The sequence below is a fragment of the Lacihabitans sp. LS3-19 genome, assembly GCF_024343575.1.
Taxonomy (GTDB): Bacteria; Bacteroidota; Bacteroidia; order Cytophagales; family Spirosomataceae; genus Leadbetterella.
This window is the reverse complement of sequence record NZ_RJUA01000011.1, coordinates 1-57,671: the sequence shown is the minus strand read 5'-3', so window position 1 is coordinate 57,671 and position 57,671 is coordinate 1. Positions and strand designations below refer to the sequence as shown.

The following is a 57,671-nucleotide window of genomic DNA, read 5'->3' as shown; positions in this document are numbered from 1 at the left end:
AATTTAGGAGTTTTAAAAGATAAAAGCCATCTTGTCTTTATTTTTTAAATATTTTGAGATTAATAATGAACAAATCTTTCCCTGAGACTTTAAATTACAGTTTTTTATTTCTGTTAATATTTTCGTTCAAACTACAAGCCCAAACTGTAAACAAAGCCTACATAGATAGCCTAATCATCACCACACAATATTTGGGAGCCGATGAATCAAAAGCCGATTCTTTGATTCTTATGGGTGATTTGATAGAAAAAAAAGGCAAAGAAATAGGCTATAAAAAAGGATTTATTTATGGATATAGATTTAAAGGTTGGGCTTATGATTACAAAGGCCAATACGATAAAGCTATTGCTCAATTTCTGATGTTTTTGAAAGTGGCAAAAATGGAAGGTTTTGTAGATGAAGAAATAATGGCCTATGGCGATCTCGGTGGATTATATTCTTTTATGGGTAGGCATGAAGATGCCAAAAAGACATTTCAGTTGGCCACAAACAATGCTAAATTCCGAAAAGAACAACCCAGACGGCTTTCTACTTTTTACAATAATCTCGGTTTGACATATCGAAAACTGGGACTAAAAGACAGTGCCTTGCTGATGTATCAGCAGTCTATGAAACTAAAAGAGGAAGTAAAAGACACTGTAGGTTTACTCAATCTAAAAACCAACTTATCTGTATTTCTGATGGAAGAAAACAAATTGGCTGAAGCTGAAAAAATGATTGTGGAAAATATAGTTTTGTGTAAGAAATTAGATAAAAAGGGAGATTTGTGGCACAATTACCTCAACTATGCATCGCTGAAAAGTAAGCAAGGGAAAACTAAAGAAGCTGAGGAATACTACAATCGAGCGAATCAATTAGCTAATGAACTCGACAATGACCCTTTTAGAAATGAAATCTATGAGGCTCAAGCGGCTTTTTATGAAAAAACCGGAAACTTTAAAAAAGCACTGGAAATGCAACAAGCCGCTAAGGAAGTTGCCGAAAAAATATTGAACCAACAGACCAACGAAAAAATAAGCGAACTCCGGGAGACCTTTAATGCCGAAGAAAAGGAGAGAATCAATAAATTGCTTAACGCCGAATTGACCACAAAAAAAACGCAACAGGGCTTTTTGATTGTTGGAATTTCAATGTTGTTACTGTTAGCTGGTATTATTGCTTTTGCATTACAAAAAAACAGAAAAAAAAATCAGCAACTGGCACATCAGAATGATTTGATTACGCTGCAAAAAGATAAACTCACAGAGCTAAACGAAGAAAAGAACTCGTTGATAAGTATCGTTTCCCATGATTTGCGAAGCCCTTTTAATACCATTTTGATGTGGGCCGAAACCTTGGAGGCAAATCTGGAAAAATCCAAAGAAAAAGCAAAGGAATCTTTGGCAATGATTAGGAAGTCTGCATTGATGGGGGAAGAAATGGTGGGCAATATTTTGGATGTTGAAAAAATGGAAATCAATACCCATCAGCTGGATTTAAAAGAAATAAACCTTGTCGAACTTTCGCAAGAATTGATAGCTGATTTTGCTCCTGCAGCGTCAGGTAAAAATATTGAAATAAAGTTTGATTCTACTCAGAAAGAAATTTCTCATTTGACAGACCAAAGTCTTTTAAGAAGGGCTTTGGAAAACCTGCTTTCTAATGCTTTGAAATTTTCACATCCAGATTCTGAAGTAGATTTCAGTATTTCCAAAAAAGAAAAACAGATTCTATTTCAAATCAAGGATTATGGAGTCGGAATTCCAAAAGAAGAACAGCATAAAATATTTTCCAAATACGGCCGAACCAGTGCTTCACCTACTTCTGATGAAAGCTCAACAGGTCTTGGCTTGAGCATCGTAAAGCGTATTTCTGAGGAATTAGGCGGGGAGGTTTGGTTTACTTCCGAAATTAATAAAGGCTCTGAATTTGTATTTTCATTGTCAATTTAACAGGTTGGATTTAATATAAAACAACCTAATATTCGTTTCTGATTTCAGAAATACTTCCATTGGCGGAGTCAAATACCGCTCCAGTTTCTACCGTAATTTTGTTTATCACCACATGGTGTTTATCATCTATTTTTACTCGTTTTCCTGATGGTATGGTAACATTGGAACAATAATCTGGCAATTGCCCATCTGACCAATTAGCTGGCAAAAACCATTCTTCATTAGAACCTGTAAATACTGAATTTCGAATTTGAAAACAGTCGAAACTTTGGTTTAGTAAAGGTATTTTACTGTAAAAACTGCAGCCTGCTGGTGTTTCTATACTGAGGTATGTCATATACGTATTTCCAAGTAAACCAATATTGCTAGTTATTGATCTTTCTGCGTAAGAATAGGTGCCGATGGAGATATATGTATTGATTGATTTTCTGTAAATGGGTGAACCAACATTATATGGATTGCTACCTATCAACACACCAGCATTGTAAGTACGACTACTTTGTAACTCATGAGAAAGTGGATAGGTAAGAATACCCTCTAAAGGAGAGAAATAACCTAATAAATGGTGATCCTGACCACTTATGACTCCTTTTGAAAAAAATATTCCAGAATTATTTAAAACAGAAAAATTGTAAAGATTCAGACCGCCATAGTTTTTTAAACTTCCAAATGAATCAATAAAAATATCTCCCCAAATATCCAGGCTCGCACAGGTGTCATTTATAACTTCGCTGGTTGTATATAAGCCGTGTTCCTGAACTTCACAATTACTGACACTTATGTTACCTTTATTATGTAAAAGGCTCACATTTGGGCTGGTGGCAGAAAGGTTTTGAATGAGGTTTTTAAAGTGGCAGTTTGAGAAAATCATTTCGCCTTTATTTATAAATACAGCATAATTTCGGAATGCTGGATGGGGGTTGTCTATAGGCCCGTCTAGATTGTTGGTATTCAAAACTCGAATAGTACCATTGGTCTCATTTACTAAAGTACCCTTTTCGAGATTAAAAGGTCTCACGGTTTTTATGCCGATATCATTCGATACTTCCAGTTTTCCGGTATTCAGAACATATGCATTGGAGACGGTACTGAAACCCATATCTGCATAGTACCATAGCTCAATATCGCCATCGTTTATTAAGGTGTCTTTCACAATAAAAGCACCTTTGCCAGGTGATCCTATTGAGGTTTCTACAAACACGCTGTCTATAAATATGTTTCCGGTACTTGTATTATGGGTTTTATAAAAAAGCTCAATGGCTGTTTCATAAACATTTTGCACAGAAATCTCTCCTGAGTTCTGCATTAAATCCCCTGAAAAGCTTATGCCTTTAATAAGATTTTTCATGTGTAAATCTAAATGCCCATGATTGTCAAAATCACCAAAAAAGTCCAAGAAGAAAGGTATTGAAGCTGGTGGTTCATAATATACTTTATCGCTTAATAAATAAGCCGAAGTATCATTTAGGAAATAGCCATGTGACCTTATAGCTGCATAGGTATTGTTTATAGAAACCGTTAATGAATCATAGTTGTAAAAATTACCATAGGTCTCTAATGAAGGCTCGCCAAAAGCAGAGAGTTGCATATTGCCATAGTTTGAAACGTCACCATAAGATAGCATGGCAGACTTTACTATCCAAATACCTGTTGTGTCGTTAATCATCGAACCAATACTTAGATTTTCGATTTCCTTGATTCCTTGTTCTGTTGTATTGTAAATATTTAATAGTCCTTTATTCAGAATATAACCGTTGTCATTTTCAATACCATATCCCGGCGATATATTATAAATTTCTAAAGTCCCGGTATTTAATATTTGACCACCGTATCTATTAATAATGCCATAGTTAGCATCATGCACTGACCATATACCACGGTTTATAATATTCCCAGAATTTGATAAACAATCAATGTTGCCGTCTACCATATCTATAACTCCCCCTGAAAGATTCTTAAAAATACCCGCATTAGAGATATAAGAATTTCCGCTAGAGGTTATTATACCCGTCTGATTGTTTTGTGCCTCATAACCAGCTGAAACAGTAATAGTTGAAGTTACAAGTATTATATTTCCATTGTTTCTTAATCCTATATTCGGACCATTGTTTGTAGGCCCAAATATTTTCATTGAGCCGTTAGTGATTTTTAATGAGCCATTTGATGTTATTACTAATACTGCTGATTTTGGAGCAGTTGGGCTATTGTTGTAAATAAAAACAACTTTAGCAGAAGCTACAATATTTAGTCTTACGCTATCGCTTATTATTCTAACCGTGTCAAGTTCTCCAGGTACACCATAAGGATTCCAATTGCTTGGATCGCTCCAATTTATACCATCTCCTCATTGCATAAATGTAAACTCCGTAGCTAATACATGGATAGGAAGTATCAAAATAATTAGTAAGGCAATTTTTTTCATAAGATTTAAAAATAAGGTAAGGCATTTATTTCCATAACTGCACCGTTTTGAATTTCAAAGAATCGCCCTGCACCTGACTGTGGAGTAAATTCAATAAAATTTACTTTTGCTTTGTAGCCACTCTTAATAATCACTGCTTCATTCCCGCTCAAAATCACTTTTTGACAATAATCAGGAGCCCTATTTCCACGCCAGGTCGTATGTTTATTCCAGTCGTATTCTAAATTTGGCCTAGGGTTTTTTATAATAATTGGGTTTGGACAGGACCCAGGGCTAAGGTGAGGAATACCTAGAACTACAGGATTACTTCCTGTCAAATTCACTTCCAAAAACAAACTATCAGCAGCATTTGCTGCGGCGTTTGGTGTGAAATGGTGATCCGTTTGATTCCAAGTTCCGGCAACAATAGTTTTTGCACGGTCAGTATACCAGCTCGAAGAAAGAGGTAGTGTACCTGTTTCAGTAAAATTAAGATTTACCGTCTCTTTGATACCGTCAGAAAGGGTGCTATAAAAAGGACTTATAAACAAGCCTTTGTTCCAAATCGGATATCCAAGAGCACCGCCATCATTAAATTTTATGTTTCGGAAGGCATCAGTATGGTCTATTATTACCCCATTATTGGTCATGAGATTAGTGCCATTAATGGCAATTAAATCATCACCTGTAAATTCTAGAATGCCTTCATTATTATTCACCACAGAATTACTGCCAGAAAGTATATGACCTTTAGGTTTGTTGGTTCCTGAAAGCATATAAATGGCAGTTTCAGTACAGCCTTTTAAATCTAAGTGACCGTAATTTTCAGCCGTTCCACCCCAGGAAACGCAGTATTTGGAGTTTTCACTTGTCATGTTTCCATTGTAGATAATGGGCGAGGTAGAAGAATAAAAAAGCCCCGAAGTATTTCTGGTATTATTTTTAAAAAATATAGAAGAGCCTATTGAATTTGTAAAAATTCCAGAAATCACCACCCCATTATTAAATACATCTTCTATAACTATCTGATCCTCATTGTGTAGCGTACTTCCAGTTTTTACATTAAATAATCGTAGGTTTTCTGAATTAGCACCGTTAACGTGTAGATATGCACCCGCCCAGTTATTAAAAAAGCTTTGATCTAGGTTGACCAAATCAAACGCATGACCAGTTTTTAATATCATGGTATCGCTATTATTGATAGTTCCCTGAATATTAGTAATCAACTCATCTTCTACTCTACTGATACTTACAAAACCTTCATTGGTAAATATACTTCCCGGACTTAGGCTTAGACCCTTATTGTAGGTTATTCCTAAATTTTTGACACTATCAATCAATACTCTGCCACCTATTTTATTTTCAAATAGACTACCAGAAGAAGCAATTGAAATACCAGTACCTGAAATGTTATACATATCTATCAGACCTTGATTCTCAAAACTCGCTGTAGAGCCATCTATTACTATACCCGTATTTTTAATTTTTGAAAGAGCAATTTTACCTTTATTGACAATGGTTTTGGTATTATTGATGCAATATGAACCACCGTTTCCTACTACACTATCAGCCAGTATGTAAGCATTTATCTCATTGGTAAATGTTCCTTCATTTTTGATGATAGCACTTCTGATATCATTGAATATCAAGCTATCATGATTGGTAAAGTTCCCAGTATTCCATATGCCTTCATACTTGTAATTCGCAGTGAAAACCATATGGGACTTATTAGAAAAAGTCCCCACGTTTTTAATTACTTCTAATTCCCTATTGTATCCATTTGTATTGAAATAATTCATCTCAGACTGACCATTGAGCTCAGCAGTTCCATTATTTACTATTACATGATACAGCTGATTAAAACCAAAATCATTCATTAAATACGTATCCGGACCTGTAACAAAATGACCATTATTTATCAAACTCTCTTTGGCACAATTAAAAAATATCAGGCTATCATTGGCATAAAAATATCCGTCATTTTTGATGTTATAGTCTGTGGAATTCTCCCTGAATGAAAGTTTGCCTGGCGACTTAAAACTCCCATTGTTTCCATTAAAAATGCCTGGGCTGTCATTTTGCACTATCATTTCGCCATTGTTATAAAAATAGCTACTGTCTATTTCATTACTGAAATTATACAAGCTGGCCATCATTCCTCCACTAATAATCAGTGTACCATTGTTGTAAAAACCTTCCGAGTTTCCTTCATTTTGGATGGTATAGGTATTGGCATTAGAAACTTCCATAAAGCCATCGTTGTAAAACTCCGAATTGGTGAGGATATTTACTGCCGCACCTGTAGATTTTAAAGTGGCAGAGTTATTATTAACAAAATAACCAATATTTCTTAAGTTTATGTCACTGTAAGAGCTAATAAATAAGTACTTAGAGTTTGAAAAGTAGCTATTGTTTAACAAGCCTGTTTTAGTGTAAAGGCTGGTATTTAAAATTAAAGAATCGGAATTCAGGAATCTGCTATCATTGATTACTGCTGTCTCTGAAGTTATCGTTATTTTATGCTGATTGCTAAATTTTCCTTTGGTATAATTCCATATCCCAACACCAGAAATCGACGAAATATTAATAAATCCCGTATTAATAAAAACGCTACTGTCGAGCCCTGAGCTCACATTGAAAATAATAGCAGAGTCGGCAGATGTAAGTTGTAATTCGCCAATATTCAGAAAACCTATTTTATTGTTATGATTTTTAATAGCATGAAAATTGGAACCATTTAGCGTTATTTTTCCTCTGTTCACTACTGTGCTATCGGTATATATTCCATAGTTGCTGTAATTGATCCCCAACAGAAATTTATTGTTAATTAGTATTCCACTTAGCTTGTTTTCAAAAAAGCCAGTATTTAGAAAGCCATAATTGCTGTGGGTTTGAATTTCTATCAGGCCATAGTTTATAAATTGCCCTTCAGAGTGTATGCCAATAGTGGAAGTGCTCAGGCTTCCGTTAACGTATAGTGTATCTCGATTGTCAAAATATCCTAGGTTCTTTATTCCAATCAAGTCATCTGTCAGAGTAGTCTTTCCCTGAAGCAAAACCGAATCTTCATTGCAAATAGCAAATTCACCAGCGTCTATAGTAACCATTGCATTGTTTTGGGTAAAAAACTTAGAATTATTGAATATTCGCAAGCCTTCATGAGCCGAAATTATCAGCAAATCTGCTGTCGAATTTATTCGTAAGATGCTGTTGTTAAGGAGCAAAGCTAAAGTGTCTTCATTGGTTTCAATTTTTATACTTCCTTTCGAAATGAAGGTGCTATTTACTAGTTCAAGACCGATATTTGGCCCTGGGCTAGATGCAGTTAACATTTTTATATTTAACAAATGACCTGGCTCCTGCGTGAGTTTGCTATTTATTAGTTTAATAAACTGGCATACTACGGGCGAATTAACAACTAAATTCGGGGCGTTTTCGACATATATTTGCTCATAAACATAGCCTTGTGGCACAATATCCAAATCCCAATTGTCAGGGTCTTCCCATGTTGTTCCATTTCCATCACCATTCCAATGATATACCTGAGCGTAGGCACTGGAGAAAAGAAAGAATAGTAATATTGTTGCTGATTGTTTCATTGGCTTTTATTTAAGAATCGAAGTACGTCAATAATTTAAACTATCTCAATCGTGTAAATAGGGATATTTTTACCGTAAAATAGAAATCATTCAATATATGTTATATAAACTTTTGCGGGGTCATTTCCAATATTTCCTGAAAGTGAGATATCCTGCCCCAAAGTAGTAATGTAAATGTCAAGGCCTGTAAAATAAAAGCTAAATCTTGCTCCAGCATAAAATGCTGCCGAATTATAAAATCGTGAAGGGCTTACGTCGTCATCTTCAACTATTATTTCTATTCTTATTATTTTGGATGCATCTACTGGAAGAATGGAATAAACCGATGTCGCAGATGCAGCAGAGGGCATTATGATATTCAAAAGCTCGGTTTTGATTTTTGGAGAATTTTCTCCCAGATTTGTAAATCCATGAACGTCAAGCGTTGAGTTTGGATTAAAACTAGAATTGCCTCCAATTGCGACTTTGTTATCCTTCATTTTCAATCCAAATTTATCTTTATTTGTCCATATTGAAAGTGCGTCACTATCCATGTCATAACTTATTTCGCCATAGCCTGTTGTCTGGCCACTTTCGCCTAATTCTATCGAAGAGGTGCTAGTTCCTCTTACAATTAAAGTGCTTATTGGGGATATTTCATTTTGGATCAAAGCATCACCATTTACATGCAAAGTACTTTCTGGTACCTGTTTATTTATACCAACAGAAGCTGTACCAGCTAAACTTAAAACAGGTACATCTAAACCCGAGTTAACAAAAAGCATTTCATCTCCCCAGGGTGGAATTGGACTAGTAGAGTTTGCAAATCCTCTGATATCCCAATATCTAGCTCCCGGCACTAATGAATTTTTCCCTAATTCATTAGTTTCTATAGTTGATTGCCGAAATCTAATCACGGCTACTCGGTCTGCTGTGGCTTCGTCCAAAAGTAAATGTGGTCCTTTTTGATTGGTGACATTGCTGCCAGTTCCTCCTATATGACGTATGTGAAGCTTAGCGTGTTCTTCAAATAAATATGGACTTGAATTGGTGTTTTCTTCTTTAAACCCTACACCGATTCCTACTTTATTGTATTGGCTAGAATCAAAATGTATCACTGGAGTTTTGCCAGTACCTATCCAAAAAGGCTAATTTGGAGAAGTATTAATATGGGCTTGCTTTATAGTATTGCTTAAGGCGGCTGGAAGCTCAGTGATAATTTGAATCTGAGCTATAACACTTATATTGCTTAGAAATAATAGACTTACTAAACCAAATTTTTTATTCATGACTTTTTTTACAAATATATTTGCGGTAAATATTCTTGGCTATCGTGTAAATAGGGATTTTTTTGCCGTAGAATGAGGAACCCGGAAAGAGACATTTTTTTCTGTTTAATTCAATCATTGACAGCCGCCACTTTCAGCCTTAAAAACCACACCCTTTTTGGCCTCAAAACCTGGACTCAGCAGTATAGCCGGAGCGTAGTAATTGGCTTCCGCATCATTACTGATTTTGTTGCTGGCCTCAATCGTACCATTGGTTTCTTTGGCTGCAATTACAAATTTGCCTGTATTGATGTCTTGAGCTGTACTGGCTGTGGTAATCGATTGATTACAAGGTCCAAACTTTAGTATTTGTATTTTTTCATTGATGTGTGGGAATGTCAATTCGCCTAATTTTAAATCATTTCTGACTTCTATACCGCAAGCCATAAAAAGATAATCATCAAGGAGCGTAATATTCTCAAAGTAATCGTTTAAAGTACTTCCTACTTCGTCAAACCAATTTAGGTCTCCATTTTGATTAAATGAACCCAGGAAAATTTGTACCTGACTTTCATCACGAAGAATTTCATTCGAGCCAGCGGCAAAGGGCGTATTGAAATTAATATTTTTTGAAAATCCGCCACCGATAATTAGTTCAGAATCTCTTTGAATAAGTTTAGCATTTACAACATAAGATGTTGCGTCACCTCCAATTCTTCTAGACCAGAGGTAGTTTCCGGTTAAATCAAATTTTGACAAAATAAAGGCTTGACTTGGCCCTACTTCCAATTCATTTTGACCTGAAACATAAGGATTGGAAAAATTAACGATACCTTGAAACGTGAGGGTAAGTCCAAAAATTCCGTTGGCATTCACCAATAAATCAAGGGGTTGATGATAAGTATCGTAATTGATACCCATAATACGAGACCACTGGAAATTGCCAAATGTGTCAAAACATGCCAAAAAAGGACTAGATTGAGGAATAGGGGTTTTAAGCTTATTGGTAGTCCAACTGCTCGGCGTATTAAAATTTAAACTATCTGAATAGGATCCAGTTATGTAAATTTTATTGTTGTAGAATTGGCAAGTGAGGTAATCTTCATATCCCTTTCCTCCCATGCGTTTATACCACTCTACATTACCAGCTGTGTTGTATTTTACCAAAAAAGCGTCAGTCTCGCCTTCAGACACTACAAAATTGGAAGCATTGCTAAAAGGCGTATTGAAGTTGGCCGTACCCCGAAAAATTCCCGCCACATAAAAATTTACACCATCATTGCATATCGACGAGCCTTTTTCACTATAACTGGCACCTCCTGCACGTTTGACCCATTGAAATACGCCATTGGCATTATAAACAGCTAGGAAGGCATCGTCAGAGCCATTTTGGGAAAATAGTTTATTTGAGCTGTTTTGGTCAGGATAATTAAAGGAGACAGAATCAGTAAATTCGCCTATAAGGGCAATTCTATTGGGAAGAACAGAGAGGTCACTTATGTAGGCATTGACATTGTCAAAAAGTATTCGGGCTTGGCTAATTTTACCAAAAGCATCCATTTTGGCTAAATAATAATAGCTTTCGCCTGAGTTTTCTTTCAGTGTATCGGCACCCAATACTATTTGGTTTTGAAAAATCCCCACAAAATATACATTGCCGTTGCCATCAGATTTTACAAAATTTACATTAGGATAGCTTGATCCCAAAGTGCCCTCAGAACGATATTGGTCTATTTCAGGCCTCAACACCAAACGGTTGCTGAAAATAAAAGGAATAGCGGCTCCTTCGAGATAGTTAGAAGTGCTATCAGAAGGACTATTGAAGTTTATTTTCTGGGTGTAGCTTCCTGCGGTATATACGCTAAAGCCGTCATACTTCATTCCCTGAGCCAGATCGTCGCCACTTCCTCCTGCTCTTTTGGCAGACTCAAAACCACCGAATAGGTTGTATTCGGCCACAAAAATATCGCGTAAGCCATCAGAAACAATATCACTTGCCGATGCTGCCGATGGTGTGTTGAAATTTATGGTATTTCTAAAAACTCCTCCAAGAAAGAGCTTTTCATCTTTTACACTTACCGAGGTGCCTACATCATTGGCTGTGCCTCCTGCTCGCTTTTTCCATTGCGGAATGCCCGAAGAATTATAGGTACTTAGAAACACATCACGCCCACCTGCACTTAATAAAGAGGTGCCTGTGTTGACAGGACCAGGAAAATAAGCCTCCTCTTCAAAAAAGCCTGTGGTGTAGAGTATATTGTTTTCAAAATCCAAATCAAAGAGTTGGTCGGTAAAGCTGCCTCCGCCACGCCGTACCCAGCCCAAATTGCCCGCTGAGCTAAATCTAGCAACATATATATCTTTTTCTCCTGCCGAAATAATCTCGTTGCCAGTTGCAGATGGGGTATTGAAATTGGCCGTGGTTTCAAAATTTCCACCTACATACACCGCTGTGCCTGCAGCTTTTACTGCAGTACCTTCATCGGCATTTACTCCCCCCATTCTTCTTAGCCATTGCACTTGTCCAAAGGTGCTGTATTTTGCCAAAAAAGCATCCGATGAACCCGCTGATACCAGTTCATTGCTGCCAAATGCCGATGGTTTGTTAAAATTTGCAGTGCCTGAAAATGAGCCTATAAGATAAAGGTCTGAGCCCAGCACGTGAAGGTCATTCCCTTCGTCATCTCCAATGCCGCCACCCCGGGTAATCAAAAAAAGTACGCCGTCGGAGGCCCGGTATCGGGCTAAGAACATATCTTTTCCACCTGCTGATGTAATTTCTAAGGTACCCGCATTATAAGGATTACTGAAATTGCCCACTGACTCAAAACTGCCCGTGACATACACCCAGCCATCAGCTACTACAATACTATTGCCTTGGTCATTGCCTGTGCCGCCGCCCCGCTTGGTCCAAATGGCCTTGCCATCGCGGCCGTATTTGGTTACAAACATATCACGCTGGCCTTGACCATAGGTAGAAGGCAAATTACCAAAAGTCACATAAAGTGTAAAGTAGCCGGTCACATAAGAATTGCCTTCGTCGTCATAGGCCACATCCATGGCCGACTGCTCTACGGTTGGGGCATCAATTCCCGCTTTTTCTTGCCAGGCGGGTAGTAAATCAAGACTGTACTTGGCTAGGAACAAATTGTCTCCGCGTTCTACGAGAGTCTGTTTTCCCGCCACGGGTGGATAGCTAAATGAGATGGAATCGCTGTATCCTCCTACTACCAATAGGTCCTCATTATTAGGAATTAAACCCGTAATGCTAGTTGATTTAGAACCTAAGGGCTGTGCTGAAACAAAAGTGCCTAGGGTATTATAAACCGCAAGAAAGTTTTCACTTATTGTAATTTCGTCTCTGCCAGCGACATAGGGCGATGAAAAATTTATGCTATCGCTTGGGTTGTTAAAGCCGGCACTTGCTGATAGTATGATTCTATTGCCATTTACTATGAATCTTGACATGGCATCCCGATTTTCAGAACCGAACCTTTTGGCCCAAAGATAGGTACCCAAAGTATCGAAAGATGCCACATATAAATCACTGGAGCCAATGGAAATCAGCTCGTTGCTTCCTAGGGATGAGGGGTTATTGAAATTAACTGTTCCTTCAAAAATCCCTCCTATATACACAGCTCCTTCTGAGGCTTGAATAAACCTGCTTCTATACTCATTAGTGCCCGGCAAACGTTTTGCCCATTGGTATTGACCCTGTGTATTGATTTTCAAAACGAAGGATTCAAATACCCCCGGAGAAGACAATAGATTGGAATGCGTTTGAAATCCATTAAGCGAAAACGTTTCGATATAAGTTCCAATCATGTATAGGCTATGTTCATGAATCTCTATGTCCCAGAGGTTGTCTTCCCCGGTGCCACCTATTTTGTACTTCCAGTCTAGGTTGCCATTGAGGTCGTATTTGGCTACAAACGCATCTCTTCCTTGAGGAATAAGTTCTGAACCAATGAGTGGCTCGGTTTCTAAAGTGGCATTTTGAAAGTAAATAATGCCTCCCAAGAATATCCCTTCTTCGTTTACTTCAATATCAAACAAATCCTCGGCTCCATAAACTATTTTAGACCAAATGAAATTCCCTGAGGTATCGTATTTGGCGATAATTTTCGATTCTCCTTCCGAAACAAGTTCATTACTTCCCGATTGATTCGGCGTGTTGAAATTGACCGTGTTGTATATCGACCCGGTTACATATATGAATCCATTAAAATAAGCGATGTTGGTAAGCAAATCGCCATCTTCGCCTCCAAACCTCTTTACCCACAGTAAATCTAGATTAGCATTGTATTTGGCTAAAAAACCGTCGGTAGAGTTATTGTAACTTTCCAATTTCTGTCCGCTCCATAAGGTAGTTTTAAATGAGCCGGCTATGTACCAATTGCCCAAATCATCTTTAACGGCACTTCTTATAAACTCCTCTCCAACAATATCTTCAAAAGATTTGACCCACTCAGGGTGCAGCTGGGCATAAATATTTTGTATAAAGAAAAGAAAGAAAATTAGAAAGATATTTTTCATGGAAAATGAAGCATTAATTCATCTTCAAAGTTGGTAAAACTATCTAAGTCAAACCATCGTGTAAATGGGGATTTTTTTGCCGTAGAATGGAAAATTCAAATTATAAAGGCTCAATTTCTTTTTTGAATCAAGTTCTATTAAGTTTTACAATAAAAATTAATCCTTTAAAATACATGGGCTAAAATCATGTTTTTTAACTAATTTTAAAACCTTATTTACCTAGAAAATTTCCGAAAAAACAATATAAAACGGCTTGTAATGAGAAATATTTTCCTAATTATGGTTCTCTTGATTTTCCCCTTAAAAGGTTTTAATCAAAAAATAACAAATATAAAAAAAGCTGTACCAAATGATGAAATGGAGCGGGTTTTTCAGGAAATTAAAACACCCTTCAAATACGGCATTGTTTTACAACATCCTGATTCCAGCAAAATGATTGATTCACCTACCATTTTTCGGGAGAATGAAACCTGGTATATGACTTATATAGTATTTGACGGTCAAGGATACGAAACCTGGCTTGCAGAAAGTCAGGATTTGTTGCAATGGGATACCAAAGGGAAAGTATTATCATTTACTGAAAACACCTGGGATGCCAATCAAAAAGCAGGCTACATGTCGCTGGTTAATATCGATTGGGCCGGTGATTATTCTGTAGAAAAATACAAGGAAAACTATTGGATGACCTACCTCGGCGGAAATTCTACAGGATACGAATCAGGAACCTTGAAAATCGGGTTGGCAAATTCTTCCTCTTTGATCGATACTCAGGAATGGAATACAAACTTGTCCCCTCTTTTGTCGCCCGAAGATAAAGGCGTTCGTTGGTTTGAAAACAAAACCATTTATAAAAGTACGGTGATACGCGACGAGAAAAGGCACACTGGACATCCATTTGTGATGTATTACAATGCCAAAGGAGATACCGCCAATTATGAAAGCATTGGCATGGCTGTATCAGATGATCTTTTGAAATGGTCGAGATACGGTGAAAATCCGGTAATTACGAAACATAAAGGGATTTGTGGAGATGCTCAAATTACAAAATTCGGTGAGCTGTACGTTATGTTTTATTTCGGAGCTTTCTGGAAACCTGGAGCATTTGAACGATTTGCTTGTTCTTACGACTTAATCAATTGGACAGATTGGAATGGGCCTGATCTGGTAAGTCCTTCCGAAGATTTTGATGAAAAATATGCCCATAAACCATGGGTAATAAAATGGAAGGGTGTGGTTTATCATTTTTACAATGCAGTAGGTAGAAACGGCCGGGTGATAGCTTTGGCGACTTCAAAAGATTTAAAAAATTAAGCATTGAGATGTATTTAAGACTAATCTTATTTTTATTACCTTATTTCATTTTTGCTCAAAAATCGGAGAAACCCAATATCGTTGTAATTATGGTGGACGATATGGGATTTAGCGATATCGGGTGTTATGGCGGGGAAATTCCAACGCCAAATATTGATAAGTTAGCCAAAAATGGACTGCGTTTTAAACAGTTTTACAATACCGGAAGGTGCTGCCCGACCCGTGCCAGTCTGCTAACAGGGCAATATCCTCATAAAGTGGGAATTGGCCTAATGGCCGAAGATCCGGAAAAACCAGATGCTATGCATTGGGGAACGCATGGATATCAGGGGTTTTTGAATAGAAATTGCGTGACTCTAGCCGAAGTTTTAAAAACCAATGGCTACCATACCTACATGACAGGCAAATGGCATGTGGGCATGAATGAAAAAGAAAAGTGGCCGCTGCAGCGAGGTTTTGATCATTACTATGGCATTTTGGCTGGAGCCACCAGCTATTTAAAACCACAAGGTGGTCGTGGACTCTGGCTGGATAATACCAAAATGGCTGCACCAGAGGATCCAAACTATTACACAACAGATGCCTTTACGGATTACGGACTAAAATTTATAAAAGAGCAAAAAGACGAAAATCCTTTCTTTTTATACCTGGCCTATAATGCACCTCACTGGCCACTTCAGGCTAAAGCAGAAGATATTGAGAAATTCAAAAATCTATATGCAGTTGGTTGGGACGAAATCAGAAAAAACCGACTCGGGCGACAAATAGAAATGGGTTTGATAGATAAAAACTGGGGCTTTTCCGAGCGAGACAGCCGGGTAAGAGCTTGGAAAAACCTAAGTGTAGCAGAGCAAGATGCAGTAGCTTACCGAATGGCTGTTTACGCAGCCCAAGTATATGCCGTGGACTATAACGTAGGTAAAGTTTTGGATTACTTGGAAACGTCTGGAAAGTTAGATAATACCATGATTATTTTTTTAGCTGACAACGGTGCTTGTGCTGAAAATTACGATGAATTGGGCAGCAAGGATGCAAGCCTGATTAATGACCCGGATTTTAGTGGAGCCGTTTCTTACGGTATTGGCTGGGCGAATGCCTCGAATACGCCTTTTTTCGAATACAAGGTAAAACCTTATGAAGGCGGCATAGCCACTCCCATGATTGTGCATTATCCCAAGCACATAAAAAACACGGGTAAATTCACCAACGAAATAGGCCATCTGATAGACCTGATGCCAACGCTGGTGGAGGTTTCAGGAGCGAAATACCCTTTAACTTTTCATGGTGAATCAAGTATTTACCCCATGGCGGGTAAAAGTCTGCTGCCCATATTAAATGGTGGAAAACCTAACAAAAGAGAATACCTTTTTTGGGAGCATCAGGATTATTGTGCGGTGCGGAAAGGAGACTATAAGGCAATTAAAAAAATAAAAGATATCGAATGGCAGCTTTTTGACTTAAAAAATGACCGAACAGAGCGAAATAACATTGCCAGCGAAAATGGAAATCTGGTAAAGGAAATGGAAGCCAAATGGCACGAATGGGCTTTGGAGAATAATGTTTTCCCTAAGAGAATGGAATAGTATCACTTCAAACTCTTTCCAAATTAGTTTGCAACTTGCCGAAGCAAGAAAATAAGCCAGGAGAGATATTAAATCAGGATCTATTTCCTGGTCAAATTCCCCCTACCTATATTTTCCGGAAATTCCTCCTGATACCATTTTACACTCAGGTTATTTTCATCAACTATGGTAACTTCAAAGATACCATCGCCACATGTGGAATTAGTCTCAATCAGGATTTGACCTAATTCATAAAAACTACTTCCTGACGTGGATAGCAGGGAGAGATTAAATGTACAAGCCAATGGAACACAATTGAATAGGTTGTCGTTACAAACGGATATGTCTCCGGATTTAAACGATCCCGAGCCAGATTGACCATTCAATGTTGTATTATTGATAGTTAAATTGGTAATCAATTCTCCGAATTGTGGCTCAATTAAAATGCCCTGCCAAACTCCTAAAACATTATTCTCTAAACCAGGGTCCGTTGTTTTGGAACAAGAATTTAAAATAACTGAGATTGTAAAAAGTAGAAGAATTAATTTGCTTTTTTTCATATTTTGGATGTTTTTGTTTAACAAAACCAGATTATATATTTTTTTAGAATAAAATTAAATTTTCTACTTTGAGTACTACGCATAGCTCGGCATTGAATACAAAGTTCGCATCTTTTAAAATCGATATTTACAGGGCTTTACGGCCTAAAGTAATGATGCACTTTTAGGTATTGTAGTTATTATGTTATAGTCAGATATTTTGCCAATATTCCAATTTGCTACTTTAATTTATTTATTACTGTAAGTAAAACACAGACCTATATTAGTTTCGCAGTTAAGCGGATTATACCAATTAGTATATATGCAACCGCTGTCCCATGTGAAAGCTTGAATTGGCAAAAAGGTTTGACAATAGCAGTAAAATGGTAGAATTTTCTTCCTAGACTATAAAAAAGTTAACTGAGAGCAAATGAATTTGCGATTATTATCTCCCTAGTAAAAAAAAAACTTGGATTCTTTAATCGCAAATAAATATCATGAAATCATATTAGTCGCAAAACTCAGAGTCATAAACTTTTTATAAATAAACTGTAACTAAAACCAAATAACTGGTACAGTTTTCAATTTTATGACAAGAAAAAATCATTTTTGTTGGATTTTAGATTGCAGTTTGTAATTCATTCGTTAATTCAAATAAACCGGCTTCCCTTCGCCTCGAAACCAGTAATTGGTCGGCATTGGTCAGTTTTACGAATAGTTTATCTTTCTTTCTAATTAACTTTTTGACAAACTTCATGTTCACAATTGAGTTTTTGTGGGTGCGATAAAATCCGAAAGGAAGCAATCTTTCTTCCAATATTTTAAGCGTAGTGGCTACTATTTTGGTATCACCGTTTGTAAAACTCAAAATGGTATAGTTTATATCACCTTTTAGGCTTAGGATATCTTCCGGGTAGGCATTACAATGACCTCCAATTCGTACAAAAATAGGATTAGTTTCCATGAATTTATTAGATTTAAGTGGGATTATTCTTCGTAAGTTATCAATATCCAATAATTCTGTTCTTGCAAAGCTGAGGCAACATCATCTAACATTATATGGGCACTGTTAATATAATATCTATATTGTCTATCTACCGGACCAAGACCGTTTCCTGATGGTGGATAGTTTACACCCAATCCATTGGTTATATGAATGTCAACGGCAAGTATTTTATCTCTTGTTAAGCCATGGGCTACAGGTGTTACTGAACCGGCATCAGTTACACCAGATATTTTCTTCATTTTTATAGAAGGAGCTGTTGAACCTAATTGTGAAAAGCCAGCAAGTCGAGTATTTCCACTACCATAAAAAGTGGCCACATTACCAAAGTGAGTATTGTAGATATTAAATTGTGCGTTGGCAATGACACCATCAGTTTTGCCAGCCAGCGTCCATAATTCAGGGGAGGAAAAGTTACTGAAATTTATTCGTCCAAAGTCACTATTATTATTTTCCTCAATTACTAGCTGAGGTACAGTTCCTGAGCCATTGGCCTTTAGGTGTAATTTGCCTTCTGGAGTGTTGGTGCCGATTCCAACCTGATTAATATTTGAAACCGTTTTAGTAACAAAAACACCATCAGTTGTTGATGATCCATTTACTATTCTTAAGTAATCATCTACATGATTATAGTTAATTACTGCTTTGGCTTGGTTTAGGCTGTTTTGAAAAGTAATCCCAGCATTTCCTGTTCCAGTAGCCCCAGTAGTTTTTAAAAACATAAATGGTGTTGTGTCCTCTACTTTGAAATCGCCTCCTTTAACATGAAGTTTATGTTCAACTGGTTTGAAATAATCAAAATCACCAATCCCAAGCTTACTTTCATCGTCTAAATACATACCGTTAGTCATGAAGTTAGTCCCTTTTTTAGTTACATAAAATTGCATTGCTGTTCCATTGTTGCTAGAGGTCCAATTTTCTGCTGCTAAAAATCTAATTCTGATTCTATCACTGGTGAAATTAGATCCGTTATATGCCTGGCCTCCTATTTTCAACATAGAGTATTCTCCAGTTAAAGGAGTTGGATTGGTTAAGGAACTCATGCTTCGAATCCCAGTGATTTCGGGAGAACTCATGCCTTTTATTTTAAAAAAAGGTGTTGATGTGCTTTTTTGCTCAGATTGACCGTCAGGTAAAAGAGTTATACTTTGTGCAAAAAGGGAGGAGTTAATACTCAATAATAAGCAAAGGAAAAGGGACAGTTTTTTCATTTCAATAATTTTAATGTTGTAAATAATTTAAAGAAAACTTTATTAAGGATATTTGGTGATTTTATATTCAAAAACTTTGTATTGGTTTGTCAATGAGACTTTTGCTTTGTTTTTGAAGCTAACCCTAAATTAGAGTGGATAGTACAGATAGGGTAATTTTATTAAATGGATGGTACATGAAACCAAATAATCAGGATGGTTTTTGATTTTATGGTAAAAAAAGGACCTGCTGAAAAAGAAATTCAATCAAAATGAGCATAGAATGCAGCCTTTCGGAATCGGCTAATAGGAAGTTTTTCGGCCGTATCAAGAATTACTTCAGCATTGCTTGATTTTATTATCTCAGTCACCTATGTCTAGTTTACGAGGTACTGATTATCTATTCTGAAAAATTTTGAATTCAAAAGATTTTCTTCAAGCTCTTTCAGAAGGTTATTGACAGATCGTACGGAACCATCAGTTTTTTTTGTCAATGAAATACTTCCTTCGGAGTAGATGTAAAGTATTTGATTTAGTGGAATTTTTAAAAAACCACTTTTTCTTCAATAATTAAATCCTGATTTTCAGCTGCAATTATACCTCGTTTGTTTATCAATTTCTGAAGTAGCGATTTCAGCTATAAGGTACTAAGGGGCTGACTCAAATAACCCGAAGTTTGATGCTGGAAAGACTTAAAGGCAAACTCGTCGTGAGCAGTAGTAAAGATGACATTCCTTACTGATAGGTCAATATTTAGGAACAATTCAAAACCTCTTTGTCCAGGCATTTTGATATCTAAAAATAGAAAACTTGGTTTGTTAATTCTCGAAAAATCCTCAGTTTCTTCCACAGAATTACCCGTAAATGTGATTTCAATAGGTAATTTGGTCAATTCCATTTGGGCAGATAGCGTTCGGATGCCATGAGCTACATCGTCTACTAAAATTGCTGTGTATTTTATTATTCGAAGTAGTTGTTTTTCATTTCTGGGAAAACGAATTTTGCAAAGCTTTTAGATTTCTATTTTTTAAAGTTTTGAACTTAAAAGAAAAGCCAACGATGAAATCTAAAAGCAATGCGTTACATAAATGAGAAATGGATAAGGCTTTCAAACTATTAATTGATTCTTGGAAACTATACATTAGGCTAAGTTTCTTATATATAGGATATTGAAAGCGAACCGAAAGATTTCACTAAACATTTTTAGAAATAAGAAATCAACGAATCAAAATCTACAGAATTAGCATTTTAAATTTTAGCTTAATAATTTCAATTCGACCTACTCGCATTTATAACCAGAGCAAGGTTTGGATCTGCATTTGGTATATTTAGCACCACCTTATCATTCATATACGATAGACTATACCCATGACTTTCAGTGCCTACTATAGCCCCAGAACTATTTTTTGAAAGTTTAATTATATCACTTTTAGATTGCGTTGAATTCTCCACACCAGATTTTGATTGTTTAAAGACAATTACAAAGTTTGCCTCATTATCACTTATTTTATTCAAAATTACCCTTAATGTTGCAATCACTCCATCAGAATTAACGGCCGGAAGATTAATCAACTTAGAACCTGAGGTATATGAATCTGCCACGTATTCACCCATTATTTGGTCAGCAAAAGGTACTTCTGGTTCTGGATCTGTGGTAGAACACGATGTAAGCAATGAAAGATTAAGAAAGACCACAGTAACAATTAACAATGTATTTTTAAGTTTCATTTTAGAAAAGATTTATGTTAAAAAATTAATTCAAACCTGAAATTCCGAATGAATCAGTTTATTCTAAAATCTTTAAAAATAATTGGTACTTTAAAGTTAATAATTGGTGTAGATTTCTATTTTGCGGCGGATTAAATGTTATTTAGAGACTCATAAACCTCATAAAAAGTGGCTTTCTTAGCTCTGCTAATTGGTAACTTCTCGTCAGTTTCCAATATGGCTTCAGAATTTCTAGCTTTAATTATTTCTTTGACTTTAGTAAGATTAACCAAATATTGGTGATGGATTCTATAAAAATTGCCATTATTAAGTTTAACTTCTAAGTCTTTTAATAAACTATTTACAGATCTCCTGGTACCATCTGTTTTATGAATCAAACAAATACTACCTTCTGAAGAAATATATAAGATTTGGCTCAAGGGGATTTTAAGAATTCCTGTTTTTTCTTGAATTAACAAGTCTTGGGATTCGGCTGCTAAAACGCCTCTTTTATTAATCAATTTTCCTAAAAGATTTTTTAGCTCGATAGTACTAACAGGCTTCATCAAATATCCCGAAGCTTGATGCTGAAAAGCCTGAAGGGCAAACTCATCGTGAGCAGTAGTAAAGATCACATCCGTTACTGATAGGTCAATGTTTGGGAACAATTCAAAACCTCCTTGTCCAGGCATTTTGATATCTAAAAAAAGAAAATCTGGTTTGTTAAGTCTCAAAAAATCCTCGGTTTCTTCTACAGAATTACCCGTAAATGTGATTTCAATAGGTAATTTTGTCCAACCAATTTGGGCAGATAATGTTCGGATGGCATGTGCTTCGTCGTCAACTAAAATGGCTGTGTATTTCATTGTTCTAAGTAATTATCTTTCATTTCGGGGAAAACGAATTTAACAACCAATCCTGAATTTTTAGGCAAATTGCTCATTTCAAATAATATTTTTTTATTATATAGTTTATCAAGGATTTTTATTTTTTCTTGGATATTACTCAGTCCATAAGATTCTTTTTCTTGTTTTAATTTTTGCTCAGGCATTCCATTTCCATTGTCAGATATTTTCACTATTACTTCGCTTTGAGTACTTTGGCTGGCATCAATTATGATTTCTCCCTTTCTTTTTAAGGGCATTATGCCATGCCAAACGGCATTTTCTAAAACTGTTTGCAACATCATACCAGGAATTTTTTTCTCCGAAATAATAATGTTTTTTGGTGGTATTATTTTGTATTCAAATCTATTCTCAAACCTAAGCGATTCTAGTTTTAAATAATCCTCACAAAACTGAAGTTCTAATTCTAAAGTATTAAATGTTTTGTTCGAATTTCGAAGTATGTTTCGCATCATTCTTGCATAAAGAGCTAAATACTCTGAGGCTTCTTCTGCTTTTTTTGAAATAATAAAGTCGTTGATAGAATTTAATGAATTGAATAAATAATGAGGGTTCATTTGCAGTTGCAATGACTTTAATTGTGCCTTGAAAAGTTCAATTTGATTGCCCTGTTTTTCTGTTTTTGCCAATTCTGAAGACAACATCTTTTCGCTTTCTTCCAGCCTTTCTTTGAGTAGTTTTTCTACTTCTTTTTGGAGAATTTCGTTCTCTCTAAACTGTTTGAGCGTCAGTCCTTGTAAAGCTTCTTTTTCTTTTAAAGTGTCTCTGTTTTTTAAACTTATGGCCATCAAAAAAACCATCATTTCTATACAAATTCCAATTTGCATCACATTGAAACCCATAATGCCATGAAAAGTCTCTTGGTAGTAGGAGCGGTAAAATGGGGCTTTACTGTACAAGGCTATTATTCCACTCCCAAGAAATCCCAAAAAAATCACATAACCACCCAATAGTACATAATATCTTAGATAATTAAGGTTGCCCGTTATGATTTTGTAAAATAAAACCATACACATAAGACAAGGACCTATGTAAATAATAGATACTTTTCTGACTACACCAAAGTCATGTGAAATAAGCAAAGTAAGGCTCATAATTATACCCAAAGCAACCAAGGAATGTTGCAAGATTTTTAATAATCTTAAGGCTTTAGGATTGTTCTTTTTCAAGGCTAAAAAATGCTCACTAAAAAACAAATAGACCCAAAGAATAAATGCTTTTGCGGGGTCGCTTAAATACAAGTACCAGTCGGGGTGTTCCGGAAAAAGGAAATGCCACTGGGCATACCAATCTTCCATGAGAAAGAGAAATATAAAAATAGAAAAAGCATAGATAGCATAGTTTTTAAAGTCTTGGTTTTTAGTTACAAGGGCGTTGAATGCAGAATAAAAACTCACAAATGCAAAGAGGATAATAAAACCTAAGCCCATTATTCTAGCCATAGCATTGTTAGATTCAAACTTCTTTTTTACGTAATCGTGCGATATGCCTTGTATCAAATATGGTTGGGTGAAATGATAAGTGTCGTATTTGGAATAGCTCGAAATATTTATCTTATGAGTGCCTTTTTCTAGATAAAGCGTGACAAAAACTCTCTCATTATTAGTGAGTTTTGATTTTGGCATATACCTCCCACTATAAATGGTCTGTGTTTGATGGTTATAAGTATGTTTGATGAAACTATAGTCTGGGTCACCAATAAAAAGTAAAACTTCCTGACTTTCTTTTATTTCAATCGTGTAATCAAACTTTAGGGTATCTTTTGACTCAAGTTTGCCGAAATCGTTTGGATGCTCAAACTTTTTAATGAGAGAATCTACACATGGCTGACATCCATAAGGCAAGGTTTGAATTTCTTGTGCTCCGGCCTGAAATAAAACCAGGAAGGAAATAAGAAACAAATAACTCAGATTGCAATATTTCAGGTGTTTTAGATTAATTTAAATGCTATTTTTAGTAAAGCTAAATTTCACATTTTTATGCAGAAAACAAAATGATATTTATTAAAATGGGTATCAAAAACTAATAATCGGGATAGGAAGTCAAAAATAATCTCTTTTACATGTTATTCTTTTATTTAAATATTCTTTTCCTTTTGAAAATTCAGTTTGTAAAAGCTATTCCAAAGCATAATCCTGATTTAATAACTCTTTTACTTATATTTGAATACTAATTTAACTTCTATGAAAAAAACGGTTATTCTATTACTCTTTATTTCTTGTATTGCTAAGGCCCAAAAAATGCCATCTTCAGCTTTCATCGACTCGGTGGTGAATGCTTCAATGAGCACCATGCCTCATGCAGGTTTGGCAGTAGCCGTAGTGAAAGATGGTAAAATTATACATCAAAAAGGCTATGGTTTAGCATCTATCAATACTAATAAAAAGGTGGATGAAAAAACTTTGTTTGCCATAGCATCTAACAGTAAGGCTTTTACTACTACAGCATTGGGGATTCTGGTTGATCGAGGATTACTTAAATGGAATGACAAAGTTGTGGATTACATACCCGAATTTAAAATGTATTCTCCCTATGTTACGGCGAATTTTACGATAATCGATTTGCTCACTCACCGAAGCGGACTTGGACTTGGTGCTGGCGATCTGATGTTTTTTCCAGATGGCGGAGATTATGGCATTGATGATGTATTGAAAAGCTTTCAATATCAAATACCCGTTTCTGATTTCAGAACCAAATACGACTACGACAACCTCCTCTATGTGGTAGCTGGCGAAGTAATTAAAAGAGTGAGCGGAAAACCTTGGGATCAATTTGTAGAAACAGAAATAATGAGACCGCTTGGTATGGATTGCACTGTGGGGATTTTCCAAAACATAAAATCAGACAATAATGTGGCTATGCCGCACAGGATTAAAGAAGGTAACTTGATTGAGTTTGGAACTTACACTAAAAAAGATGGCACATTGGGAGCCGCCGGAGGCATCTATTCCTCCGTAAGCGAGCTTGCAAAATGGGTAAATATGCACCTGAAAGAAGGAAAATATGGGGAAGGCAAAACCCTGATTTCGAAAAGCAACCACGATATGCTTTGGCGTATCCATACGAATATTGGTTTTTCGGCCATTGGAAATGGAAAATACCAAAGCCACTATTATGGATATGGGCTGGGGTTCTTTCTGGGTGATCAAAAAGGTTATACCATCATTGATCACACCGGTGGCTTACCCGGTATGCTATCTTATGTGACCATGATTCCGGAGTTGAATGCAGGTATCATTGTACTTACCAACTGCGATCCTGGTGGACTCGCTTATGCAAGCATAACCCGCAGCATAAAAGATGTGCTTCTCGGAGCCGAAACCACAGATTGGGTAAGCTGGGCAAAAGATCGGCTCGATCATTCGGCAAGCGAAGTAGATTCCGTAGTAAATGCTGTTTGGAAAACCGTAGAATTGAACAAAATCACTTCCCCGTCAAAAGATTCATTTACAGGAACTTACAAAGACCCTTGGTTTGGTGAAGTAGAAATTAGCTATAAAGACAATGAGCTTTGGTTTGTTTCCAAAAAATCACCCAAACTAAACGGCAAAATGCATTTTTACCAGGCCAATACTTTTGCCATCAAATGGCAATATGATGACATGGATTGCGATGCTTTTGCGAGTTTTACACTGGATGAAATCGGAAAAGCAACGGGTATAAAAATGAAAGGTATCTCCCCCGATATTGATTTCAGCTTCGATTTTCAGGATCTTAAACTTATTCGGGTGAAATAGAATCTGGTTAAAATAGGGCCGAATGTTTTGTTTAAAATACATTCGCTGAAAAAAAGGATTTAAATCAATCTGGATTAATACTCATTACCGCACCAGCTTCTGTTTCAAAAAGGGAACCAGTTTCGGTTTCAATAAATGCCGCCCGGGCATGCATTCCAGTTTTTACTTTTACAGGATCACCACTGATAATCACTTTTTCGCATAAGTTTGGTACTCTTTTACTGCTCCAATTATGGTTTTTGTTCCAGTCATCTTCCAGCATTCCGGTGAAATAATTATCAGAAATCATTGCAAAGCTTGAGGCTAGAATACGTTTTATATCCAGAACTTTTTTAACAACCTGAATTATTGAACCTAGGTTTTTATAAATCTTTTATTACTGGTATCCGATTAAAAATAAATAAATATGATTCATTATATCAGCCAGCACTGTTTGAACGCAATCAAAATTCTCTTTCGAAAAAACTAATAACATAAACTACTGATTAAGAGAATTTTGAGTGCGTGAGTTTGCTGGGTGCTGTTTTTTTTGCTTCGTTTTTTTTTGAAAAAAAATGAAGGCCCAGGCGGCAGCCGACACAAAGTAAATAGGGGGTCATTTTCACCATAGACAAAAAAAGTACCTTGAAAGGCCATTCAAGACCGATTTGCCTATAAAATATATTTTAGTCGGATGCCACAGTAATCTTATATTACAAATAATACTGTTTCCTTAAAGCAAAAACATGCAGTATTTCGGTGTTTTTTATGGACTTAGTTCTTCTTTTTAGAAAACAGGAATGAATAATTTTGTCGTTAAAAAACAAGGAGTACAGTTCTTGTGGGAAAGGAGAGAAATAACCAATAAGTTAAATACAATTGGGCAAATAGGCATTTTATTGGTTAAGTCTTCAAAATTGGGTTACGCCATGAAGTTAAATTTAATGAAATAAGGCCCTTGGGAAAGCATTAGAGAATTTTGAAGGAATAGAAGGGGAAATTAAAGTATTAGTACACAAAAAATAAGCAAAAAAACTTCAACAAAATTGTATTAGCAAAATGGTAAGCCAAACCTTAAAAGTGGGACTTTAAATTTAGAAATTTTGAATTTTATTATTTTTCAATCAAAACTCCAGCAGTTGTTTCCAATTTTCCATCTATTTTTTCAGAAATGTTCAATCCTAAAATGTGAGCTACCAAAGGATAAATGTTGACGTTTTCGATGGGAGCAAGCTTGAAATTCTTTTTAATTGTTGGGCCTTCAATATAGAATATCGCCCCCATTTCTTTGTTTTCAAATGGGTCATAGCCATGTGTACCTCCTGGCTTATCCACCATTTCTTTTTCAGAATAAACAATAGTGTAAGGAGGATCAGCCACAAGCACCAAGTCGCCTATTCTTTCATTCTCGCTGTAATTGAGGTAATTTGGGACGGCCTCTCTTTTGTAAACTTTGAATTGCGTTTGCGTACTTAAAGCATCATAAAACTTCTCTTTCTCTTCCTCTGTTTTGGTATATATCATTGCCACAGGACCACTGTAAAATTGTTTTTTGTCCATTTCGATATAATCGTGGACGTTTAAATATTTCGAGACATTCACCATGCCATGGTCAGAGCTTACTATAAGTGTAACAGGAAGATTTAGTTTTTTTAATCCTTCACGCAGTGCACCTATTTGCTGGTCTACATACAAAACCGCCTCCTTAGTTTCTTTTGCATCTGGCCCGAAATTATGCCCTTGCGTATCTACCATCGAAAAATATAGGGTAATAAAATGAGGCCTTGTTTTTTCTGGCATTTGTAGCCATTCAAGTACTCTCTGGATCCGGTATTCGTAAGGTGCGGTTTTTTGATAAGGGTAATAATATTTTGGAAAAAGTCCATTTATATTTGCCTCCGATCCTACCCAAAAATACGAAGCGGCACACATTCCTTGCGTTTGAGCAAGATTCCAAAGTGGAATGCCGCCATACCATTTTCCATCTACTACTTCTGTTCTATTGCCTATCGCATACTCTTTTTGGGTCGATTTATCATAAAATGCATTCGATACAATTCCGTGATGTTCAGGATACAAACCCGTTACCAAACTATAGTGATTAGGAAAGGTTTTGGAAGGGAAGGAAGGTATTAATCTGGTGCTTGAGCTTCCTTCTTCTGCTATTTTTAGAATATTTTTGGCTTGATATTTTTCAGCATAATCATGTCTGAAACCATCTATTGAGACCATAATCACATACGGTTTTTGCAAACTAGCCTCATTGTTTTCTATTGTGTTTGAAAGGATTTCTTTTTGTAAAATCTCATCATAAGTAGGCTGTTGAGAAAACACAAATGTGTATGTCAAACAGGCTAAAAAACTCAATAATATTCTCATTAGATAATTTTTATTTTAACGGCTCCCGACTAAGTATTGAAAATTAAATTTCCAAATCATTGATAATCAATAATCACAACCCCGAAGGGTTGGGATTGTTATAATAAAAATGGTTCCTTTTGAATTCGAAACCCTGTAAGGTTTTAATTTTCAAATTTTATAATGAGTTTTTTTTAGTCGGACGAAGTATTTTTATTTCTCGAAAAATACAAGCCATTTTTTATATTTAAGATACAAAAATATAGCTTTAATTTCAGGTTTTTTTCACAAAACCTCTGCTATTTTCTTTGGATCAATGGCGTGGTGAGAGTTATGGTAAACTACCTTTTTGTCTTTTAATACAATGATTTGCGGTGACTGATGTCTTACTTCTAATTTTTCGGCTATAAGATTAGATATTGGGCGGTAACTCAATAAGTCTAAGTAGTTGAAATCTGCCTTGGCAGTGATTAAGTCTGACCCATTTTTAAGTTTATCTTCGGCGTGAGCACTAATGCCGCATGTCACGCTGTGTTTGAATATTACCTGTGGTTTTTCTGTAGATTTTTCTATGATTTTTTCTAATTCCGCTTCACTTTCGAGCTTATTCCAAGTATTCATTTGTATTGTTTGTTATTAATATTATTTCTTTGATGTAATTATGAGCTACAACTTAATTGCGAACAGCCAACCTTATGTTTTGCCCAATCTGGCCTTTTCGCGAAGTATTTTTCCATCGCTGGTTGTTCCTCATAAGGCTTTTTTAACATGGTGTATAATTCTTCTATCAAACTATAGTCTGCATTGTCAGCTGCATCTATGGCCAGCTGAGCCATATAATTACGTAAAACGTATTTTGGATTAGTAGCGTTCATTTCTATAGCCCTATTATTATTGGTTTGCAAAGCCAATTGGTCGGCATAAAAAGTTAGCCAAGTATTCCATTTAGGTTTATAATTTTCGAAATTTTCTGAATAGGTAAATTCCGTAATCTGCTCAATAAATTCTGATATCTTATTCGGCTCAAAGCTTGATAAAGTCCTGAAAAATAAGGTCATATCCATTTCACTATTGTATAGTAATTTTTTAAGATCTTTGATTAAAACGCTAGGATTTGGCGTACTTTCTGACAAACCTAATTTCTTAAGCATCATTTCTTGGTGCTTTTGATGATATTCATTTTGTACGCCTTCTAAAAGCTTTTCTAAGGCTGGAATATCGTTGATAATAGGAACAAAGGCATTGGCCAATTGATACAAATTCCAGATGGCTACCTCGCCTTGCGTGCCAAACTTGTACCTGCTTTGTGAAGCATCCGTGGTGTTTGGCGTCCAGTTGGGGTCGTAGTCTTCCACCCAACCGTAGGGGCCGTAGTCTATCGTGAGGCCAAGAATGCTCATATTGTCGGTGTTCATTACGCCATGTACAAACCCTACTCTTTCCCAATGCACCACCATTTCTATGGTTCTTGAGGATACTTCTTGAAGAAAAGCCAAATAAGTTTCCTTGCTTGGAGTTCCTAATTCAGTGTAAAAATGCTCAATTGTATAATCCAAAAGCTTTTGCAGGTTTTCATGGTCTTGCCTAGCAGCAAAAATCTGAAAATTCCCAAATCTGATAAAACTTGGAGCTGTTCTACTGACAATAGCACCTTTTTCGTATGCGGCATTTCCATTATAAAGCATGTCTCTAAGGACTTTTTCGCCACTCAAAACCAATGATAAAGCCCTCGTTGTGGGTACGCCTAAATGATACATGGCCTCGCTGCAAAGATATTCTCTAACCGAAGACCGCAAAACGGCCAAGCCATCCGCAGTTCTGGAATAGGGCGTTTTACCAGCACCTTTCAGTTGTACTGCCCATTGTTTTCCTTCGTGATTAAGCTCAAAAAGATTTATAGCTCTTCCGTCGCCCAATTGCCCAGCCCAAGAACCAAACTGATGCCCACCATAACACATCGCAAAAGGCTGCGTGTCAGGATATATTTTATTGCCTGAAAGAACCTCCAAAAACTCCTCACTTTTGGCATCTTCTTGACTCAAACCAAGCTCTTTCAACATTTCGTCTGATACATGAATCAAAGAAGGATTGGTCACTGGAGTAGGAGCAACCAAAGACATAAACGCACCTGAAACCTGACGCACATAGTTTTCTGCTATGGGGTCAATATCGAGTTTTTTATTAAAAGTATCCTTAATGTTCAGTTTCATTTTTGATCCTTATTTTTTTCTATTTTTCAAAATTCAGGCATTAAAAAACCTGAGCTTATTTTTAGAACAAAAACATTAGGTGAATTGGTTGTGATTGTGGTTGTTTTTTTTGGGGAATGTGTTTTTTTTGGTTCGATTTTTAAGTTTATGCTGATAAATGTTAGGAAGAAAAATTGCATAGGAAAATATAGAGATTTAATTTTTTATGAAAAATCAAAACATGTACCCCAAGTTTATTCCTAAACGAGGATCAATCCTATTATCCATTGTTTGATAATTTGATTTCGTATTTAAAATACTTTTACTACATGAGGCATATATTTGGTAGGAAATTAAATCTCGCCATACCCATTTGTTAGCTACCCCCAGACCACCGGAAATAGAAAGCCGTTTTTCAATAATACCATATTCAATATAATATTGGTCTAAGTTTAATAATTTATCTTTAAAAAAAGTACTTTTCAAAAGCGGGAAAATAGAAAAAGATGAGAAATTTTGTTTTTGAGGAAAAATGAAATTATACGAAATAGAAATAGATTTGGCAAAAACGTTATGTTGAATTTTAGGGTCACTTAAAAAGCTATATTTATTACCATATATCATAAACTTATCGTTGTGAGAATATGAAAACTGGATGGATTTGTTCTTTTGTTTTAGAAAACGTTCATAATGAAATAAAAATACTGGATTAGTATCTTCTGTAGCTGCTATAGAGTTAAATATATCCCATTTAAATTCATTTTTTTTGTAATTATTTAAACTGTCCTTTTGACTTAAAGAAAGCTTAGGCATTAAGATAAAAAATATTAAAATATGTAGTTTTTTCATTAAAATCGAAAATTTAAATTGGAACTAAAATTTAAGGTATTGTTGAATTTATAATCATTGTATAAAAACTTTCTACTGAATGCTACAATATAAATATCTGCCCCAAGTTGAAATCCAATTCTTTCTTTATAAATCCTTTTCCAATAAAATCCATTTCCTAAACTAAGATTTGAAATTTTTTTATTTTGTTCATTAATTAAAATGGAAGGAAAGTTTTTGAAACTTGTTGTATATTTTAAAAGTGGATAAAAAGCAAATCCATAGTGGTTTTTATTTGGATTTACATAAAAAATATATTTTAACTTTAAAGAATGGCTTTCAATATTTGGATAACTATGCCTTGATTTATCAAAGCCTAATTCTTCAAATAATATAGGCTCTAAAGCAACGGAGGTATTTTTTTTCAAAAATCTTTCATAAGAGAAGCTAATTCTTCTTGGAAATACTACCTGATAAACATTAATGTTTATTTCATTTTTTTTATTTGGATTTGCCTTTATTGAATCAAAAGGTGGTATTTGTGCAAGTAAAGACAAAGGAATGCAAAAGGTTATTAGTATATTTTTAAGCATAGGATTTATAAATTCTAAATTAAATTTTTCAAATATAATTTGCATTTTTCAGATAATAAGAATTTTTAAATTTATTGAGAATCATTTTAGATAAAAAGCCATTAATGATTTACAACTACAAAAAAAAACACCCAAATCTCCATAAAGAAAAGGGTGTTCAAATAAACTAAAAAACAGCATTACTTCAAATCAAATCCCGCCTTTTTAACTTTGTCAGAATCTCCACCAATCATTACTTCAAATTCGCCTTTTTCGGCAATATATTGTAGCTCGTTGGTATAATATTTTAGGTCATTTATGCTTATTGAGAAATCTATTGTTTTGGTTTCGCCTTTTTTGATTAGTACTTTTTTGAAGTCTTTGAGCTCTTTTACTGGGCGAGTGTTGCTGCCTACTTTGTCTCTGATATACAACTGCACCACTTCTTCTCCGTCATAGTTTCCAGTGTTTTTTACATCTACCGAAACTTTGATTTGTTGACCTTCTGTCATGCTGGTTTTGTCTAATTTAATGTCGCCATATTCAAACGTGGTATAACTCAATCCATAACCAAACGGAAACAAAGGCTCGTTGGCTACATCCAAATAGTTTGATCTAAATTTCTCATAACCAGGCTTTCCACTGTGGGGGCGACCCGTGTTTTTATGGTTGTAATACACCGGAATTTGTCCTTCATTTCTAGGGAAAGACATCGAAAGTTTGCCGGATGGTATGGTTTTGCCATACAAAGCATCCGCTATGGCATTTCCAGCTTCAGAGCCTGCAAACCAAACGTTTAGAATGGCGTCCACGTTTTCGTTTTCCCAAGTCAAGACCAAGGGGCGACCAGTAAATAATACCAAAACTACGGGTTTTCCTGTTTTTACCAAAGCTTTCAAAAGATTACGTTGGTTTTCAGGAATGTCTATTTGCGAGCGGCTCGAACTTTCGCCACTCATCTCTGCAGATTCGCCCAAAGCGGCCACAATTACATCCGCATTTTTGGCTATTCTTACAGCTTCAAAAAGCATTTCTTCGTCGGAGCGATTGTCTCTGTCGGTAGTTTTTCCAAACACAGCCGCGTTGGCGTCCATCGTAGGGTCTGTATAAATATTGGCTCCTCGGGCTTGTAGAATTTCAGTTTTTTCTCCCAAAGTATTTCTTAAACCTTCCATCAAAGTGATGCTGTTGGTTCGAACTTCAGAAACTGACCAAGTGCCGGCCATGTTTTCTTTGTTGTTTATTAATGGTCCAACTACCGCAATCTTTTGAGAAGTTTTGAGTGGCAAAATATTGTTTTTGTTTTTCAATAATACAAAAGACTTCGAAGCTACTTCACGAGAAAACGCCCTCGTCTGGCTGTTGTAAATTTCTGTTTTTGCTCGATTTTCGTCACAGTAACGGAACGGATCTTCAAACAATCCCAATTCATATTTTGCATTCAAAACAAGTCTTACCGCACGGTCAATTTCGGCTTGTGTTACTTTCTTTTCTACCAATGATTTTTTCAAAGTATTCAAAAATCCTTCGCCTACCATGTCCATGTCTGAGCCTGCATGCAGAGCTTTTGCCGTTACAGTTTGGATGTCGCCCATGCCGTGGTCTATCATTTCGTTGTTGCCTGTATAATCCGTCACCACAAAACCTTTGAATCCCCATTCTTTACGCAATAGGTCTGTCAAAAGCCATTTATTTGCAGTGGCTGGTATACCGTCGATTTCGTTAAAAGAGGCCATTATGGAGCCCGCACCAGCGTCTAAAGCGGCTTTGTATGGTGGAAGGTATTCGTTATACATACGCACACGGCTCATGTCAGTAGTATTGTAGTCGCGACCGCCTTCAGCAGCTCCGTATAGAGCAAAGTGTTTTACACAGGCCATCATAGTATTTTTTTCTGCCAAATCTTTGCCTTGGTAACCTTTCACCATTGCCGCGGCTATTTTAGAACCTAAAAATACGTCCTCTCCCGAGCCTTCTGAAGCACGTCCCCAACGTGGGTCTCGGCTGATATCTACCATAGGCGAAAAAGTCCAAGAAATCCCGTCTGCGGTTGCTTCTTGAGCAGCCATTTTTGCTGATTTTTCGATTAAATCCATGTCCCAAGTGGCAGACATACCTAAAGGTATCGGGAACATAGTGCGGTAGCCATGAATTACGTCCATGCCGAAAATCGCTGGAATTTTCAAACGACTTTGCAGTGCTAATTCTTGGGCTTTTCTGATTTTTTCGGGCGTAGAAAGGCTAAATATTCCGCCTACTTTTCCGGCTTTTAATTTTAATTCTACGTCGCTACTTACGGCAGAACCTGTAGTGGCTTCGCCTGTAAGTAAATTTAATTGACCAATTTTTTCATCGATGGTCATTTTTTTCATCAATGCCGAAACGAATTGGTCTCTTTTGGTATTTTGAGCAAAAGATAAATTGTGGAGCAAAAAGCTCAGCACAAAGAGGAAAGTTATTTTTTTCATTTTTATAAGGTTTTATTTTAGTCTTAATTTCTTTTAAGAAAGAAGTTTTGAAGTTAAAAATTTCAATATTCAAATCCTAATTTGTCTAAACCAGTTTTTATGTCTTTGTCGGCCATGAGCAATTTCCACAAAAGACCTGAGCGATGATTTTCTATCATAAGCACTATTGGGCCTTGGTCTATCGCTAAAAACGAATCTGCATACCATGCTTTGGAGAGATTAAAACTATCTACAAATCCGTGCTGTTTCCAGATTTTGTCTCCCAATTTATAATAGAAAAAACGCATTGCTTCCATTGATTCTTTTGGCGTAAATGGAAATGATGACAATGCCGCAGTGGGTGTTATTACGCCTAAGTCATTGGTTGGACTGTGAGCCGAATAGCCTGTGTTGTTGTCAGAGGCGGTTAGTCCCCAACAATCGCTACTATATCCAACATAATTCTTGGGATTTTGTACACAATATGCTCTGTTTATCTGTGTATGATTTACGGCTTGTTCCCAATAATTGGCATATTGATCTTTGAGTTTGCGAGGGTCAATTCCCAAAAAAGTATATTGCTCAAAAAACAACGGTCCGCCTAAATCTTCGCCCAAAGGTAGTTTTATTCCGTAGAAACTCTTACCGTTTTTCATATCTCCATTTCTTGCCCAGCCGGCATCATAAACCGACTTTTTGATAGGATGTGTTGGTGATGCAGCAGCCATTATGTAGGTAATCAAGGCCTCATTCCAGCCGTGAATCTGGTGGTTCATTTCCCAAGCAAAAGTTGGCGACCAATGCCAGTATAAAACGTCTTGGTTTTGTGTATGCCAGTTCCAATCCACAGCTTCCCACAGCTCCGTGATGCCTTTTCTTAAATTTATTTCTTTTTCTATTTCTTGGCTAAAGTATTGTCTAGTAGTAAGTAAACCCGCCATCAAGTAGGAAGTTTCAACCAAATCGGCTCCATTGTCTTTCGGACTAAAAGGTATAGTGGCTCCTGTGGCACCATTGAGCCAATGTGGAAAAACACCATGATAAGCAATGGCTTTGTTTTGTAAAAAATCTACGATTTTCAACATTCTATCTAAGCCTTCTTCTCTATTTATAAAGCCTCTGTTTATCGCTACTGGAATTGTCATTATACCAAATCCTGAACCGCCAGAAGTAATTACATCTCCTGAGCTATTTCTCTCTCTGGCTAAGCCCGAAACAGGATGCCCGAAATCCCAAAAATATTTAAAAGTTTGCTTTTGTACCAATGTCAAAAGTTCCTCGTCGCTGATTCTCGGAAACTTATCTGTAGAGTCAATAGAAGTACTAAACTGCATCTGAATTTCAGAGTTTAATGTTTGTTTTTCTGAAGATTTTAGGGTTTGTAAAACTTGCAAATTGTACGAATTGAGATAGGTGAGTTTTTGAGGAGAAATGACCAAAGTGCTGTCATTGCTCCCTAATTTAATATCGCTAATTATATTTTCTTTGGTTTTGCTATTTGAAATCAATACGGCGTCTTTTGCTGTACTTATGTTAATCTTTGAAGAAAAAGACAATTGGATTTCAGGTGAAATTTTTACATCAAAAACAGTTGCATTTTTGGGCTCTTTGCCATCAATTTTTATGCTGCTAATTTGAAATGGTTGAGATGGAGTAGGAGGGGTAGTTTTACAAGAAAAGTGTGATGCGGAAATTAGGAGCAGAGATTTTAAAAGAAAATTCATGTTTTTTATTTTGAATAAATGAAAAAAATATCGGGAAAATTTCTCTCCCGATATTTATTAAAAAACTTAACGTCCTGCTTTTTCTAACTGATACAAAGCACTGATATCGGCATCTGTAAGAGCTTTGTTGTAAACTCTGATTTCGTCCATCATACCTGTCATTGGTACTTGCCATGCTTCTGAAGTTGTACCAAGGTTTGTGCCCCAAGCTCCAATTACCGCTCTAGTCGGTGTTGTGAAGTTCAATGGACCCGTAGTTCCTCTAGCCTCCCACTCAGGGTTAGAAATTTTCACGCCGTTTGCGTACACTTTAAACATAGAAGTTGTTCCATCCCAAGAGATAACCAAATGAGCCCAGTTTCCTGCCACTTTAGCGGCTTGGTCACCACCTTTGGAAGGTTCGTTTCTTGAGTCTTGCCATGAGTCGTTGCCAGCTACTTTAGTCACTACTAGGCCCTTTACAACCATTGTGTCTGAAACCGCTTTTTTCCAACCTGTTTCTGACATAAGGTTAATGTTTCCTGCCCATTCGTTTGGTCTTGTCAAAGTGAAAAAACAAGAAGGAGCCGAGCCATTGTTTTTAACATTAACCCAAGCACTTACTGTAGCGTTTGGTAAGCTATTAAGTGCTGCAATCTCGTCAAAAGCTAGATATCCAGCAGCCAAAGAAAGTCCTTTTCCTTTTATCCCTGTTCCAAAGCTTGCATTTACTGATTTGCTAGGAGCCGAACCTGATTTTGCTTCTTTTCCATCACCTTCCATTCCCCAATATGCCACAAGATTACTTGAAGCCACTTCACCTGCATTGTTAAAACCTCCGATTGGTGGTAATACTTCTTCTGTTGTGCTGCATGCTACAAATACACCGCTCATAAGTAGCGATAATACGCCTAATTTTAACATTTGTTTTTTCATAGATATGATAAATTTAAATTTAAAAAATGATATTGATTAATAATTTGGATTTTGTGTTAATTGATTATTACTTAGGGCAATTTGTAGGCTAGGAATCGGCAAAAGCTCATGTTTCCCTGTTACAAAAGGTTTTCCTGAGGCTTTCATTACTTCAGCCACTTTTTTTGTTCTTACCAAGTCAAACCAACGGTCGTGTTCCATCGCCAACTCTAGATGTCGCTCTTTCCAGATGGCTTCTCTGAGTTCGTTTGTGCCAGAAATAGCTGAATCTGAAAGGCCTGCTCGGCTTCTTATATTGTTTAATTGAATCAATGCATCACCAGTCTTTCCAAGTTCGTTGGCAGCCTCGGCATTGATTAAAAGCACCTCAGCATATCTTAATAAGTGTACGTTTTTTTGTTTTCGATCTCTATTTCCTAGGTAGTTTTCTACATTTGGATCTTCAGAGTGGTATGCTTTGTAATTGTATCGAAGGTTTTCAACTGAATCGGCACTTGGAATTCGGAAACCATCAAATAGTGTTGTTCCTACATGTTTACCAGAATTGTCGATAAAAATTATCGTTGCAGCTTTACGTTTGTCACCTGTTTCATAAGCATTACTAAGTGTTGTGCTCGGATTGTTGAAACCCCAACCCAAGTCTCTCCAACCGCCTTTTCCACCTACTCTTGGTCCTTGAAACATAGCGTAGCTGTTTATGCCATAGTCAGAGTTGTTGAAAACCCCAGTTTGAATTTCGAATATCGCCTCTTTGCTATTGTCGCCTGCTTGTCGCCAAATGTTGCTGTAATTATCCAACAATTGATATTGCCCGGAATTTATTACTTCAGCAGATAATTTGTAAGCTTGATCCCAGGTTTTAAGGTATAAATAAACCTTTGCCAACATTGCCTGAGCAGTTCCTTTCGAAATTCTTCCTGCTTGGGTATTGCCTCTAAGTGGCAGATTGTCCACAGCATATTGCATGTCTTCTACTATCACTTTATAAATATCGTCCACCGAAGCCCGTGTTTGAAAAACTGGGTCATTGTTCGCATCTTCGGCATTGGCTGGGACTCTAAGTATTTTTGGCACTCCTCCAAACCAACGTACCAGATTGAAATAATAGTATCCTCTTATGAACTTTACTTCTCCTGTCAACCTTGCCTTTTCGCTTTCCGAAAGCGTAGATTTTTCGATAATCACCAAAGCATTGTTGGCTTTGGCTATGCCATTGTAATGTCCAGCCCAAAGTGATTGCACAAACAAGTTGGTCGGAGTAACCGTGAAATTGTCAATAACACCGACTGTTCCGGCTTGGTCGCTGGCCGTACTGCCTTTGTCTGCATCATCAGAGATGATATTGGTGGCCGTTACAAACGCTATACCGTGAGCATCACCTTCTGCACCGAATGATTGTCCATTAAGCAAACTATTGTAAACGCCAATCACTAAGTTTTGAGCTAGGTTTGGATCTGTTTCTGCTGTTGGCTGTCCTTGCAATGGTACATTTAAAAAGTCTGAAGAGCAACTATTTAAGACCAAAACACCTGCTAGTATCGAAAGAATTGTTTTTGTTTTCATAATTAAAATCCGATGTTAAGTCCAAAAGCCAAGGTTTTAGTGGTGGGATAAGCATTAAGCTCAATTCCGGCACTCGTTGGAGAGTTAGAACTAAGCTCTGGCGTAAATCCTGAGTATTTTTTGTAGGTGAAAAGGTTCTGAGCAGTGACAAAAATTTTAGCACTCGAAGCTTTTATTTTTTCAATTTTTGTTTTTGGTAAATTATAAGCCGCAGTAATGTTATTAACCCTAATAAAATCTCCTGATTCCACAAAATAGGTAGATGCAGGTAAATAACCCCCGTTGGCGGCAGGTTCGTTTTGAACACCAGTGCCAGGCGACCATCTTCCATAAGCCATAGATTTTTCTACGTTGTCAAGCAGTCCTTGTCTAAAAGCTTTTTTTCCATTGTATATTTTTCCTCCAAAAGCTCCATAAAGGTCCGTACTGAAGTCAAACTGTTTGTAGGTAAAACCGAGATTGATGCCTAAGTATGCCTTTGGCTGATAGGAGCCAGCAAAAATTCTATCATTATCATCTATTTTACCGTCTCCGTTTACGTCTTGGTATTTAAAATCACCTGCTGCCGCACTTGGCTGAATTACACTTCCCTTGGCATCGGTATAAGCAGACACCTCTTCGTTGGTTTGGAAAACACCCAATGTATTGTAAACATAGAAACTACCCACTGGCTGACCGTTGTCTGTTTTGGTGGTGTATTGCTGAGCAGCACCAATTCCCCCATCCAATATCGGCTGGCCACCATTTAATCCAATCACTCGGTTCTTGTTAAATGTAATGTTTCCGCCGATGCTATAGTTTGCATTTTTATTGATTCTGTTTTTCCAGTTTACGGCAGCCTCCAATCCCGTGTTTCTGATAGAAGCAGCATTAGTCAAAACTACGCCGTCTTTATCGCCCGTCACAGAAGGTACTTTTACATTGATAAGCAAGTCTTTTGATTTTTTGTCATAAAAACCAAGTTCTCCTTGCAGCTTTCCGTTTTTGGCACTCCATTCTAGGCCTAAATCAGCCTCTTCAGTAGTTTCCCATTTTAAGTTTGAATCCTTGATTTGTGTAATTGCAACACCTGGTGAAGCTGTTCCGCCTCCAAATGCATAGGCTTGGTTTTGGTCAACTGTCACGATGTAGCCATCCGATGGAATCCTGTCATTGCCCACTTGTCCCCAGCTGGCCCTTAGTTTTAGGGTGTTGAAGAAAGTTTGTTTTTCCATGAATTTTTCGTTCGAGATAATCCAACCTAAACCCACAGAAGGAAAAAATCCCCAACGGTTTTGAACCGGAAATCTAGAGCTTCCATCTCGACGTACAGTGGCCGTAACCAAATAAGTATCGTCAAAATTGTAATTGATCCGGCTCAAATAGCTATTTCTCGCCCATTTGTCGCCAAAACCTCCATTTGTTGATGTATTTGCATTTCCAGTATTTAAGTACCACAAATTTTCGGCAGCAGGCACATCTTTTCTGAAACCCGACAATCCTCTAAAAGAATACTCCTCGGCTGTTGTTCCAACCAACCATTTTAAGGTGTTTTTCTGGAAGGATTTTTCAAAGGTTAGAATATTGTCAAAAACCCAGTGGAATGAATTATTAAAACTTGAATTTAGCGTGGAGTTCGGATTTCTTTGGTTACCTCCAGGCAAAATGAAAGTGGTTTGGTCATTGTCAAACTTTGCACTGTAAACGTTTTGGTTTCCTGTTATTAAATCTCCACCTATGCTACTTCTAAAAGTTAGATATTTGAGTGGCTGAATCGATAAAAACGCTGAAGACTGCACACGATTGTTGTTGGTGAGGTCTTTGGTATTGTTTATGTCAAGTACGGCATTTCCAACATTTTGATAAAGGGAGGTATTTCCATATAAGCCATCCGAATTTTGAGCCTCAATAATTGGTGCCGCTCTGTAGGCATTGTTATAAGCCGAACCTAGATTTACATTTTGGTCATGGCTGTTTGTAAATGATGCACTTATGCCAGTGGTTATATATTTATTGATGGTAAGGTCATTGTTTAGCCTTGCCGTAAATCTGTCAAATTTATTGTTCAGCACAATTCCTTGGTCTGTAAGATATCCTAAACTTAGATACACTTTGTTTTTATCAGAGCCGCCAGTAAGTGAAAGGTTATGGTTTTGCATAAAAGCATTCCGAAGGATCTTTGAATACCAATCAGTGGAAATATCACCCGCTTCTACGATTTTCGCAGTAGCAGCACTTACATAGTTGGCATATTCAGTGGCATTGGCCATTTTAACTAAATTGGAAGCCGACCGCATACCAGTGTTCAAGGAATAGTTAACCTGGATTTGTCCAGATTGTCCTCTTTTTGTAGTTATTATTACCACGCCATTTGCCCCTCTTGCTCCATAAATCGCAGTTGAAGAAGCATCTTTTAAGATGTCAATATTTACAATATCAGCATTGTTGATATTGCTGATGTCGTCAGTAAGTACTCCGTCAACAACAAAAAGGGTGGAAGTTCCAGCTAGTGCAGTGCCAGTTCCTCTAACTCTGATCGTTGGTGAACTACCAGGTTTACCGGAACTAATGATTTGTACACCTGCCACTTTTCCTTGTATAGCCTGAGTTGGTGTCATCACAGGAATTCTTATCAAATCTTCGCCTTTGATACTATTAGTAGCTCCTGTAATGTCCACTTTTCTTTGACTGCCATAACCTACCACTACTACTTGATCAAGGATATTTTCGGAGAATGCCATCGAAACATTGATTTCGGTTTGGTTGCCTACCATTACTTCTTTGCTATCATATCCTATAGAGGTGAAAGTCAAGGTAGTTTTGGAAGGGACTGTGAGTTCATATTTACCGTCAAAATCTGAAACTGTACCGGCGGTTCCTCCTTTTACTCTAACCGACACACCGGGAATTCCTTCCGAATTTGATGCATCTGTTATTTTTCCTTTGATCAGCGTTTGTGCATTTGCTCCAAATGCCACCAAAACACTAAACAACAAGCTTAAATAAAATGGTTGTTTAATTGATTTCATATTGTCTTGTTTGTGTATATTAAATATCTGCTAAATAATATTGATATTTCAAGTTCAAAATTAGATTATCTGATTTGCTTAAACTAATTTCGCACTACATCATAATTACATCATTTCATAAATAATTATTGCTCTAGTGATGATTTTAACTACATCATGTAATTTTTTTCTGGGAAAATTTTCCTTCCCAAAATTATGTTTAAATAATTTTCTTTGGATTTGTTTTTTGTTGGTTTTAATCAATGGAAATGTCTTTGGGGAGGGTATTTTTGATATTGGAAATCCAAAAATCAAGCCCTTTTCAAGGGCGGATTATCTGGCACACAGACAAAATTGGAGTGTTTGCCAATCCCCAAAAAATGGGAATATGTATTTTGCAAATTCTAAAGGCCTTTTGGAATATGATGGAAGTCGATGGCGACTTTTTGCTAGCAACCAAACGCTACGATCTGTTTTAGTTGACCGGAAAGGCAGGATTTTTACTGGAGCTTTGGGAGAGTTTGGCGAATGGAAAAGAAATGAGAAAGGCGATTTGAAATACAATTCATTAAAGGCCAAAATAGGAGGGAAGGAGTTTAAAGAGGAATCTATTTGGAATATTGTCGAGACGGAGGATGGTATTTTGTTCCAGTCTTTTGCTTTTGCTTATTTGTATATATCCGATGGAAGTATAAAGCCATTGAAAGTGCCATCAAATATTCATTTTTTCAATAATGTATTTGGCGATTTGTTTGTTCCTGGTATCGATAATGGTGTTTTTCGTTTGAAAAAAGGAGTTTTTGAGGAAATTCCTGATAGCAAGGCTTTTTTTAAAAATCATGCTTATGCTGCCCTTTTGGCTTCAGATGAAAAAGATAAACAATTGTGGGTGGGTACTTCCAAAGGCGTTTTTAAACAAACAAAAGATGGTTTTTTGCCTTTAAATGCAGAATTAAATGCAATGCTAAATAAATATAAACTCAACAAAGCTGTAAAAATAAAAGACGGTTGGTATGCTTTTGGGACATTGCTCAACGGAATTCTGATTTGTAATGAAAAAGGGGAGGTCAAATATCATTTAAATAAAAACAATGGTTTAGGTAACAATACGGTTTTGGCACTGAATGTAGATGCCGAAGGTAATCTTTGGGCAGGATTGGACAATGGCATAAGTTTGATTCAGTTGGCAAATCCATTGAAATTTTACCAGGATATATCTGGTGATATTGGTGCAGTTTATGATGGGGTGGTATTTCAAAACCATTTGTACATCGGTTCAAATCACGGATTGTTTGTAAAAGAAGGTGACAAATTTGTTTTGGTGCCGAATACACAAGGGCAAGTTTGGCAGTTGAATGTTTTTGAAGGTCAATTGATTTGTGGTCATAATGACGGTACATTTCTGATTGATAATAAACAAGCCAAGAAGATTTCGGATGTAACAGGTGGATGGGTAACCAAACAATTGGATAAGAATACGCTGCTTCAAGGTACCTATACGCGAATGGTTTTGTTTAGAAAAGATGGTGCTGGGAAATGGACTTTTTCGAAAATAATAGAAAACTCGCCCGAATCTGTAAAAGAGATAGAAATAGAAAAGAACAATACTGTTTGGATAAAAAGAGTGCCAAATCAGATTTTAAAACTTCAACTCACTAATGATTATGATTTAGTAAAAAACAGGACGTTTTTTGAATTTCCAAATGTCAGTTATGTGAATATTTCATACTTTCAAAATCAACTTTTGGCCACAACTTCTTCAAATGTTTATCGTTTCGATTTAGCTAGGAAAAAGTTTCTTTTGGAAAATTCTTTTCCAAGGCAACAGTCTGTTGTTAAGTTTTTTAAATCGGGTAATAAAGAGGCTTTGGCATTGAATTCTAACGGTCTGCTCAGTACATGGAAACAAAATAAGCTCTATCAGGCTTCTTACTTTGATTCGAAGAGTTTTATTGATGGGAGCGAACAAATTAAAGCCCTCAATGAGGAACATCTGATGTTTTGTTTAGAAGAAGGTTTTGCAATCGGTAACTATCGACAACTATTTAACTTTGAGCAAGATAAGATTGTAAAAGAAGGTTTTGGTGATGGAGCAATGGTCTCTGGTTTTTTTCTAGAAAATTCATCGGAACTTAATCAGAATTTTGAGATTGGGAAAGATAAAGCTTTTACTTTTTCTAATAAAAACAAGGCCATAGGTTTTTGGTTTAAACCCAATAGTTATTCGCAATCGGCACAGTTTAGTTATAAATTGGAAGGCTTGAATAATAACTGGTCAGCTTACCAAACTGAGAATTTTAAGGTTTTCAATAGTTTGTCGGCAGGTAAATACACTTTGTTTTTAAAGGCCAATTTTTCTGATAAAATATCTACATTTCAGTTCGAAATATTGCCACCTTGGTATTGGAATGGTTGGAGTAAAATTGGGTATTTTCTTATGTTTCTGGGTTTGGTTTATTTGCTTAATTTTCTTCATGAAAGACGGCTGAAAAAACACCAGGAAAAATTGGAGGAGCTTCACAGGCAAAGAGTGGAGCACAAACAACAAGAAATTGTGATGCTACGTAATGAGCAATTGGAAAAGGACATCATCCGAAAATCGGAGGAATTGGCCAATAGCACGATGGTTTTAATAAAAAAGAATGAACTGCTTTCTCAAATAAAGGAAGAAGTTACGGACAAAGTGAAAGAGAAATCGGATTCTATTTTAAGGCTTATCGAAAAAAATATTTCGACCAATTCGGACTGGAAGGTTTTTGAATCAAATTTCAACCAAGTTCACGAGTCTTTTCTAAAAAAACTTCAGCAAGATTTTCCGATGTTATCTCATGGGGATTTGAAATTAGCTGCTTATTTACGAATGAACCTCAGTACAAAAGAAATTGCCCAACTTTTAAATATAACAGCAAGAAGCGTAGAACTAAAACGCTACCGACTCAGGAAAAAACTAAATATCACTTCCGACGAAAATCTCAACGACTTGATGATGAGGATTTAGTGTAGTAAATATTTTTTTAAGCCTTAAATCTTTCTTAGGTAACTGAGATTATCTGTATCGAAAATTTTTAATTTTAATTTTTTCTGAAAGTTTCAGGATAAATAGTTACTTGAATACCAACAACTCTTGGTAGTTGATTAATAGATTGAAAAAGTTGAAAATTTGAAGTTTGATAAACGGAAATTTGGTTTTGATAATTAAAAGCATTTTTTACAAATATATTTCCCTTGAAATTGTTCTTTTTTAGCATGTATTTTCCTATTTCAAGATCTAGAAATTGTTGAGAAATGAGATTTTTGTTTTTATTAAAGGTTAAATTCATTTTAGAATCTAAATACCACTTTTTCCCCAAATCCAAATTATTTGATATGATGAAATCATTATTAAAAATAAGTCCGCCATTCAGCCAATTAAATCTAGCAGCCCAATTTATTTTAAAAATTACATTTTTATTTACTTTATAAGAAGCGGTTATGGTATTTAATAATATATTAGTTTTCAGTTGGCTAAATGATTCGTTTACTTTTTGGGTTGATATTAAATGAATAAAATTACTATAGTAAAACAGAGAAAATTTACTGTTCATTTTAATTCGGAAAATACTCAAATTAGCGTTTAAACTTATATTTGGATTTGGGCTATTTACGAAAGAAGTAAATACGACATTGAATAAAGGATTTAATTGATTGTCATTAATAATAGGATTAAGGAATTTGGAAAACCCAAGAGTAATGCTAGATTGCAAATCGCCTTTCAAACGAAATGAAGATCCTAACTGAATATTTCTTTGGACATAATTGTTTAAATATATATTGCCTGAGCTGACTATATTTAGATTACTGCTATCAGGTAAACTTCCCACTTGACTCCATCCTGGCAAAGTGACTTCTTGTGAAATTCTTAACCATAAAGGGTTTCTATTTAATTTAGTTTCTAATTTGGTAAATGGGTTTATTAGAAAATTTTGATTCTGATTAAAACTTTCAATATTTCGTTCTCTTTTAATATCCCAATATATATAATTCAAGCCAGTTATAGCTTTTAATTTTGGCCTTTGATAAAGTGCATAAATTCCAGTTTCTACAAGTTGATTTTTTACTTTAGAATTTATCAACTCATTGTTTTTTTGTTCAAAATTATCGATTAGTTTGTTCGAGTTTTTAATATTTGTCATTTTGAATTTTGCTTCTAGAAGTATTCTCTTAGTTATGGGTTTTGCGTGGATAAATTGAATGTTTTCGGTATTCAAAAATGGAACAAGTCTTTGGTTACTAATTTGTTGAAAAATAATATCATCGAATATTATTATATTTTCAAATTTATTCTCATTATTATTTTTATTCAGATTTTGATTAAAAAAAAATGAAGTTAATGTACCAGGCTTTTTTCCATTTATGATTAAAGAGACATTTGATGAATTTGCTAGCAAGTGGTTTTTATTGCCGAGGTTTCCATAAATATAAGAGGTAAGTAGATTAAAATTGGTTATATTTTCTGTAGTATCAGACCATAATCTACCTACTTTTGTAACATTTATAAAATTACTAAACCTAAATGTGACCTTTGAATTTGGTTTAAATATTAAATTAAGGCTTGAATTAAGAGCACTTTCGTTATTGATTTGCCTTTGTTTTTTTTTTGTTTTTTGATTTATTTCTCCTAATAAACTTTCAGAATTTGTATTTTGAAATATTTTTCCTGTTACATCATTTAAAAACATAAAGGTATTTAATTCTAACTTTTGTCGAGTGAGTGTGTAGTTAATTCCCGCATCTGAATAATTATTAATGCCTAGTAATTTATTTTCAAAAACAGAATAATTTTCCTCAATGTCAACATCGTAATTATCATATAAACCAATAACAGAACCTGTGGTATTCATTGCATTGCCAAATGAATTCAATCTTAAATAGTCCATAGTTTTTGAGTCTATTCCTCTTTGATTAATAGTATTGGAAGTAGCAAATGCATTAAAAAAACCAGTTTTCGAGATTTTATTATATCGTATATTTGCTAAATGATTCTTTTTAAAACCCAAAGCCGCATCAATCGTACCATAGCCAAGGTTTTTGCTTTCTTTTTTAAGTTTGATATTTAATGTATTTATAGATTGGCCAGATGCTAGTTTTTTTTCGACAAATTCCATTTGTTCTATCATATCTGCTTTTATTGCTTCAAGACTAAGAGATGGCACACCTCCATATATCTTTCTTCCCTCAATTGTAACTTCTTTAACTGTTTTACCTAAAACTGAAATTCTACCTAGGTTATTACTTAAGCCTGTGACCCTCTCAAATAAGGTTGATGCAGCTGCATTCGGGCGAGTATCGTCTGGATTTGTAAAAATAAAAGTAGTGTCTCCAGAATTGATGAATCGGTCACGTTGAGCTTTTACTTCTAATTCTTTTAAGTTTATTAGCCTTTCTCCAAAGTGCAATTGAATAATTTGAATATCGCTAAGTGTGTCAGAATCGATACCTTTGAGAACAGGCAAACAACAAGAACTATGAAAAATAAATTGGTATAATTGTTTATTATAGAGGTTATATTCAAAAGAAGTAGAAGGTTTTAATACTTTTTTCTCAAGTTCATAGATTGATCCATTGGATTTAAATACCAAAACACTGTCTAAGTTTTGATTAAAGTGGCCATTTTTATCACTTTTAAAAATTACTTTTTTAGTATTTTGTCCAAAGCAATGGGACAGAAAAAAAGTAACAAAAAATGCAAGAATTAAACCTTTCAAATTTTTAAAATTGCTGGTTCTCAAAAATTGAATTAATTATTTATTGGAAAAATACTTCTCTAGTAGTGCACCAAGAACCAATACAACAAGTTCTCGCATAGCCAATTGTAGTACCTTCTACTATTATCCTCTCATTAGAGCATTCCATCATTTGTTGGTTCAAATCAACTTTATGCAAATCATTTTGGCCACTATTTTCGAGATTAAAATTAGTATTTTCATTATCAAATTTGATATTTTCTATACTATTTTTTTCGATTACATTTTTCAATGTATTTTCAATATTGAATTTCTCAATTTTCTGGTTTTCAATAAAATTATTTTTTGGATTAATTTCTATCGCAGATTTAGCAAATCCATTATGCGATAACAAGAAAATAAGACTGAGTGTTTTTATTAAATTTTTCATATTTTTATAAATTATAGTTGTAAAAAAGAGAACCAGCTTGTAATTCTATTTTTTTTTTTTCATTTGCAAGAATATCTTAATTTATTTATGAAAAAATCACTTCTTTTATTAGTTTGTTTATTCATCGGGCATATTATTTTTGGACAAAACTTATTTCTTAATAAGAATATCGTTATTGAACAAGAATATTCTTACACTTCAATTCCAATTTCTGAATCTTCAAAAGCTCAAGAATTGGAAGAAAAGAATTTGAAAATTGAGTCCCAGAAACAATCATCAGCACAATATTATTCTTTAAAACAATTTGAATTTAAATTGTCTAAAGGTACTTCCAATTTATCTATAAAAACTAAGAGAATAAAGACGAAGAGTGCTGATTTTGAAATAGATACTGATAGCCCTTTTGCTTCAAATGAAAATAGCAAAATTGCTAGTGATCATTATTTAAGCCTTCTTGAAAATGTTACTAAAATTAATGATGTTTCAAGTATTTCAAAACCAGATAGTAATAAAGGTATAATACTTTCTGCTATTCCGCTTCTGCATCCAGTATATGAATTATCTTCGGTTTGTATTTATCATAAATCAAAAATGGCTGTTGGGGAAACATGGCAAGATACCCTTGAAAATAGTGATGGGAGGTTTGTGAATATTTTTGAAGTTCTACAAAACGATGGACAAAAATCCAAAATTAGTTTAAATGGAAAATTAATTCCCAAAGAAGAGAAAATAATAGTGGAGCCTTATGATAGCCAAAAACACATGCCTGGCTCTGGTATAGAAGCAAAAATTAAAATTAATTTTTTCGAATATAAAGGAGAATTAACTTTATTTAATGAAAATAACTTGATTGAAAACATGAATTTGGAGACAAAAAAAGACTACTCAATCTTAACACCTTTCAAAGAAACTCAGCGGTCAAATTCCTTTAAGATTCTTTTTAAGAATAAAATAAAGTAAATTTTCAAAATATACGTTTTAAAAAAAAGATAGTATTTTTTTCAATACCTACTTCAATTTTAAATCTTTCTTAGAAGCTCCACTTTTGAAAATAGCTGTGGTTTTGGCATCTGAAATTTTTGAATTTACAAGTCGCAAGTTTTTGTTTCTATCGCCATTGATTTCCAAAATCGTTTCGACTTGATTAGAGAAAGACAAATTACTAATCGTTACATTCTTACTATTCTGAATCTGTCCAACCAATTTGTTTTGAGTATACAAACCGATATTTTCTAGGGTAATATTTTCAGCTTCTATAAAAACTAAGCCTTTGTTTGAGGTGAAATTGGAGTTTTTAATACTGATGTTTTTGATGTTTAGCTCAGGTAAACCTCTAAGCATAATTGCCGTTTCAGCTCCTTTACAATATACATTTTCAATGTAAAAATCCTTGAATGACGGCGTTCCATCATTCAGCGGCATAGCATTTATTATGGGCATTGCTTGTTCTTCACCTTCCATTGGTACGGGGTCTTTGGCTTCATAATACATGTCAAAAAGCACCGCTTCGCCAGAAATATTGTTCATTTGAATATCTGAAATGTATATTTTCTCAACTACACCGCCACGATCTCTTTTGGTTTTAAACCTCAGGCCAATGTCTGTGCCCAAGAAATTGCAATTGTTTACGTAAAGATTTTTAACTCCACCTGACATTTCGGAGCCTATCACAAAGCCACCGTGTCCATGAAAAACCGTGTTGTTTTGAATAATGAAATTCTCTGTAGGTTTACCTCTTTTCCTGCCTTCCTCATCTTTCCCTGATTTTATACAAATGGCGTCGTCGCCTGTGTCGAAAGTGCAATTTTCCACTATTCCATTGCTGCAAGATTCTATGTCTAATGCATCATTATTTTGCCCAAACCACGGGTTTTTTACGTTTACGTTTCTGATAGTTAGGTTGTTGCATAATAGTGGGTGGAGCGTCCATGCGGGCGAATTAAGGAATGTGATGCCATCCAACAAAACATTTTGACATTCGGTAAGGCTAACCATGTTGGGTCTCAAAAAATCCCTTATTTTTTCATAATCTGCCAAGGTTTTACCTTCTACTTTTTTGTTGGTCCATTCCGTGTTTTCGTTGCCATATTTCGAAGCTTCTGAAGGATACCAAGTGTCTTTTTTGTCATTCAATACTCCGCCAGATTTTAATAAAGTTTTCCATTGCGAATCTGTCAGCTTTGACTTTTTGACTTGTTTCCAAACTTGTCCAGCACCGTCCATGGTTCCTTTTCCGGTGAGAGCTATGTTTTTAAGGTTTTTTCCCGAAATTGGAGCTTGGCAACGGTAAGCTGTGTTTCCCTCCCAAGTGGTTTCTACCACAGGATAGTCGGCTCTATTTTCGCTGAATTGTAACAATGCACCTTCTGCCAAGTGTAAGTTTATATTACTTTTAAGGATTATTGGGCCAGTTAGCCAAAGGCCTTTTGGTATCAAAACCGTTCCGCCTCCTTGTTCATTGGCTAGGGTAATTACTTGATTTATAACCACGGAATTAAGAGTTTTAGCATCGCCTTTTGCACCATAATTTGCGATATTGAATGTGTCTTTTTTAAATTGAGGAACAATAATCTGTGGTAATTGGTATTGGAATGTTTGAGGGAAAACAGATTTTTTAAGCCAATTTCTCAATGGTAAAGCTTGATCTATCAGGTCTTTGGCTACAGCCGCCGCCATTACTCTTGCCCCATATGGAGAGAAGTGCGTATTATCTTCTTTAGGCTCTTTAAATTTTGGATATATGCCTCCATCAAAAATCATAAATAGTTCTTTTGAAGCTTCAAATCCGTGATTTTCAATAATAGTTTGGCTCAAGGCGTGCAAATCAATAATATCCACACTGTTTAGTTTTGCAAGTTCTTTTACAACTTTTGGATATTCGCCATGTTGGTCTACAAAAGCTCCGTTTTCGTCAAACTTTCTTCGCATTACTGGCGTCAGCAAAAGCGGAATTCCACCCTTGGACTTGGTTTCATCTATATATCTCTGGAGGTTTTTTCTGTAATCTGTCTGAGGTGCAGCATATCGGGTGCTGTCAGATTCTTTTTGGTCATTGTGGCCAAACTGTATGAAAACGTAGTCTCCAGTTTGGAGGTTTTCTAAGACTCTTTTCCAATGACCTTGCTCTCTAAAACTTTTGGTGCTTCTACCATTTAGGGCATAGTTGAAAATCTGCACTTCATCCGTGAAAAACTCATTGAATACCTGTCCCCAGCCAGTTTCAGGAGCATCGTATGGGTTTTTGTTGGCCATGGTACTATCTCCAATTAAGTGAATTCTTGGCCCGCTGGTTTTGGTAGTAAAACCAAAAGCTAAAATGCTAAAAAAGAAGATGTATTTTTTCATAAGAACCTTACTCCCAACCCCTCCCTACAGGAGAGGGGAGAAAATGAGTTTTTAATAATTGGTTTTGTTGTAATTATCTCAACAAGTTTAAGTTCACAAAATCCATATCGGTAAAGTCCTTGTTTTCGCCTGCCATACCCCAAATAAACGAGTAATTGGCTGATCCACCACCAGCATGGATGCTCCATGGAGGAGATATAATGGCTTGGTGATTTTGCACCCACATGTGGCGTGTTTCGTCAGGTTTGCCCATAAAGTGCATCATACCTTGGTTTTCAGGAACATCAAAGTAGCAATACACCTCACTTCTACGGTCGTGTACGTGAGGAGGCATGGTATTCCAGATGCTTCCAGTTTTCAAAACGGTCAATCCCATCACCAACTGGCATGACATTATGCCGTCATTGTGAATGTATTTGTAAATCGTACGGTGATTTGAAGTTTCAGGTGCTCCAAGTGTAACAGGAGAGGCATCTTCTTTGGTAAATATTTTGTTTTCAAAAGTGTGATGTGCCGGTGAGGAAAGTAAGAAAAAACAGGCAGGATTTTGAGCATCATCCGAAGAAAATATTACTTCTTTGGTGCCTTTTCCAAGATAAACGCAGCTTAATTTTTCCACTTCGTAAGTTTCACCATCGGCCACAACTTTTCCTGCCCCAGCAACATTTATGATACCTATTTCACGTCTTTCAAGGAAATACTCACTTTTTAGAGCGTCATAAGTTCCTAATTTCAAAGAACTATTTACAGGTTTTGCTCCTCCCAAAACCAATCTGTCATAGTGGGTGTAGGTAAGGTTTATTTGGTCAGTTACAAAAAGGCTTTCAACCAAGAAATTCTCCCTAAGCTCTGCTGTATTCATTCTTTCCACTTCACGTGGACTACTTTCATATCTTGAAATCATATATTTAATTTGTTAATTTGCTAATTATTAATTTGTTAATTTTTGATGTTTTAATTCTTGAAAGTCTAAAAATATACTTGATAATTTCTTTAATTTTTGAATTGGTTTTTTTGAAATTTCTACTGCATTAGTATGGTCATTAAACATTTTCGATTAATAAATTATGCTTACAATCTCTTTTATTAGATAAAAAAAATCCAATAACTAATATACTAATAAACTCCCGATAGCTATCGGGATACTAATAACCTCCCGATAGCTATCGGGATACTAATTAACCAATTAACAAATTAAACTCACCTTCCCATCCAGCCACCATCAACAGTCAAAATAGTACCTTGAACATAGCTTGACATTTCTGATGATAAAAATACTGCTGGGCCTTTAAAATCCTCGGGCTCCCCCCATCTACCTGACGGAATTCTACCTAAAATAGATGCACTTCTTTCCGGGTCGTTACGTAAAGCTTCGGTATTGTCAGTTGCGATATAGCCGGGAGCTATTCCGTTTACGTTGATATTTTTTGAAGCCCATTCGTTGGCAAAAGCTTTTACTAAGCTACCAATGGCACCTTTGCTAGCGGCATAGCCTGGTACGTTTATTCCGCCTTGGAAAGTTAAAAGTGAAGCCGTGAAAATAACTTTTCCACTGCCGTTTTCTATCATAGATTTTCCGATTTCTCTGGTAATAATAAATTGAGCATCAAGGTTAATGGCAATCACTTTGTCCCAATACTCGTCAGAATGTTCGGCAGCCGGAGCTCTTAAAATAGTACCTGCATTGTTTATCAAAATGTCAATTTTTGGATGATCGGCTTTTGCTTTTTCAAGAAAAGTATAAATAGATTTTCTGTCAGCAAAGTCGGCCTGATAGGGATAAAATTTCCGTCCAAGTGCTTCAACAGATTTTTGAATATCGCTACCCTCGGCTTTCATGCTGCCAGAGACGCCAATGATGTCGGCACCTGCTTCGGCTAATCCTTCAGCCATGGCTTTTCCGATACCTCTGTTACAACCTGTCACTAAGGCAAGCTTGCCTTCCAAATTTATATTAATCATAAAAAAAACAATAATTTTGTAAGATTACCACCGATTTGGCTTGAATACAAACAATGGTTTTAAATAATTTATGCAATCGTTTCCAAAGAACTTTTGTATATGAAGAATTTTCAAAAAACGGGAAATTGTGTAAATTTTGAAAATATAGAATTGTATAAATTGATGAAAATAGGCTATATTGTGTTTTGAATAAACCTAAATCTTAGAATTGAAATTGGAGACTGTTACATTAAAAGATATTGCAAAAGCCCTAAACTTATCTACTTCCACAGTATCTAGGGCACTTCGTGACAGTTACGAAATCAACGAAAATACCAAGAAAAAGGTAGCGGAATATGCGAAAAAAGTTCGATATGTGCCAAATCCGATAGCTTTAAGTTTAAAAGATAATAAGACAAAAGCCATTGGTGTAATTGTGCCTGAAATTGCCAATAATTTCTTTTCCCAGGCCATAAACGGGATAGAAGATGAAGCTTACAGTAGGGGATACCACGTGGTGATTTGTCAAAGTCATGAATCTTTGGAGCGGGAAAAGGAAAATTTTAGGCATCTGTTTGCAAGGAAGGTGGACGGTGTTTTGATTTCGCTTTCGGGTACGAGTAAAGATATCAACCATATATTGGAATACAGTGAAAATGATTTTTCTGTTGTGTTTTTTGACAGGGTACCAGAGAATGAAAGTTTTCATAAAGTAGTGGCAAATAATGTGGCTGGGGCCTTTAATGCCACAGAATATTTGATAAAACAAGGTAAAAAGAGAATAGCCCATATCACAAGTCCGCAGTCGCTTTCTATAAGCCAAGAGCGATTGGAAGGATATCGTAAAGCTTTGGAAACTCATGGGATTGTTTTTGACGAGTCCTTAGTGAAATACTGTGGATTTGATCCTGAAGAAGCTTTTTTAGCTATTGATAACCTGATAGATAGTCAAAATCCAGATGCTTTTTTTATATGTAGCGATAGGCTGGCATTAAACTGCTATGAGGTTTTGCAAAAACGATATGAGAATAAAATAAATGACATGATGTTTTTTGGATTTACAAACTTGAATGTTTCCCATCTTTTTAGGCCGCAGCTTTCAACGGTTGTTCAGCCAGCTTATGAAATGGGGATGCAAGCTGCCAAAATCTTGTTGGATAAATTGGAAAGCAAGAAAAAAAATCAAGAATACGAAAAAATTGTACTCGAAACTTATTTAAAAATAAGCTAGTATATTTGCCACAATATAGACCTAACTATGGCTTCAAAACGGAATTTTATAAATAACAAAACCTTTGTATTTCTTATAATACTGGTGTTTTTTAAAAACATCTTGTTCGAATATTTATATAATACTCTGAATGTTGCACTTTGGGATATTCAAAAGAGCGGCATGTTTAACGCCATTTTTAATGTTTTCGAATGGACTGTTTTCTGGTATATTTTTAGAAATACCCTAACCAATAAAGTACAGATAGCATTTTTATGGTTAATAACAATAGGTTTCACTTCAATTAGTTTTTTCTTAGGTAAACCAATTTTTAGATTAGATTACGATAATTTAATATTGAATTGCGTTTTGAATTTTTTGCCTTTTTTGATTTATATTTTTATAAAAAAAGCTCCAAAACTTATTTTTCTGCCTGCTATAATGGGTATTTTGCCTTTGGTAAATCTAGAAATAGCGAATGGTTTTACAGGAAATTTATCGATTTTTCGGGCATTTTTTAACAGCGGCGTGCTTGAACTGAACGCTGGACAAAATATTTATATAGACCTTGGTTTGGCTTTAATTAAAACCATTTTTTGGGCTGCAGTAGTTATTTTATTTTATGAGGTCAATCACCAGTTTTTTGCCTATAAATCTTGGCGGTTTGATGTGGAATTACCTATAAAAAAAGGCACTTTGACTTTAAATGTTATCGTTTTTAAAACTCTGATTTATTGGATGGTGGGTTCAATATTAATCACTATGGTTGGGAATAATTCGATACCTGTATTTACAAATAAAGTGGGTCTCGTGCTTAATGGTTTTGGTTTTTTTAGCTTTTTGGCTATTTCCAGCATTTATTTTAGAAAATACATAACGCTCTATTTTTATAACAAATGTGGGCATTCAAACTGGCTTTATACATTGTTTTTTATTCCTTTTTTAGATTTTGTGGCTTTGCTGATAACTTTAACAATCCCTTTTTCAATTTCTAAAAAAATTATCAATTATAAGTTTACTTACCGCCGACTTGTGGGTTTGGTTTCCATCATACTTTTTGCTTATGCTGCAGTTTGTTTTTTTCTAAATGTAAAAAATATCCCAAGTATAGAAAAGGATTTAAAATTAGGTCTAACTTTATCTCAAATAGTTTTGCCTGTTTTTTCAGGTATAGGATTGTTTATTGCTTTGAAATCTAATACTTTTTATCGTTTTCTTTTGGCATTTCTAATCCTTCTTTTGCCTATTGTATCGCTATATTTAGTGCCAAAAATTGAACTTTCTGGCAAAATAGAATTATTGGTAAATACACTTTCCATTTATCTTCATTCTGCATTAATTATCTTTTTTATCTATCCAATTTTATACTTTAAGCAGTATTTAAAATTGAAATAATGGAAGTTTGAATATTGGTTAATTCAAATCTGGATTGTTCCGTTCGTGAAAAATGAAGTTTTTTGGATGTTGAAATGAAAAACTGGTAGTAAAAATCACTTGTTCTCTAATATTGAAAAATTATTTTTAGAGAATCTATACTGGATTTTTATTTAAACTTTTTTTGGAATAAAAAAATGACTAATCTGCATTTCTACAGACTAGCCATTGGTATAGAGGATAGGTTTATTTGCTTTTCGTAATTTTAAAAGGTAGACAAATCTGCGGAGGACAAGGGCAGGAGTCTTCAATTATTATTGGGCAACAATTGCCTGACTGACAAGTATTTCCGTCAGTGATTATTGAGTAGTTACCTGGCAAGGTTGCTGTGTAGGTTTGACTATTTGCACCATTTATATTTACGCCATTTAACTGCCATTGATAGGTTCCATATCCGCTTGGAGCTGTTAAGTCTACACTTTCATTTTTTATTGTACAGATTTTTATTGGCACAGAAACAAATACATTTGAATAGTCATCTTCCGTAACGTTTTTGTCCCCAGCAAAAGAATCCACATCGTTATAATTTGAACTAATTAGCCATGCTGAGTGTGAAAGATAACCGCCCATATTGGTCAGTATTCTTGCTTTTATGGTCAGCGTGTCAGTTTCGTTGAAATTCAAACTTATGTTTGACCAAATATTGGTATTTGAATCATAAGAACCACCTGTCACATCAGCAGAGATATATTGAAAATTTGCTCCCAAGCTGTCTTTGATAGATAGTAAAGCTGTTCCTGAAAGGGTGTCTTGTCTGTAGGCAATAACTTGGAACGTAACAATTTCATCTAGTTGGCGTTCACAACCGCCGTCTGAATTTCCAACGAGAGCAATATCAATTTTCGGAATATTGACTATTGTCGTATCACTTGGCCCAGGCTCGTAAGGATTCACATTGTCAGATGTATCGGTTACAGTTACACCTATTGGGTCAGTACCGAATACCAAGGCTGAGTTTGCAACATAGCCTCTTTCAATATCGGCAGCTAGTAAGGTATAATGTGCTATTGCAAATCCAGTTTGGTTTGGTGCCAACACGTTTGGTGAAACACTGATTGGACTGTTAGAAATCAAAGTGTCTTCAATGAAAACATTGCTTAACGTGATATTTCCAGTATTCAATACCGTAAATCCGTACGTGATTTTATCTCCAACTAAGCCTGTTCCTACCAAAACTCCATCTTTAGTCAATCTAATTTTTGGATCATAAAAATTAAATCCAGCGTCCATAGCATTTAGATTTCTGAGAGGGTCATTTAAGGTCAATGTTGTATTCACATTAAACAAATCAGTGATTCCAGTAATTGGATCGGCGTCTGAGTCGAGTTCAGAATCTGAGCCAATGTTTTTCAAATCAGCATTCATTCCTACTGGTTTAACAAATTGGAGACGGTAATCGCCGTTAATTACATTGTTAAATACATATTTTCCATCAATTCCTGAAACTGTCGTGTCAATAATTACACCTGACGCATTGAGTAAGTACACCGTAACGTTTGGCAATGGGGTATCCCCAGCATTTTGTGTATTTGAAAAGTCTTTATCTTCAAAAACATAGTCGCCAATAGAGCCATAAGGAACATATCCAGCGTCTTTTTTGGTATTGTTTCTCAAAGTATCATTGACAGGTTTAGTAACATCAATGCTAATTGTTTCAGTCCATCCCGACGTATTAATATCACTATCTAAGGTGTCAATTCCATTATATTGAGGTGAAACCATAGCCTCAGATGGGGTTTTAAAGAATAATTTGTAGTTCCCAGAAGGCAAAGAATCAAATAGATATTTTCCATTAATATCTGAAATTGTACTATCTAACAACACAGTTCCAGTTCCGTCGTAAAGGTAAACTTTAATACTATCCATAAAACTTTCAGTAAGCTCCTGCACGCCATTGTTATTGTAGTCTGCCCAAACTAAATCTCCAATGGAACCAAATCTTACTTCAATAACTTCTGTTGTAGCCGTTGCTGTACAACCGTTTAAGCTTTTTGCCGTTACGGTATAAATGCCAGGCGTAGAAATACTTACGGTATCATTGGTTCCTAATCCATTAGACCAAAGATATGATTCTCCTCCTTGAGCAATTCTTAGAACATTGCTTTGAAGGACACTAATAGTATCATTACCCAAGATTGTAGGCAATGGCATAATCGTATCTACAGCTACAACAATTGATGCAGTTGCCGTAAATCCATTCACAATATTGGTTTTTGTAACCGTATAAATCGTGGTTATTGAAGGCAAAGCGATCGGATTAGAAATATTAGCATCACTAAGTCCAATTGATGGCGACCAGCTATAGGTATGACCAATTTCAGCTATTTCTCCAATTTCTTGTCCTAAAGTATTATCAAC

General features: G+C 35.6%; 37 protein-coding genes. 8 read left to right on the top strand and 29 right to left on the bottom strand.

Annotation, left to right across the window (positions count from 1 at the left end; genetic code table 11):
• The first annotated feature begins 65 nt into the window (after positions 1 to 65).
• On the top strand, positions 66 to 1,931 hold the full coding sequence (locus tag EGI22_RS10385) for a tetratricopeptide repeat-containing sensor histidine kinase (protein WP_255068260.1): 1,866 nt from the start codon (positions 66 to 68) through the stop codon (positions 1,929 to 1,931).
• A gap of 25 nt (positions 1,932 to 1,956) precedes the next feature.
• Here EGI22_RS10385 and EGI22_RS10380 read toward each other — a convergent pair whose 3' ends face one another.
• From EGI22_RS10380 to EGI22_RS10365, 4 genes are all read right to left on the bottom strand, one after another.
• On the bottom strand, positions 1,957 to 4,062 hold the full coding sequence (locus tag EGI22_RS10380) for a hypothetical protein (RefSeq protein ID WP_255068259.1): 2,106 nt from the start codon (positions 4,060 to 4,062) through the stop codon (positions 1,957 to 1,959).
• A 296-nt stretch (positions 4,063 to 4,358) separates the two neighbouring features.
• A complete protein-coding gene (locus EGI22_RS10375; RefSeq protein WP_255068258.1) occupies positions 4,359 to 7,931 on the bottom strand; it encodes a hypothetical protein in 3,573 nt (1,190 codons plus the stop codon).
• A gap of 86 nt (positions 7,932 to 8,017) precedes the next feature.
• On the bottom strand, positions 8,018 to 9,028 hold the full coding sequence (locus EGI22_RS10370) for a hypothetical protein (protein ID WP_255068257.1): 1,011 nt from the start codon (positions 9,026 to 9,028) through the stop codon (positions 8,018 to 8,020).
• 285 nt (positions 9,029 to 9,313) lie between these two features.
• Complete coding sequence (locus EGI22_RS10365) at positions 9,314 to 13,714, bottom strand: 3-coathanger stack domain-containing protein (protein WP_255068256.1); 4,401 nt, start codon at positions 13,712 to 13,714, stop codon at positions 9,314 to 9,316.
• A gap of 258 nt (positions 13,715 to 13,972) precedes the next feature.
• On the opposite strand from EGI22_RS10365, the gene EGI22_RS10360 reads away from it, so the two are divergent.
• Both EGI22_RS10360 and EGI22_RS10355 read left to right on the top strand, forming a co-directional pair.
• Positions 13,973 to 15,025, top strand: coding sequence for a glycosylase (locus tag EGI22_RS10360; protein ID WP_255068255.1), 1,053 nt, complete (start codon positions 13,973 to 13,975; stop codon positions 15,023 to 15,025).
• A gap of 8 nt (positions 15,026 to 15,033) precedes the next feature.
• A complete protein-coding gene (locus tag EGI22_RS10355) occupies positions 15,034 to 16,608 on the top strand; it encodes an arylsulfatase (protein ID WP_255068253.1) in 1,575 nt (524 codons plus the stop codon).
• Positions 16,609 to 16,688: 80 nt separating this feature from the next.
• Here the strand turns inward: EGI22_RS10355 and EGI22_RS10350 are convergent, their stop codons facing one another.
• The 8 genes from EGI22_RS10350 to EGI22_RS10320 all read right to left on the bottom strand — a co-directional run bounded on the left by EGI22_RS10350 (position 16,689) and on the right by EGI22_RS10320 (position 23,832).
• Complete coding sequence (locus EGI22_RS10350) at positions 16,689 to 17,147, bottom strand: hypothetical protein (protein ID WP_255068252.1); 459 nt, start codon at positions 17,145 to 17,147, stop codon at positions 16,689 to 16,691.
• A gap of 598 nt (positions 17,148 to 17,745) precedes the next feature.
• Complete coding sequence (locus EGI22_RS10345; RefSeq protein WP_255068251.1) at positions 17,746 to 18,090, bottom strand: LytTR family DNA-binding domain-containing protein; 345 nt, start codon at positions 18,088 to 18,090, stop codon at positions 17,746 to 17,748.
• Positions 18,091 to 18,113: 23 nt separating this feature from the next.
• A complete protein-coding gene (locus EGI22_RS10340; protein WP_255068250.1) occupies positions 18,114 to 19,340 on the bottom strand; it encodes a hypothetical protein in 1,227 nt (408 codons plus the stop codon).
• A gap of 356 nt (positions 19,341 to 19,696) precedes the next feature.
• Positions 19,697 to 19,861 (bottom strand): LytTR family transcriptional regulator DNA-binding domain-containing protein, encoded by a 165-nt coding sequence (locus EGI22_RS24125; RefSeq protein WP_369010872.1) that lies wholly within the window; start codon positions 19,859 to 19,861, stop codon positions 19,697 to 19,699.
• A 95-nt stretch (positions 19,862 to 19,956) separates the two neighbouring features.
• The gene (locus tag EGI22_RS10335; RefSeq protein ID WP_369010871.1) at positions 19,957 to 20,265 is read right to left on the bottom strand and encodes a LytR/AlgR family response regulator transcription factor; all 309 of its coding nucleotides are present in this window, start codon (positions 20,263 to 20,265) and stop codon (positions 19,957 to 19,959) included.
• Between the two features lie 323 nt (positions 20,266 to 20,588).
• Positions 20,589 to 21,047, bottom strand: a complete 459-nt coding sequence (locus EGI22_RS10330) for a hypothetical protein (RefSeq protein ID WP_255068248.1) — start codon at positions 21,045 to 21,047, stop codon at positions 20,589 to 20,591.
• 131 nt (positions 21,048 to 21,178) lie between these two features.
• Positions 21,179 to 21,892: a LytTR family DNA-binding domain-containing protein gene (locus EGI22_RS10325; protein WP_255068247.1), complete on the bottom strand. Its 714-nt coding sequence runs from the start codon at positions 21,890 to 21,892 to the stop codon at positions 21,179 to 21,181.
• A complete protein-coding gene (locus tag EGI22_RS10320) occupies positions 21,889 to 23,832 on the bottom strand; it encodes a sensor histidine kinase (RefSeq protein ID WP_255068246.1) in 1,944 nt (647 codons plus the stop codon). Before EGI22_RS10320 ends, EGI22_RS10325 begins: the two co-directional genes overlap by 4 nt.
• Positions 23,833 to 24,171: 339 nt before the next feature.
• Here EGI22_RS10320 and EGI22_RS10315 point away from each other — a divergent pair, with 339 nt between their 5' ends.
• Positions 24,172 to 25,668, top strand: coding sequence for a serine hydrolase (locus tag EGI22_RS10315; protein WP_255068245.1), 1,497 nt, complete (start codon positions 24,172 to 24,174; stop codon positions 25,666 to 25,668).
• Between the two features lie 64 nt (positions 25,669 to 25,732).
• Here the strand turns inward: EGI22_RS10315 and EGI22_RS10310 are convergent, their stop codons facing one another.
• The 11 genes from EGI22_RS10310 to EGI22_RS10260 form a co-directional block, all read right to left on the bottom strand.
• Entirely contained in the window at positions 25,733 to 25,957 is a 225-nt protein-coding gene (locus tag EGI22_RS10310; RefSeq protein WP_255068243.1) for a hypothetical protein, read from the bottom strand.
• A gap of 803 nt (positions 25,958 to 26,760) precedes the next feature.
• Positions 26,761 to 28,026, bottom strand: coding sequence for an ectonucleotide pyrophosphatase/phosphodiesterase (locus EGI22_RS10305; protein WP_255068242.1), 1,266 nt, complete (start codon positions 28,024 to 28,026; stop codon positions 26,761 to 26,763).
• A 264-nt stretch (positions 28,027 to 28,290) separates the two neighbouring features.
• On the bottom strand, positions 28,291 to 28,626 hold the full coding sequence (ytxJ, locus tag EGI22_RS10300; protein ID WP_255068241.1) for a bacillithiol system redox-active protein YtxJ: 336 nt from the start codon (positions 28,624 to 28,626) through the stop codon (positions 28,291 to 28,293).
• Positions 28,627 to 28,664: 38 nt separating this feature from the next.
• Positions 28,665 to 30,215: a YdiU family protein gene (locus EGI22_RS10295; protein ID WP_255068239.1), complete on the bottom strand. Its 1,551-nt coding sequence runs from the start codon at positions 30,213 to 30,215 to the stop codon at positions 28,665 to 28,667.
• A gap of 213 nt (positions 30,216 to 30,428) precedes the next feature.
• Positions 30,429 to 31,043 carry a hypothetical protein gene (locus EGI22_RS10290; protein ID WP_255068237.1) on the bottom strand — a complete coding sequence of 205 codons (615 nt, stop codon included), beginning with the start codon at positions 31,041 to 31,043 and terminating at the stop codon, positions 30,429 to 30,431.
• On the bottom strand, positions 31,043 to 31,660 hold the full coding sequence (locus EGI22_RS10285; protein WP_255068236.1) for a hypothetical protein: 618 nt from the start codon (positions 31,658 to 31,660) through the stop codon (positions 31,043 to 31,045). The genes EGI22_RS10290 and EGI22_RS10285 overlap by 1 nt, the downstream gene beginning before the upstream one ends.
• A gap of 134 nt (positions 31,661 to 31,794) precedes the next feature.
• Complete coding sequence (gene bglX / locus EGI22_RS10280; RefSeq protein WP_255068235.1) at positions 31,795 to 34,062, bottom strand: beta-glucosidase BglX; 2,268 nt, start codon at positions 34,060 to 34,062, stop codon at positions 31,795 to 31,797.
• A 62-nt stretch (positions 34,063 to 34,124) separates the two neighbouring features.
• The gene (locus tag EGI22_RS10275; RefSeq protein ID WP_255068234.1) at positions 34,125 to 35,765 is read right to left on the bottom strand and encodes a glucoamylase family protein; all 1,641 of its coding nucleotides are present in this window, start codon (positions 35,763 to 35,765) and stop codon (positions 34,125 to 34,127) included.
• 66 nt (positions 35,766 to 35,831) lie between these two features.
• Positions 35,832 to 36,680: a LamG domain-containing protein gene (locus EGI22_RS10270; protein ID WP_255068233.1), complete on the bottom strand. Its 849-nt coding sequence runs from the start codon at positions 36,678 to 36,680 to the stop codon at positions 35,832 to 35,834.
• Between the two features lie 36 nt (positions 36,681 to 36,716).
• The gene (locus EGI22_RS10265; RefSeq protein ID WP_255068232.1) at positions 36,717 to 38,243 is read right to left on the bottom strand and encodes a RagB/SusD family nutrient uptake outer membrane protein; all 1,527 of its coding nucleotides are present in this window, start codon (positions 38,241 to 38,243) and stop codon (positions 36,717 to 36,719) included.
• Between the two features lie 2 nt (positions 38,244 to 38,245).
• Entirely contained in the window at positions 38,246 to 41,251 is a 3,006-nt protein-coding gene (locus EGI22_RS10260; protein WP_255068231.1) for a TonB-dependent receptor, read from the bottom strand.
• Positions 41,252 to 41,618: 367 nt separating this feature from the next.
• Between EGI22_RS10260 and EGI22_RS10255 the strand changes: the two genes are divergently transcribed.
• The gene (locus EGI22_RS10255; RefSeq protein WP_255068230.1) at positions 41,619 to 44,228 is read left to right on the top strand and encodes a triple tyrosine motif-containing protein; all 2,610 of its coding nucleotides are present in this window, start codon (positions 41,619 to 41,621) and stop codon (positions 44,226 to 44,228) included.
• Between the two features lie 73 nt (positions 44,229 to 44,301).
• Here EGI22_RS10255 and EGI22_RS10250 read toward each other — a convergent pair whose 3' ends face one another.
• Entirely contained in the window at positions 44,302 to 46,974 is a 2,673-nt protein-coding gene (locus EGI22_RS10250) for a hypothetical protein (protein WP_255068229.1), read from the bottom strand.
• A gap of 40 nt (positions 46,975 to 47,014) precedes the next feature.
• The gene (locus EGI22_RS10245; protein WP_255068228.1) at positions 47,015 to 47,383 is read right to left on the bottom strand and encodes a hypothetical protein; all 369 of its coding nucleotides are present in this window, start codon (positions 47,381 to 47,383) and stop codon (positions 47,015 to 47,017) included.
• Between the two features lie 87 nt (positions 47,384 to 47,470).
• On the opposite strand from EGI22_RS10245, the gene EGI22_RS10240 reads away from it, so the two are divergent.
• Positions 47,471 to 48,343, top strand: coding sequence for a hypothetical protein (locus EGI22_RS10240; RefSeq protein ID WP_255068227.1), 873 nt, complete (start codon positions 47,471 to 47,473; stop codon positions 48,341 to 48,343).
• Positions 48,344 to 48,391: 48 nt separating this feature from the next.
• Here EGI22_RS10240 and EGI22_RS10235 read toward each other — a convergent pair whose 3' ends face one another.
• The 3 genes from EGI22_RS10235 to EGI22_RS10225 form a co-directional block, all read right to left on the bottom strand.
• Positions 48,392 to 50,728: a glycosyl hydrolase family 28 protein gene (locus EGI22_RS10235; RefSeq protein WP_255068226.1), complete on the bottom strand. Its 2,337-nt coding sequence runs from the start codon at positions 50,726 to 50,728 to the stop codon at positions 48,392 to 48,394.
• 73 nt (positions 50,729 to 50,801) lie between these two features.
• Entirely contained in the window at positions 50,802 to 51,632 is an 831-nt protein-coding gene (gene kduI / locus EGI22_RS10230; RefSeq protein WP_255068224.1) for a 5-dehydro-4-deoxy-D-glucuronate isomerase, read from the bottom strand.
• A gap of 296 nt (positions 51,633 to 51,928) precedes the next feature.
• A complete protein-coding gene (locus tag EGI22_RS10225; RefSeq protein ID WP_255068223.1) occupies positions 51,929 to 52,690 on the bottom strand; it encodes an SDR family NAD(P)-dependent oxidoreductase in 762 nt (253 codons plus the stop codon).
• Between the two features lie 214 nt (positions 52,691 to 52,904).
• On the opposite strand from EGI22_RS10225, the gene EGI22_RS10220 reads away from it, so the two are divergent.
• Together EGI22_RS10220 and EGI22_RS10215 are read left to right on the top strand one after the other, a co-directional pair.
• Positions 52,905 to 53,900 (top strand): LacI family DNA-binding transcriptional regulator, encoded by a 996-nt coding sequence (locus EGI22_RS10220; RefSeq protein WP_255068222.1) that lies wholly within the window; start codon positions 52,905 to 52,907, stop codon positions 53,898 to 53,900.
• 102 nt (positions 53,901 to 54,002) lie between these two features.
• The gene (locus EGI22_RS10215) at positions 54,003 to 55,274 is read left to right on the top strand and encodes a hypothetical protein (protein ID WP_255068220.1); all 1,272 of its coding nucleotides are present in this window, start codon (positions 54,003 to 54,005) and stop codon (positions 55,272 to 55,274) included.
• Between the two features lie 225 nt (positions 55,275 to 55,499).
• Here EGI22_RS10215 and EGI22_RS10210 read toward each other — a convergent pair.
• A partial coding sequence (locus tag EGI22_RS10210; protein WP_310588141.1) for an SdrD B-like domain-containing protein occupies positions 55,500 to 57,671 on the bottom strand: 2,172 nt, incomplete at its 5' end.

Excerpts from the sequence above, each read along its gene's own strand:
- EGI22_RS10385 (WP_255068260.1), top strand. The coding sequence starts at position 66 with ATGAACAAATCTTTCCCTGAGACTTTAAATTACAGTTTTTTATTTCTG.
- EGI22_RS10380 (WP_255068259.1), bottom strand. The coding sequence starts at position 4,062 with ATGAAAATATTTGGGCCTACAAACAATGGTCCGAATATAGGATTAAGA.
- EGI22_RS10375 (WP_255068258.1), bottom strand. The coding sequence starts at position 7,931 with ATGAAACAATCAGCAACAATATTACTATTCTTTCTTTTCTCCAGTGCC.
- EGI22_RS10365 (WP_255068256.1), bottom strand. The coding sequence starts at position 13,714 with ATGAAAAATATCTTTCTAATTTTCTTTCTTTTCTTTATACAAAATATT.
- EGI22_RS10360 (WP_255068255.1), top strand. The coding sequence starts at position 13,973 with ATGAGAAATATTTTCCTAATTATGGTTCTCTTGATTTTCCCCTTAAAA.
- EGI22_RS10355 (WP_255068253.1), top strand. The coding sequence starts at position 15,034 with ATGTATTTAAGACTAATCTTATTTTTATTACCTTATTTCATTTTTGCT.
- EGI22_RS10350 (WP_255068252.1), bottom strand. The coding sequence starts at position 17,147 with ATGAAAAAAAGCAAATTAATTCTTCTACTTTTTACAATCTCAGTTATT.
- EGI22_RS10345 (WP_255068251.1), bottom strand. The coding sequence starts at position 18,090 with ATGGAAACTAATCCTATTTTTGTACGAATTGGAGGTCATTGTAATGCC.
- EGI22_RS10340 (WP_255068250.1), bottom strand. The coding sequence starts at position 19,340 with ATGAAAAAACTGTCCCTTTTCCTTTGCTTATTATTGAGTATTAACTCC.
- EGI22_RS10330 (WP_255068248.1), bottom strand. The coding sequence starts at position 21,047 with ATGAAACTTAAAAATACATTGTTAATTGTTACTGTGGTCTTTCTTAAT.
- EGI22_RS10325 (WP_255068247.1), bottom strand. The coding sequence starts at position 21,892 with ATGAAATACACAGCCATTTTAGTTGACGACGAAGCACATGCCATCCGA.
- EGI22_RS10315 (WP_255068245.1), top strand. The coding sequence starts at position 24,172 with ATGCCATCTTCAGCTTTCATCGACTCGGTGGTGAATGCTTCAATGAGC.
- EGI22_RS10310 (WP_255068243.1), bottom strand. The coding sequence starts at position 25,957 with ATGATTTCTGATAATTATTTCACCGGAATGCTGGAAGATGACTGGAAC.
- EGI22_RS10305 (WP_255068242.1), bottom strand. The coding sequence starts at position 28,026 with ATGAGAATATTATTGAGTTTTTTAGCCTGTTTGACATACACATTTGTG.
- ytxJ (WP_255068241.1), bottom strand. The coding sequence starts at position 28,626 with ATGAATACTTGGAATAAGCTCGAAAGTGAAGCGGAATTAGAAAAAATC.
- EGI22_RS10295 (WP_255068239.1), bottom strand. The coding sequence starts at position 30,215 with ATGAAACTGAACATTAAGGATACTTTTAATAAAAAACTCGATATTGAC.
- EGI22_RS10290 (WP_255068237.1), bottom strand. The coding sequence starts at position 31,043 with ATGAAAAAACTACATATTTTAATATTTTTTATCTTAATGCCTAAGCTT.
- EGI22_RS10285 (WP_255068236.1), bottom strand. The coding sequence starts at position 31,660 with ATGCAAATTATATTTGAAAAATTTAATTTAGAATTTATAAATCCTATG.
- bglX (WP_255068235.1), bottom strand. The coding sequence starts at position 34,062 with ATGAAAAAAATAACTTTCCTCTTTGTGCTGAGCTTTTTGCTCCACAAT.
- EGI22_RS10275 (WP_255068234.1), bottom strand. The coding sequence starts at position 35,765 with ATGAATTTTCTTTTAAAATCTCTGCTCCTAATTTCCGCATCACACTTT.
- EGI22_RS10270 (WP_255068233.1), bottom strand. The coding sequence starts at position 36,680 with ATGAAAAAACAAATGTTAAAATTAGGCGTATTATCGCTACTTATGAGC.
- EGI22_RS10265 (WP_255068232.1), bottom strand. The coding sequence starts at position 38,243 with ATGAAAACAAAAACAATTCTTTCGATACTAGCAGGTGTTTTGGTCTTA.
- EGI22_RS10260 (WP_255068231.1), bottom strand. The coding sequence starts at position 41,251 with ATGAAATCAATTAAACAACCATTTTATTTAAGCTTGTTGTTTAGTGTT.
- EGI22_RS10255 (WP_255068230.1), top strand. The coding sequence starts at position 41,619 with ATGTATTTTGCAAATTCTAAAGGCCTTTTGGAATATGATGGAAGTCGA.
- EGI22_RS10245 (WP_255068228.1), bottom strand. The coding sequence starts at position 47,383 with ATGAAAAATTTAATAAAAACACTCAGTCTTATTTTCTTGTTATCGCAT.
- EGI22_RS10240 (WP_255068227.1), top strand. The coding sequence starts at position 47,471 with ATGAAAAAATCACTTCTTTTATTAGTTTGTTTATTCATCGGGCATATT.
- EGI22_RS10235 (WP_255068226.1), bottom strand. The coding sequence starts at position 50,728 with ATGAAAAAATACATCTTCTTTTTTAGCATTTTAGCTTTTGGTTTTACT.
- kduI (WP_255068224.1), bottom strand. The coding sequence starts at position 51,632 with ATGATTTCAAGATATGAAAGTAGTCCACGTGAAGTGGAAAGAATGAAT.
- EGI22_RS10225 (WP_255068223.1), bottom strand. The coding sequence starts at position 52,690 with ATGATTAATATAAATTTGGAAGGCAAGCTTGCCTTAGTGACAGGTTGT.